A 57671-nucleotide genomic window follows, 5' to 3' on the forward strand; every position below is an offset into this window, starting at 1 on the left:
GTCAGAAGGATTATTGTGAGTTTGCGGATGGTTATTATGATCGAATAAATGAAGCGATTTTAGATATCGTATCCAATGAAAGTTGTATGAACCGTGAGGTAATCGAAAACTACTCTCGAAAACATACCATTTGTCCTTTTGAATTCTCCATTGATCTTACTTACGTCGCTGACGCTGTCATATGTGATTACAATTATATTTTTGACCCACGCGTATCGTTAAAGCGTCTGTTCGAAGAGCAGAAGAAGTCCACACTTTTACTAGTTGATGAAGCCCATAATCTTGTTGACCGGGGAAGAGAAATGTTCTCTGCCTCGTTAAACAAAGATCTATTTCTTCAATTGAAAAAGGAGTTTAAAGCCTTCAATAAAGTGATTTATGACAGTGCTAATAAAATTAATTCCTGGTTTATCTCAATGAAAAAGAATAATGGTGAGCAGAATGAATTTACCTTAGAGCAGCTAGACGAAGAATTGATAGTGTGGTTAAACCAATTTATTGAAGGTGCCGAAACTTTTCTACAAAAAGAAACCTCTCCAAACCTTCTGGAGCTGTACTTCAAGGTGAATGCCTTTCTGAAAATAGTTGATTTACTTGACAATCACTATATAATCTATGTGGAAAAAAATAAGAATGATGTAACATTAAAGCTATTTTGCATTGACCCATCCAAACTGCTGCAGAAAATGGGTAAAGGCTATCGCTCGAAAGTCTTTTTTTCCGCCACGCTTTCACCACTTTCTTATTATCAGGATATTCTTGGAGGGAAAGAGGAGGATTATGTACTTTCGATTCCATCACCATTTAAAGAAGAACAGACTGATATTTTTATAAAACCATTATCAACTAGATATCGTGACCGGGAGAGAACGAAGGAGCCAATAGCATCCATGATTTATTCCTTAATACAAAATCGGCCAGGTAATTATTTAGTCTTTTTTCCATCCTATCAATATTTACTTGCTATATATGAACAGTTCATAACAGAATTTCCGGGGGCTAAAACCATACTTCAAGGTGCTGGAATGTCCGAGGAGGAAAGAGAAGCATTTTTGGAGGAGTTCAAACCCAATCAAACAGAGACACTGATTGGTTTTGCCGTTCTGGGCGGGGTCTTTTCAGAGGGTGTTGATTTAAAGGGTGACCGGTTAAATGGTGTGGTGGTGATAGGTGTAGGTCTTCCGCAACTGTGCTTTGAACGGAATCTTATTAAGGACCATTTCAACAATAAGGAAAAAAGCGGTTATGATTATGCCTATGTATTTCCTGGTATGAATAAGGTATTACAGGCTGGTGGAAGGTTAATCCGTTCGGAAGAGGACCATGGGACCATCGTGCTGGTCGACGACCGGTTTTTACAAAGGCGATATCAAGACCTCCTCCCACAAGAGTGGCTAAATTTTACGGTCATTTAGTGATTGATGTTTGCATTAACATCTAATTGCATCGAAGTTTGACTATTTACTCTAAATTAATTAAAATTAGACTATATAATCTAATTTATTGAAAATGAAGGAGTAAAAGATGAACTTTCCTATATCAATTTTTATTCTAGATGTAAGTAACTCTTCTTCCTCGGATATGGGAGAAGAATTGACTAACTACTTAGATGAGCTGGTAAACAGGATTAATGTTTGGACGAAGGATTTCGGGCACTGTAAGGTAAAGCACCGTGCGGGTGATGAAATTATTTTTGTCGGTTATGGATATTCAACTGCCTATATTATTGCTTTTTTTATTAGCCGGGTTTGGAAATATAGTGACCATACTCCTTATTTTGGTTTGTCCTTTGGTGACAGTGACAGAGAGTTAGAAGAAGTGGACATTGAGAAGTGGATTCACCCCTTGATTAAGCAGGCAAGATATGCGAATGATTTAATAAAACATGAGCAAGTAAGACCGATATTTAAATTCGAACTTGATCAATTTTATCAAAATTCTGCACTCTTTCCATATAACCAGTTTCGATATGAGTTAGAGGTATTAATCAATTCGTTATTACGGTTACAGATGACGATGATAAAGGAGCAAACTCCTATCCAGGATCAAGTTTGTACATATTACCTCATTTTGCAGCAGCAAAAAGCAGTAGCCGCACTACTCGGAAAAACTGCACCGACGATCTCAAGTCACTATAAAAAAGGGAAATGCGAAGTAATAATAAATGTTTTTAATGAATTGATTACCATTCTTGATTCGCTACAGGAAAAATCTTATACTGATAATCCTGAAAAAACAACATCAAAAAGTGTATCTTTAATGGAATCAATCAGAAATCATTTAAAAGAAATAATAAATTTATAAAGTAATACCCGTAGAGAGGAGTATACATGCTACTATTAAGTCTAATTCTCGCCCATCTCATTTCGGATTTTTACTTGCAGACAGATGAAATGGTAAAAGATAAAATAAAAAATATTAAGAAACATATCGGACACCATTTTCTCTTAAATGGACTAGTACTGATAGTTTTTTACCTTTTTCATTATAAAGAAATGAGTGTTTATTGGAATCTTATTTTCCCGTTGCTCTTTATTGTGAGCAGCCATTTTTTAATTGATATGCTGAAAATTAAGCTCCTTTACACTATTAAAATTAGTAACGAAGAAAATTTGAAAAATGTTAGTTTATTCCTTATCGATCAGCTCCTGCATCTTGTATGCATTCTGCTTGCTGGACAGTTTTTTTTAGGAATTGATATTGCAGGAATCCATGAATTTTTTCAGTACGAGAAAGAATTGGGCACAGTAAACTCAGTTTTATTCATCCTTATCGTGTTAATTCTCGTAACAAGTGTAAGTGGTCATTTGATAAAGATCCTTTTAGGCTCCTTGCCTAATCAGCTTTTAACCTTTGAAGGGAAATATACGTTTAAAAATGAACGGCAAGAAGCTCAATATGCAAAGAATCACACGGGTAATCGAGCGTTGACAGAGGAATACAACTATACGATTTTTAGTAAACATGACCTCTCCCGTGGGAAATTAATTGGCTATATTGAGAGATTACTAGTTTTAGTGTTAACCTTCTATAGTGCTTATCCAGCGATTGGATTTATCGTGGCTGCTAAGTCAATTGCACGGTTCAAACAAATGGATGATCGGAACTGGGCAGAGTATTTTCTATTGGGTACACTGACATCGATGTTCATAGGAATTACGCTTGGAATACTTTTAAGGGAAGTATTGACTTAAAAATTCTTACTATTTATATAAATTAGCTGCCTAATAGTAGGCAGCTAATTTTTTTTTGAAAATATAGTCACAAAATTGATATTTTATCGTATAATTAAGAAAAGTTGCCCAGAGGAAAAACTTTAACAAAGGGGAAAGATATATGAGTATACCAAAAATAATGAAATTGGTGAATGGCGAAAAGGGAGATTTGATTCAGATTACTTCTTTAAATCTGGACGGTGTGATGAGAAGAAGATTATTAGACTTAGGATTTGTGGCCGGTGCAATTGTAGAAGTGATTAGAAAAAGTCCTTTAGGCGATCCGATTGCCTTTCGGGTTAGTCAGACGACAATTGCCTTACGAAAAGAGGAAAGTTCACAAATTGAAGGGATGTTGATAACAGATGGGGAATAGTTATCGAATTGCCTTGGCGGGAAACCCGAATACAGGAAAGAGTACATTGTTTAATGCCTTAACGGGTTTAAGACAGCATACAGGAAACTGGGCAGGAAAAACTGTATCACTAGCACAAGGAAATGTTCAGTATAAGGATAAAACGTTTAATTTAATTGACCTTCCAGGCACCTATTCATTATTTTCTAATTCAAGTGATGAAGAGGTTGCACGAAATTATATTGTCTTTGAAAAACCAGATGTAACCGTTGTTGTCCTGGATGCGACCTCGTTGGAGCGGAATTTCAATTTAGCTTTACAGGTTTTAGAAATGACAAAAAATGTGATTATTTGCATTAACTTAATTGATGTTGCAGAAAAACAAGGGATTACCATTAATGAACGTATTTTAACTAATCGGTTAGGAGTTCCAGTCATTAAAATATCGGCACGAAACAAAAAAGGGTTTCCAATGCTGCTAGATACGATTGATCGTATCGTGACTGGTGCAATCGAATGTGAACCTGTTCAAATGACCTATTCGGATGATATTGAGAAACAAATAAAGAAAATTGAACCAAAAGTATATGAGCTTGTTGGAAATCAATTGTCCACACGGTGGGTTTCGTTACGATTGCTTGATGGGGATGAAAAATTACTGAATGAAATCAATCAGCGATTTGGACAAAGGAGGCAGCACAATGAGTATTCAACAGTTATATGAGGAAGCGCAACAGCTATCAAGTGCTAAGCTTCGGGATGATATTGTTCAGCAGCTCTATGAACGAAGCCATCACCTTTGTAGTGAAGGAATCAATTATACAAAGTCGAAGAGGGACACAAGGACTGAAAAGCTTGATGCGATTTTCACTTCACCGATTTTTGGATTTCCGATTATGCTTACGATGTTAGGTGTTTTATTTTATTTAACAATTGCGGGTGCCAATATTCCATCATCAATGCTTGCAGAGTTTTTTGGCTCGCTGGAAAACTATTTAACAGCATTTTTTGGATTTCTAAATACACCTGAGTGGGTTCATGGAGTCCTTGTCCTTGGTTTATATCGGGGGACAACTTGGGTGATTAGCGTCATGCTGCCACCCATGGCGATCTTTTTTCCAACCTTTGCTCTATTAGAAAACTATGGTTACCTTCCGCGTGTTGCCTTTAATATGGACCGTTTGTTCAAAAGAGTGGGTGCGCACGGGAAGCAATCATTAACAATGGCAATGGGTTTTGGCTGTAATGCAGCAGCCGTTATTTCTACCAGGATTATTGAATCACCTAGAGAAAGAATGCTTGCTATTTTGACAAACAACTTTGTTCCATGTAATGGCCGCTGGGGAACCTTAATTGTATTAGCCTCGTTATTTATGGCTGCGAATTTTACTGGAGGGTTAAAATCACTCGTCACAACTGGAGTGATTGTCGGGATTGTCATGTTTGGTATTATTGTTACTTTTTTTGTCTCCTGGGTACTTTCGAAAACGGCACTGAAAGGGATTCCGACACATTATACTTTAGAACTGCCGCCATACCGGAAACCAAAGATTTTTGATACTGTGGTTCGCTCGTCGTTAACAAAATCATGGTCTGTATTAATGCGTGCGGTGAAAGTTGCAGCACCGGCAGCGATCTTAACATGGGTGTTTGCGAACATTTATATCGGAGATACAAGTATTTTGATGTATGCAGTTGAGTTTTTAGACCCGTTTGGAAAACTACTCGGTCTCGATGGCTATATCATGATGGCCTTTATTTTAGGCTTGCCTGCGAATGAAATTGTCCTTCCAATTCTGTTAATGGGTTATTTATCGACCGGTTCTTTAACAGAGGTGGATAGCTTGGTGGATTTAAAGCAAATCTTCCTAGATCATGGCTGGACATGGCTGACAGCGCTAAATATGATGTTGTTTTCACTGCTTCATTATCCGTGTGGTACAACGCTTTTGAATATATATAAAGAAACAAAAAGTAAAAAATGGACTTTCCTTGCTTTCCTAATTCCAACAGTCATTGCTATCCTCGTTCCATTAATCATTACTCAAACAGTTAGATTCTTTGGCTGGATGTAAATACTTAAGACACCACTGATTAGTAGAAAAAGTGGTGTCTTTTTGTTGGTTTATATTTTATATGTCATAATAGCATGTAGGAGGAGGGAATGATTATGCGTTTAGAAGGTAAGAAAGTTGTCAGTCTTGTTCATCATGATTTTGAAGATCTTGAGCTATGGTATCCAATACTCAGATTAAAAGAAGAAGGAGCTGTGGTTCACTTAGCGGGTGAGAAGGCAGAGGAAGAGTACATAGGAAAATATGGTGTGCCAGCAAAATCGGATTACTCTTATAGTGATATTAGCGGGGAGAATTACGATGCGATATTGGTTCCAGGTGGTTGGGCACCTGATAAGATTCGCCGCTTTCCTGAAGTCATTTCACTGCTTCAGCATTTCGAAGAAAACAAAAAGCCAATTGGGCAAATTTGTCATGCTGGCTGGGTATTAATTTCTGCAAAAATTTTGCAGGGTAAGAAGGTAACTAGTACACCTGGAATTAAGGATGATATGGAGAATGCAGGAGCAACTTGGTATGATGAACCTGTTGTGGTCGATGGACACCTCGTATCAAGCAGACGCCCGCCAGATCTACCGGATTATTTGCGTGAATTTATTAAAGTAATCGAACAAAAATAAATTATTTTTAAGCATTATCTCTAGCTTTTTTAGAGATACTTATGGAATGAAATGCTTATACTTAAATGAGAGGGTGAATGTAACTTGGCTAATATTGAAGTAGGCGAAGTTTTTACTATTAGTGATGAGACAGAGCAAGAGCAGGAAGTAGAAGTACTGGCTTCCATCAATATAGAAGGTACCAATTATGTAGCTGTAGGTTTTGTAGAAGATATTAAAGAGGAAACTGAAGACGACATTGATATTTTCTTCTTAAAGGTAGACGAAGATGGAGATTTAACTGCTATTGAAAGTGATGAGGAATTTGATAAAGTATCAGCTGCTTTTGATGAAATAATGGATGAGGAAGAGGAATAAGTAAAAAATAGAGCTGGCAGCGGCCAGCTCTATTTTTATTGCCGTATTATAGAATAGTTTCAGGTGGTGCAACACCCATATAAACCCCATTGAAAAATACTGCTGTCCATATAGTTTCATCAGCATTTTTTACTGGAATACCAACCATCATGATATCATGAGTGATATTATAGATAACTTCGACATTTCCTATACCATTCCACTTGAAACCTTCTTCTTTTATTTCTTTTCTAGCATTTTTCAAATCATCTGATTTTAATAGATTAGATACGATTTTATTCTTTTCTGCACCGGTAATTTCCTTAGTCACACAATCGCAGCCGTCTCCTTCGTGTGCCATTGCTACATTCCCTGGACCTCCAAACATTAAGAAAACTATTAAGCTTGTACAAAGTAATGTTAATATCTTTTTCATTCAGTCTCCTCCTTTTATGGGTCTATGTATATATTCCTTTATTTATCGACATTTTCCTGCAAATATTTTGAATATTTTACGACAATTTTAGAAAAATTTGTTTTTGTATTATCCATGAGAGTATTCCCCTTATTGTTTATGTTTCTATTAAAACAAAAAATACAAAATAGTGCAAAATTTTTTTGCGTTACCAAAATACAAATATTTTTGCGCAAAAATATTTTGCGCTTAATAATATAAATCCCTTATTAATATAGCATTTTATGTTTGGCACGGAACTTGCAATATAATATTTTGTACAAACAACAAGGGGGATAAATGAAATGAAACCGTATACTCATGAACCATTTACTAATTTTGCAGATGAAGCAAATATAAAAGCATTTCAACAAGCTCTTTCGTATGTTCAATCCCAGCTAGGAAAGGAATATCCAGTTGTGATTGGCGGGGAGTCTATTACTACAGATAGTAAAATTCAGTCTATTAATCCAGCAAATAATAAAGAAGTCATCGGCAGTGTTTCCATGGCAGACCAAAAACTTGCAGAGAAGGCAATGCAAACTGCATTAACTGCATTTGAATCTTGGAAAAAATGGAAGCCTGAACACCGTGCCAACATCCTATTTCGTGCCGCAGCTATGTTACGTCGCCGTAAACATGAGTTTTCTGCTTATCTTGTAAAAGAAGCTGGAAAGCCATGGAAGGAAGCGGACGCGGATACAGCTGAAGCAATTGATTTTATCGAGTATTACGGTCGTCAGATGCTCCGTATTAATGAGGGTTTTCCTGTACAAAGCCGTGATGGGGAATACAATCAATATCACTATATTCCACTAGGGGTAGGAATCATTATTTCACCGTTTAACTTCCCATTGGCAATTATGGCTGGAACAACAGTTGCAGCAATTGTCTCTGGTAACACAGTTCTTCTAAAGCCAGCAAACTCTACACCAATTGTGGCTGCCAAATTTGTAGAACTTATGCATGAGGCTGGTCTGCCAAGTGGGGTATTAAACTTTGTACCTGGCAGCGGTGCTCAAATTGGAGATTATCTTGTTGACCATCCAAAAACTCGTTTCGTATCCTTCACAGGTTCCCGAGAGGTAGGCTGCCGTATAAATGAACGAGCTGCAAAAGTTAACCCAGGGCAAATTTGGATTAAACGTGTCATCGCTGAAATGGGCGGTAAGGATACGGTTGTTGTGGATAATGATGCTGACTTAAATTTAGCAGCTGCAAGCATTGTATACTCTGCGTTTGGTTATTCAGGTCAAAAATGTTCTGCAGGCTCTCGTGCGGTAGTTCATCAAGATGTATATGATGAAGTTCTAGAAAAAGCTGTTGCATTAACAAAATCACTTACACTTGGTAACCCAGAGGATCTTAATAATTATATGGGTCCAGTGATTGATGAAAAATCATTTAAGAAAATCATGAATTATATCGAAGTGGGTAAACAAGAAGGTAAACTCATGACTGGCGGAGAAGGCGATGATTCTAAAGGGTATTTCATTCAGCCAACGATCATTGCTGATTTAGATGAAAATGCTCGACTCATGCAAGAGGAGATTTTTGGACCAGTAGTTGGTTTCTCTAAAGCTCATGATTTTGACCATATGATGAAAATAGCAAATAACACAGACTACGGTCTAACAGGTGCCTTAATTTCTAATAATCGTGAGCATATTGAACGTGCCCGTGAAGAATTCCACGTAGGAAATCTTTATTTCAACCGTAGATGTACAGGAGCCATTGTTGGTTACCAGCCATTTGGAGGCTTCAACATGTCAGGAACAGATTCAAAAGCAGGCGGTCCTGATTATTTACTTCTTCACATGCAAGCAAAAACAACATCAGAAACACTATAGGAGGAAACGGAGTGAATACTACTATGAATAAAACAACTGATATTATTGAACAAACACAAAAATTTGGTGCCAATAACTATCATCCACTGCCAATCGTTGTATCAAAGGCAGAGGGAGTATGGGTTGAAAGTCCAGAAGGAAACCGCTACATGGATATGTTAAGTGCTTATTCTGCGGTAAACCAAGGACACCGTCATCCTAAAATTATTCAAGCCTTAAAAGACCAAGCGGATAAAGTAACATTAACTTCACGTGCTTTCCATAATGACCAGCTTGGTCCTTGGTATGAGAAAATTTGTAAATTAACAAACAAAGAAATGGCACTTCCAATGAATACAGGTGCAGAGGCAGTTGAAACAGCCCTTAAAGCCGCTCGCCGCTGGGGGTATGATGTAAAAGAAATTGCTGAAAATCAAGCAGAAATCATTGCATGTACAGGGAACTTCCATGGCCGGACAATGGGAGCTGTTTCATTATCATCTGATCCTGAATATAAGCGTGGTTTTGGTCCAATGCTTCCAGGCATTAAGCTAATCCCTTATGGAGATCTTGAAGCATTAAAAGCGGCTATCACACCTAATACAGCAGCATTCTTAATTGAGCCGATTCAAGGTGAAGCAGGAATTATTTTACCTCCGGACGGTTTGCTAAAAGCGGCATCTGACTTATGTAAAGAAAACAACGTATTATTTATTGCCGATGAAATACAAGTTGGTTTAGCTCGTACAGGAAAAATGTTTGCCACAGAGTGGGAAGATGTTAATCCTGACATGTTAATTTTAGGAAAAGCACTAGGCGGTGGTGTATTCCCGATTTCTTGTGTTGTGGCTAATTCCGATGTATTGGGAGTATTTAACCCAGGCTCGCATGGTTCTACTTTCGGAGGAAATCCACTTGCTTGTGCAGTATCACTTGCAGCTTTAGAAGTGATCGAGGAAGAAAAACTTGCAGAACGTTCCCTTGATTTAGGTAAGTATTTCCTAGAACAATTAAAAACGATTAATAATCCTGTGATTAAAGAAATTAGAGGCAGAGGTTTATTTATAGGTGTAGAACTAACAGAAGAAGCAAGACCATACTGCGAGCAATTAAAGGAAGAAGGTTTATTATGTAAAGAAACACATGATACCGTTATTCGCTTTGCTCCACCACTGATCATCACGAAGGAAGAAATCGATTGGGCAGTTGAGAAAATTACTAAAGTTTTAGCTTAAAATCATAATTTCATATTCCACTAAACTAAGAGGTGTCTGACATGTCTGTTAAGACAGTGATAAATGAAATGTCAAAAGAACAACAAAAGGAAAAAGAATCTTTAAACTTATACTATTCTACGCAAACCGTCATACAGGAAGCGTTGACAAAGTTAGGCTACAATAGCGAAATGTATGAATTATTAAAAGAACCGATTCGTTTATTAACGGTCCGAATTCCGGTGCGCATGGATGATGGTACGGTAAAAGTATTTACTGGATACCGTTCACAGCATAACGATGCGGTTGGACCTACAAAGGGCGGTGTTCGCTTTCACCCTGATGTGGATGAATCCGAGGTAAAAGCCTTATCGATTTGGATGAGTTTAAAGTGTGGGATTACCAACCTCCCTTATGGCGGCGGAAAAGGCGGTATTATCTGTGACCCAAGAAAGATGTCCTTCAGAGAACTTGAGAGATTAAGCCGCGGTTATGTTCGTGCTATCAGTCAGATTGTAGGACCAACAAAAGATATACCGGCTCCAGATGTTTACACCAACTCACAAATCATGGCATGGATGATGGATGAATACAGCCGTTTGCGTGAGTTTGATTCACCGGGATTCATTACTGGTAAACCACTTGTATTAGGCGGGTCACATGGACGTGAAACTGCAACCGCACGTGGTGTTACCATCTGTATTAATGAAGCGGTTAAGAAAATAGGAAAAGAGTTACAAGGAGCTCGTGTTGTTATCCAGGGTTTTGGAAATGCAGGCAGCTACTTAGCTAAATTTATGCATGACGCTGGTGCGAAGGTGGTCGCTGTTTCCGATGTATACGGCGGCGTTTATGATTCAGACGGTCTCGATATCAATTATTTACTTGATAGAAGAGATAGCTTTGGTACATTCTCACAGCTATTTACTGATACAATTAGTAACCAGGAATTACTCGAATTAGATTGTGACATCCTAGTACCTGCTGCAATTTCAAACCAAATCACTGAAGAGAATGCTGGAAATATTAAAGCGAGCATTGTAGTTGAAGCCGCAAATGGACCGACAACTCTTGAAGCTACAAAGATCTTAACAGAGCGAGGAGTTCTTCTAGTTCCAGATATTCTTGCAAGTGCAGGCGGTGTAACAGTTTCTTATTTTGAATGGGTGCAAAACAATCAAGGGTACTATTGGACAGAAGAAGAAGTAATGGAAAAGCTTGAGAAGGTAATGGTTAGTTCTTTTGACACGATTTATCAACAAGCTCAGACACATCAAGTTGATATGCGGTTAGCGGCTTATATGGTTGGGATTAAGAAAGTAGCAGAAGCATCCCGATTCAGAGGCTGGGTTTAATAAAACAATAAATCCAGAAAAGATTGATGAGATAAGAGTATTAGAAACCTACATGGGTGGCGAATTAGTATTTCAGCGTGAGGGAGTACCAAAAAAATAATAAAAACAAAAGCCTTGCAGAGAAGACACTGCAAGGCTTTTACGCACTTTATTTAATAAATCGTTTAATTTGTTTTAGTGCGTCTTTACGATTTGGATACCGGAATGGTAAATCAAAGGAAGTCGTTTGTTTTAAGATACTCTTCTGGTGGGAAAATACATCGAAGCTGCCCCTGCCATGATAGGCGCCAATTCCACTTTCACCCACACCTCCAAATGGAAGGTATGGAGAACTAAGGTGCATAACGGTATCGTTTATACAGCCTCCGCCAAAAGAGATAGAATCTAAAATGGTTGCTTGGAATTCTTTGCTTTCAGAGAAAATATAAAGAGCTAATGGTTTAGGGTGTTCGTTAATTTTATGAATCATTGTTAATTCATCATCATAATCAAGGATAGGGAGAATAGGACCGAAAATTTCCTCTTGCATAACCGGGTCATCCCAAGTGACACCGCCAATTACTGTCGGCTCAATCGTTAGTGTATCGCAAGAAAAATTGCCGCCATGAAGGATTTCTCCACACGAAAGTAAACTAGTTACACGATTAAAATGACGCTCACTTACGATTCTCGTAAATTCCCCGTTATTAACGATATCTTCATAGAGTTCATTTATACTTTCTTTGAAGGTTTTTATAAATTCTTCCTTTATATCTTTGTGTACATACAAATAATCAGGTGCCACACAGGTTTGACCAGCATTGATAAACTTGCCCCAGGCAATCCGTTTTGCTGCTAATTTAAGGTTCACATCCTGATGAACGATACAAGGACTTTTTCCTCCAAGTTCAAGAGTAACAGGAGTTAAGTGTTTTGCGGCCGCTTCCATAATTACCTTTCCGACAGAAACACTTCCAGTAAAAAAGATATAATCAAATTTTTCTATTAATAAAGTCTGAGTGGTATCGGCATCCCCTTGGACGACAGTAATGTACTCTGCAGGATATGTTGTGTTGATGAGTTCTCCAATCAGCTTTGATGTTTCTGGTGTTAGTTCAGAGGGTTTAAGTACAGCACAATTTCCAGCAGCAATCGCACCGATAAGAGGACCAATGGCTAATTGGAAGGGATAATTCCAAGGAGAAATAATCAAAGCGACCCCATATGGTTCGGAATAAATATACCCCTTAGATCCAATTTGAGTTAGGGCAGTCTTAACTTTTCTAGGCTGAGTCCAATCTCTAATATGTTTGAGAGTAAAACGGATTTCCTCAAGCAAAATTCCCATTTCACTAATATAAGAGTCAAAATCACTCTTATTCAAATCCTTTTTTAGTGCTGCCATCAATTCTGTTTCATGTGAGCGAATCATATTCCCTAAGGATGTTAATGCTTCTATTCGGTATGATACATCTTTTGTTTTTCCAGTTTGAAAGAACTCCCGCTGCACTTTCAGTAAATTACTAAAACCTTCCATACTCCCACCTCCTCACAGATAATGATATTCTATCACATCTTTTTTTAATAACCAGTTTTGAGTTGAGTTAAATGGAATATTTTTGTATGAATAAAAATAATCGGAGAATACTATGATTAAATACCAGCGAAGGAGATAGTAAATGTCTATTGAAACAGGAATGAAATATCAAATTTCTCAAAACATCAAGGGGAATTTTAACTCTGCAGAGTCGTTAACGGTGACCACTAACAATGGGATTACGGTCCAATTTATTCTAGAAGATGGGAAAGGGCATGGGTCAATGCCACTGGATCATTTAAACTATTTATTAAAGAGATCCAACCTTACTCCGATTACATCAAATAAAAGAGTGATATTAAATACAGATAATGAAGAAAAGATAGGATAAAATAATGCCCCCATGTTTGGCATGGAGGGCTTTATTCTGGTTGGAAAATCTCATTCTTTAACTACCATTTTTAATAAATAATCTGCATATACCTCGGCAATTTCTTCGGCGGTTTGAGGACCACTTTGGTCATACCATTCTTGAATCCAGTTCAGAGCTCCTAAAATAATTAAACGGACCATCTTGATGTCCAAACGATCAAAAACCTGTTTATCAATACCCTCATTTATGATTCTATCAAAATAATGTGAGTAACTTTTTCTTAGCTCGAGGACCTCTTGAAGCTGTTCCTTGGAAAAATTGTGATTGGGCTTCGCTAGGGCCATAAACATTGCTTTCTCACTTGTAGCAAGTAGAATATGTTCTTTAATCGCTCTTTTAAGCTTTTCGATTGGATTACAATCACTATCGACAACTTTCTCAATTCCATCAAGACAGATCTCCATAATCATTAAATGGCATTGATACAAAAGGTCATCCTTATTTTTAAAATAATAATACATTGACCCTTTTGTCATAAGAAGTTTGGCAGAAATTTCTTCCATCGTCGTCCCTTGGTACCCTTTTTCAACAAGAACGGCCGCTGCAGAACGCAGGATCTCCTGCTTTTTTTTCGCCATCTTTTGTGCTCTAAAAGAAGACATGACCTTAACACCTCCTAACTCTTCAAACATGTAATCTATATATGTATTTTTGAACTATTAGTTATTTTTTTATCCTTTGTTTAAATATAGGACAGCTATTCAGAAAAATCAACGAATTTTAAACATAGGTTCAAAAAATAAATCAATTGTAAAATTTTAAGAAAATTGTTATTATTTAAAATAGAGATGTAAACGGTGTTAAAAAGGTATTTTAAGAACAGCAGCGCTTAATGAAGAAGGATCTTCAAGCAACGATACAAGATAAAACATTAACAGATTGGCTTAAACTTTTCGAATGTATTGATGCCTGTGTCTCCCCAGTCTTAACTCCAGAAGAACTAGCAGCTCATCCACAAATTAAACACCGTGAAATGATTGAAGACATCACACATCCTGAAGTTGGAGTAATCAAACAAATAGGAAATCCTATTAAACTATCAAATTCAACTGTTATCACAAGAAGGCATGCACCCGGTCTTGGAGAACATACAAAGGAAATTTTAAATGAACTAGGTTTTTAAACGGAGAAAGGGGAAGCGAATATGAGAATACAAGATTCCATTGCTTTGGTAACCGGCGGTGCTTCGGGGCTAGGAGAAGCAACAGTCCGAAATATTGTGAAAAATGGAGGGAAAGCGGCCATTCTTGACCTCTCTGAAGAAAAAGGCACCTTGTTAGCAGAAGAATTAGGGGAGAATGCTGTTTTTTTCAAAACGAATGTTACAAGTGAGGAAGATGTACAACATGCCATCGATTCAGCCATTGCTCAATTTGGCAGCATCAATACGGTTGTGAATTGTGCAGGTATTGCAGTTGCTGAAAAAACAGTAGGCAGAAATCAGGCACATTGTTTTGATAATTTTAAAAAAGTAATTGAAATCAATTTAATTGGTACGTTTAACGTTATTCGCCTTGCTGCAGCACATATGGTGAAAAATCAGCCAAATCAAGAGGGTGAAAGAGGAGTTATCATTAATACCGCCTCTGTTGCAGCATTTGATGGTCAAATCGGTCAGGCCGCCTACAGTGCCTCTAAAGGCGGTGTCGTAGGTATGACATTGCCAATTGCACGAGACTTAGCGAAATCTGGAATTAGGGTGATGACCATTGCCCCTGGATTAATCGAAACACCACTTTTTGCGTCATTGTCTGAGGAGGCTAAAGCCGCGTTGGAAACGCAGGTTCCATTCCCATCAAGACTTGGACGACCCTCTGAATATGCACAATTAACCCAGTCTATTATCGAAAATGTCATGCTTAATGGAGAAACCATCCGCTTAGATGGCGCCATTCGTATGGCTCCAAGATAAATCGAAAAATTTAGAAAAAATTTAATACAAATTGGAGGAAGATAAAATGCGTGAAGTTGTTATTGTAGAGGGTGTTCGTACACCGGTTGGAAAAAGAAAAGGGCTATTTAGTACAGTCCGTCCAGATGAATTGGCAGCAAAAGTATTAAAAGAATTAGTAAATCGTGCTGGTATTTCTCCAGGAATCGTACAGGATGTAATCTTAGGCTGTGTTTCACAGGTGGAAGAGCAAGGTCTGAATATTGCACGTACGGCAGCCTTAATGGCAGACTTTCCGATTCATGTACCAGGAACTACATTAGATCGTCAATGCGGATCTGGTCAGCAAGCGATACACTTTGCTTCCCAAGCCATTCTCAGTGGAGATATGGATATTGTCATCGCAGGCGGGGTAGAAAGTATGACACGTGTTCCACTAGGAGCTTCACGTCAGCAGTCAGGTTGGAGTGAAATTCTTACTTCTAAATATGAAATGATTCACCAAGGCTTATCTGCGGAAAGAATTGCTGACAAATGGGGCTTTACGCGCACTCAATTAGATGAATTTTCAATTGAAAGCCACAATCGTGCTCTAAAAGCACAAGAAGAAGGTAGATTTGAAAGAGAAATCATGCCGTTAGAGGTAATATTGGAGGATGGAAATACGGTTGTTGTAAAACAGGATGAAGGTCCTCGTAAAGGGTCTACCATTGAAAAGTTAGCTACCCTAAAAACAGTCTTTAAGCAGGATGGAAAAATCCATGCAGGAAATGCTAGTCAAATGAGTGACGGTGCTGCAGCAGTACTATTAATGTCACGCGAAAAAGCGGAGGAATTAGGGCTTAAACCACGATTCCGCATTGTTGCCCGTTCCGTAGTGGGATCTGATCCAACATTAATGCTGACTGGTCCGATCGAAGCTACGAGACAGGTTCTTGCCAAAGCGGGGCTGACAATTGAAGATATGGACACCTACGAAGTAAACGAAGCGTTCGCACCAGTACCAATGTGCTGGTTAGAAGAAATAAAAGCTGAAACGAAGAAATTGAATCCAAATGGAGGAGCCATTGCTCTTGGTCACCCTCTTGGAGCAACAGGTGCAAAATTGATGATCTCGATGATGCATGAATTAGAAAGAACAGGCGGACGTTATGGATTGCAGGCTATCTGTGAAGGCGGCGGAATGGCGAACGGAACGATTATTGAAAGAATAGGTGAATAAGTAGGAGTATATGGAAATAAGCAGCAAAAAGAAACATTTTGTTGCTTATTTCTTTTTATAGATAGATGAAATGTAAGAGAGAGGAGAGGGTTTTTTGTTCAATGAAATAGGTGTAACACAAGTAACCATACCGCTGCCTTTTCGACTAAATCATGTGAATTGCTTTTTAGCAGAAGGGGTAAAAGGATGGACCATAATCGATGCAGGACTAAATAATGAAATATCCAGGGATATTTGGAGCCCCATCATAGTAAAACATGATATTACCGACATCATTCTAACACATTACCATCCCGACCATTTCGGCTATGCCGGCGCCCTCCAGCAGCTTACAAATGCAGAGGTGTGGATGTCCGAAATCGACGCAGAGGCTGGATTAACCTATTGGGAACCAGATTCTATAAATGTTGTAAATGATAACTATGACAGGTGCGGGCTTCCTGATAATTTTTCTCAGGTGTTAACGACTGACGAAAAAAGCTTTAACCCGCAAGTAAAGCCTTACCCAATCATTCAACACTATCTTGAAGAAGGAATGAAAATTATATTTGGCAAATATGAATATGAGGTTATTTTTACACCGGGGCATTCTGATGGGTTAATCACTTTATTTAATAAAGAAAATAGTATCTTATTTTCAACCGATCATATTTTACCAAGAATTTCCCCCAACATATCATACTGGTTCCGTGGTAATCGAAATCCATTACAATCCTTTATGACTTCTTTGGAAAAAATTAAAGTATTGGATGTTGACTATGTCATCCCTTCGCATGGTAAGCCGTTTAGGAATGCCAATCAAAGAATAGAAGAATTATTGGAACACCATCTTGAACGATTAGAGAAGACATATGATTCCATTAAACAGCCGGCAACCATCTATGAAGTCAACCAGCAGTTGTTTCGAAATTTGAATATCCATGAAACCCGCTTTGCCGTAGGAGAAACACTTGCCCATTTGGAGTATTTATATTTAAACAAAAAATGTAAAAAATACCTTCAGGAAAGCACATGGTATTACGAGGGTATATAGAGAAGGGAATTATGTAACGGAATAAGATTCCGGTCACTCATAGCCTTCATGAGTGCCCGGTTGTCCAATTCTAACAAGATTTCGGACACTAACAGCCTTCATGAGTGACCGGTTTTCCAATTCTAACAAGATTCCGGTCACTAACAGCCTTCATGAGTGCCCGGTTTTCCAATTCTAACAAGATTCCGGTCACTCATAGCCTTCATGAGTGCCCGGTTTTCCAATTCTAACAAGATTCCGGTCACTCATAGCCTTCATGAGTGCCCGGTTTTCCAATTCTAACAGGATTTCGGTCACTCATAGCCTTCATGAGTGCCCGGTTTTCCAATTCTAACAAGATTCCGGTCACTAACAGCCTTCATGAGTGCCCGGTTGTCCAATTCTAACAAGATTTCGGACACTCATAGCCTTCATGAGTGCCCGGTTTTCCAATTCTAACAAGATTCCGGTCACTAACAGCCTTCATGAGTGCCCGGTTTTCCAATTCTAACAAGATTCCGGTCACTCATAGCCTTCATGAGTGCCCGGTTTTCCAATTCTAACAAGATTCCGGTCACTCATAGCCTTCATGAGTGCCCGGTTTTCTAATTCTAACAAGATTCCGGTCACTAATAGCCTTCATGAGTGACCAGTTTTCCAATTCTAATAGGATTTCGGTCACTAACAGCCTTCATGAGTGCCCGGTTTTCTAATTCTAACAAGATTCCGGTCACTCATAGCCTTCATGAGTGACCGGTTTTCCAATTCTAACAAGATTCCGGTCACTCATAGCCTTCATGAGTGACCGGTTGTCCAATTCTAACAAGATTTCGGACACTCATAGCCTTCATGAGTGCCCGGTTTTCTAATTCTAACAAGATTACGGACACTAATAGTGAAAGGTTGGTTATTGGTAGTATATGAATAAAGTTAATGTGCCTTACTTAAAATAGGCCATTAAGCTCACTATCGGAATAAACCGCAATCAATACAACCGCTTTGCAATCCCCAATATTTTTAACGGTATGAGGAACACTTGCATTCCAGCTGAAGGAGTCACCTTCTTCTAAGATAACAGAATCTTCTCCTTGCTCAGCAAGGACTTTCCCCTCTAGCACCAAATGACATTCTTCCCCTTCATGGGCATGTGCGTCTCCAATCGAGGCACCCGGCGGAAACTCCACACTTCTTAAACTTAATCCACCCATTGAAGAAATATGTTCAATTTCCAACTGATTAAACGAAGTGGTTGTTCTGGCATCTTTTCTGACCACGCGTAAATGTTGTTTTTTTTCTAATAATAAGTAAGGTAAAGGAACCTCTAAATAGCTGGCAATGGTTTGCAGCGTACTTATGGAAGGTGAGGTGTTATTGTTTTCTACATTGCTTATAAATCCTTTTGAAAGGCCTGTCCCTTCACACATTTGAGCGATTGTGATTTTTTTTCGATTTCTAATTGCACGAATTTTTGCGCCGATATCCAGTTTGATCACCCTTTATGGTTTCCTAATATAGAACATATTTATATATTAGCAAAAATACCATTGACAATCCACAAGATTCGCTGTTATCCTATAAGCAACAAATGTTCATATTAAAAAACATATTATTTTTTGTGGATATGTTTCCTAATATGAATCTTTATTTATTATAAAAATATAAAAAGGAGGGAAATTAGATGAATGCACCGATGATTTATGAACTTCGCCGTCCAAAGGATTTCGATCCTGATAAAAAATACCCAGCATTATTTATTATGCATGGAATTGGCAGTAATGAACAAAACATGCTGTCTTTGGTGAACGGGTTAGAAGAACAGTTTTATATTTTCAGTATTCGCGGTCATCTTACACAGCCGCCAGGTTATGCTTATTTCACCATTCAAGGGTATGGCAAACCTCATCGGGAAGTATTCGATGAAGGTGTAAGTAAGCTGACAAGCTTTATTGACTATGCTTGCGAACAGTATCCGCTAGATACATCACTTTTATACTTATTAGGATTTAGCCAAGGTGCGATTTTAGCGATGACGCTTGGATTGACATTAGGGAATAAAATAAAAGGCATTGTTGCTTTAAGTGGTTATATTCCTGCTTTCGTAAAAGAAGAGTATGCAATCAAGCCTGTGGATGAGGTATCAGTATTTATTTCTCATGGAGAAATGGATCAAGTTCTTCCATTTGAATGGGGAGTCACCAATAACGAATATTTTCGTCAATTAGGTGCAAAAGTTACTTTTAACATTTACACAGAAGGGCATAGTGTTTCTTTGAAAAACCTTCAAGATTTTACAAACTGGTTATTACAAGATATAGAAAACTAATTTATTTAAGGAGAGGTAGAAATATAATGAAAAAATTCGAAGCAAGTACATTAATTTTACGTTTAGTATTAGGGGTTACGTTTTTTGTGCATGGATTAGTGAAATTCCAAGGCGGGATTGAAAATATCGTTGGCTGGTTTGATTCAATCGGTTTACCAGGTGTTCTTGCCTATGGAGTTGCCCTGTTAGAACTGGTTGGGGGAATTGCTTTAATGGTTGGTTTAGGAAGTCGAATTGTATCAGCATTATTGGTTTTATTAATGCTTGGAGCGATTGTCAAAGGGAAATTAGCAGTCGGCTTTTTAGGTAATGGTCAAGGTGCTGGTTGGGAATTAGATTTAGCACTACTAGTTATGGCATTATTTATTGCGATTAATGACAGTAAAATGTTTGCTTTAGACAAAGTTCTTTTCAACGGTCAAAAAAACGAGACACAATCACTTTAATTCAGGAGAGTGAAGTACAATGATGCCATCACTTTTTATCGCTCATGGTGCACCATTGCTTGCCATTGAAAACAATGAGTATACTCAATTTTTAAATCAACTGGGCAAGTTTTTACCACGCCCAAAGGCAATTGTTCTATTTTCCGCCCATTGGGAATCTAAAGCACAAAAAGTAAGCGAAGTAGATCAATATGACACCATATATGATTTCGGTGGATTTGACCCAGAGCTATATACCATTAAATATCCAGCTCAAGGATCACAGGAAATCTCTAAAGAAATCATCGATTTGTTTGAAGAAAATGGTATATCCTTTGATGTAGAAACGAAACGCGGCTTGGATCATGGCGCATGGGTTGTCATTCGTTTACTTTACCCAAATGCAGATGTTCCTGTCATAGCGATGTCTGTTAATCCTACTCTTACTCCAGAAGAACAATACAAAATTGGAAAATCTCTTGCAGCCTTGCGTGCTAACGATGTATTAATCATCGGCAGCGGGGGAACGGTTCACAACTTAAGAGCTGTGAGTTGGGGAGACGATGGTGAAGTACATCAATGGGCACTCGAGTTTGATGATTGGTTAGCTCATCATCTTCATACATGGGATACAGATTCATTGTTTAAGTACGATTCACTTGCTCCAAATGCAGAATTTGCCGTACCGAAGTATGGAAATGAGCACTTTGTTCCTATTTTTTACGCGATGGGAACAGCAGATGATAATCGAAAAGCGAAGTTAATACACCGCAGCTACAGGTACGGTAACTTAAGTCATAGCGTATGGCAATTTGGAGAATAACATAACGTCCCAATTGGTGATTTATGAGGATATCTACACGTTTTTCGGATATATCTACAAAATTTTGGTCGATAACTACACATTTTATAAGGATATCTACACAAAATCATGAAGTATCTTCACGCTTTTTAAATATATCTACAAACTATCCATCAATAGGTATCCTACCCAATTAAAATCTACGGTAGGATGCCTTTTTATTTTTAAAAAAGGGAAGAATAATTCTAATTAATTGAAATATATGTGTGATTTTTGATATAATAATTCGGTTATTAATATAAAGTGTGTATAATAGTTAATAAGGTGGTAAATATGAATCAAGAATATAGAGTGTTATTGTATTATAAATATGTCACAATTGAGAATCCTGAGGAAGTTCAACAGGAGCACCTTCAGTTTTGTAATGAATTAGGTCTAAAGGGTCGGATTATTCTTGCTTCAGAAGGAATTAACGGTACTGTGTCAGGTACACCTGAGCAAACGGATGCGTATATGAAATACATGGATGAACACCCGCTTTTTGCAGGTACCATTTTTAAAATTGATGAAGCAACCGAGCATGCTTTCAAAAAAATGCGTGTTCGTCTAAGACCAGAGCTTGTTACTTTACGACTAGAAGACGATGTTGACCCTCATGTCACAACAGGAAAGCATCTAAAACCAAAAGAGTTTTTCGAAGCTATGCAAAGAGAAGATACCGTTGTGATTGATGCTCGGAATGACTATGAATATGATTTAGGTCATTTTAGGGGCGCTGTTCGCCCGGATATTTTAAATTTCCGTGATCTGCCAGACTGGATTAGAGAAAATAAGGAAGAATTCGAAGGTAAAAAGATACTTACTTATTGCACAGGCGGCATTCGCTGTGAAAAATTCTCTGGCTGGCTACTAAAAGAAGGATTTGAAGATGTTTCACAATTAGAAGGCGGTATTGTTACTTACGGAAAAGACCCAGAAGTTCAAGGAGAATTATGGGATGGACAACTTTATGTGTTTGACGAGCGAATTAGCGTACCAGTCAATCGCAAAGAGCAAGTTGTTGTCGGGAAGGATTATTTCACTGGTGAGCCTTGTGAGCGTTACGTAAACTGTGCAAATCCTGAGTGTAACAAAAAGATTCTTTGCTCTGAGGAAAACGAACACCGCCATTTACGAAGCTGTTCGCATGAATGCAGAACACATCCACGAAATCGCTATATTGCTCAGCACGGTTTAAGTGAAGAAGAAGTAAATGAAAGATTAATGAATTTAAAAGCATAAGAAAAAGGCTGCACGCTCAAAGTATGAGTATGCAGCCTTTTGTTATTTCTTAGCCAAGACATCGCTTGATTTAACTAATTCATCGTATATCACGGTTGTTAAGCTATGAGCGCCTTTGCTGTCATGTCCGGCTTCCCACAACATCATCCCTCCGAAGCCGTGACCTAATGCTAAATTCGTCTTCTTTTTAATTGTTTCAACACCATTGTAATGATAAGTTGTTCCGTTCATACTCACCGTGTCATTCGCAGCATTTGCAGGATCTTGGTTGATGATGGCCGCATAGGAAACCTGTTTAATAGCAGGGTCTTCGGGTTGAGCATAAAAAGGAACACCTAAAACAAGCTTTTCTTTCGACAGATTGTTTTGATCAAACAGATTTGCCCAATAGTTTACTATTTTCTCCGTAAACGGATAAGGAGATAGATTAGCTGCATTGTATCCGCCATCCCATTGGCCGTCATAAGCCATTATATTAACATGATCGACATACTGGAAAGTAGAAGGTTCATAAACGACAAAGCCCATTTCGGTGCCTGTCACCGCATGAATTTTTGCATAAACGGCAATCGATAGTTCTTTTCCTTTAGGATGAAGTTGATCGCTTAGCTCCTTCGCAAATGCAGCCAAGTTCGCTGCGTCCGCTTTTGAACGTGGGTGCTCAAAATCGATATCAATACCATCTAGTTGTTCACGGTCTACAATACTTGTAAGTTCATTCACTAGTCTTGTTCTAGATTCAGGATTGCTGATGGCTGCTTTAAATGGCTCGTAGGATTCTCCGCCATTAATATGAAACCAGCCACCTACCGCTAAAATTACTTTTGTATCGTATTTGTCAGCTTCTTTAACCATCGTTCGTAAATTATTGATGGCTGAATCACCATTTAGCAATATACCTCCATCCGGCGTCGGATGAGCAAACGAGAAGATTACGTGTGTTAACTTGGAATAATCAACCACATTAGGATCACGAAAATCCTGTACATAGCCCAATAATACTTTAGATTCCTCTAAACTTTCCTCTGGGATCGCTTTTTCTTCGAGATTTTTTACTGATTTTGAAGCTTTTTCTATATTAAGCGGTTTTGACGCTTGTTCTGTTTTATTTGTTGAATATAAAACTCCTGTAAAAATTCCTCCTGTAAAGGTAATTAGGATTACCAGGGCTAGGAGGATATTGCGTTTCTTCATAGATTGTATTCCTCCATATTATTCTCTGACTTTAAAATTGTATCAAAAAATGGAGGGAAGAAGTGCTGGTAATATCCGCCTTGCAAATAAATGGTAAATTACTAGTCTTAATTTGTTGTTAATCAAGCACAAATAATGTCTAATAATAGTAAGACTTCTAATGTAAAGGGGATTCACTTCTGTGTGGGCTGTTGGAATAGGGATTATCTTACTATATAATTTATTGATATTTTACATTGGGTATAATATTTGGGTATGGTTGAAACACATTAGTGGTGATCGAAAGAGTATAAAAATTATTTTCTGGGTTGCACTTATTATTTTCGCGTATTCTTTTGTTTTTTCACGCTGGCTGGATGAGAGTTTATTTTTCACATGGCTTGGTGCCATTTGGCTTTCGTTATTTTACTTTTTAATATTGTTGCTTCCAGTGGCCAATATCGCAGTTTTTATAAGAAGATTTACAAAATTACCGAAAGAAAAATTCATCAAATGGACCGGATATTCTATTTTAGTTATGATTGTATGTGCATTCTCCTTCGGGGTATATAATGCCTACAGTCCTAAAGCCAAATTGTATCAGATCAATATTCCAAAACAGGTAGAAGGGAAACAAAGCCTAAAAATAATCATGGCTTCGGACATGCATTTCGGAGATTTATCAGGGAGCGGGCAGGCAAAAAAACTAGTTGAGTATATAAATTTTCAAAAACCTGATTTAGTCCTCTTTCCAGGTGATATTATCGATGATGATATCACACCTTTTCTTGAAGAAGGAATTCCAGATATTCTAAAGAAAATCCAGGCGCCTGTTTATGCTTCTCTAGGGAATCATGATCGGGATGACGTGGATCTTGTAAAGATTTTTAATAACAGTGGTATGAAGGTATTAGATGATGAGGTACTGAACCTACCTGAAGGAATTGTTCTTGTGGGCAGAAAAGATAAAGGATATCAGGATGTTGTCAGAGCTGAGCTTTCTGCCTTAATGAAGCAGGTCGATAGTATGAAACCTGTTTTTCTTCTTGAGCATCAGCCCTATGATTTAGATATCGCCGAAAAAAATGGGGTGGATTTGATTTTATCAGGTCACACACACCGAGGTCAGGTGGCACCAGGCAATCTGATCACGAATATGATTTTTGAAAATGATTGGGGCTATCTGAAAAAAGGTGAACTCCAATCGATTGTTTCATCGGGCTATGGTGTCTGGGGACTGCCGCTCCGAATTGGAACTCGTTCAGAAATTATCCAAATTAACGTAACGTTTGATCCTTTAAAAAAAATATGATTGTAAAAAATCCATCTGATAAAACATAAAACAGGTGGATTTTCTAATAGCTGTTATTAAAATTTGATTATATGGAGGAGGAATCACAACTATCTGAAGGATGAACGTTTTTCACCCCTCTGCCTTAAAAGAGTCCAATCACCCTCCCATTGGTGATAATAAAATGGAGTATATTTATGTTTGGACGTGAAATACACGGATAATTTTTTCATCCTGCAATAGTATTATAGTGAAGCTAGTTTTTTGATAGATAAAAATGAAAGCGCTTCATTACCATAAAGGAGAGAAGCAAATGGATAAATTATTGCCTTCTGAGGTACAGGAAAAGTTATCCTCCGTTCCGAACTGGAGATTAACGGATGAGAACTGGATTGAACGAAAGTTTCGTTTTCGCGAATACCTGAGAGGAATCGATTTTGTTCAACAAGTGGCTAATCTATCTGAGCAGGTTAACCATCATCCATTTATATCAATAGACTATAAAGTCGTAACATTACGAATTTCTTCATGGAATGCAAGGGGTTTAACAGCATTGGATTTTAAATTAGCCACAAAATATGATGAATTTTATTTACAGATGAAAAGTTAATTTTCTTCTAGAGGGAGAGATTTCTATATGGGGGAAGCAAGGAAAATTCCGAGACACTTACAAAAGTATGTGGTCGATCAGCAATACGTAAAATACACACCGATTGATCATGCTGTTTGGCGTTATGTGATGAGACAGAACCATAACTATTTAAAGGATACTGCCCATCAAGCCTATGTTGGCGGGTTAAAGTCTTCTGGGATATCCGTTGAGAAAATACCAAATGTAACAGACATGAACAAAGCATTAGAGCCCTTTGGCTGGGGAGCTGCCAATATTGATGGTTTTATCCCAGGTGTTATTTTTTTCGACTTTCAAGCACATGGGATTCTGCCGATAGCCTCTGATATTCGTAAACTTGAAAATATTCAATATACACCGGCACCAGATATCATACATGAAGCGGCTGGTCATGCACCAATACTTTGCGAAGAAAAATTCTCTGAGTATGTAAAGCTATTTGGACAAATCGGTTCAAAAGCATTAGCCACAAGTGAAGAGCATGAGTTATTTGAAGCTGTTCGGACCTATTCCAATTTATTAGAAAGCGGAAACGCATCAAAAGCAGAAATAGAGGCAGCGAAAGCTAATTTTGAAGAAAAACAAACAGCCGTAACGGAATTATCAGAAGCAGAACAAATTTCACGTTTATATTGGTGGACTGTAGAATACGGACTTATTGGAAGTGTCGATCATCCACAAATCTATGGAGCTGGACTGTTATCTTCTGTTTCGGAAGGAAGAAACAGCTTAACAGCTTCTGTTAAAAAGATTCCTTTTGATCTGCAAAGTGTCATTGCAACCGGATTTGATATTACCAAACCACAGCCACAGCTTTTTGTATGTGACAGCTTTGAGCAATTAATCGATGCAGTGAATGAGTTTACTAAAACAATGGCCTTTACCGTTGGAGGGACGCAAGGGTTAGACAAAGCACTTCGTTCCAATCATACTGCCACGATTCAATATAGCTCGGGTCTACAGCTTACTGGAACATTACGAAGGATCATTAAGGATGAAAAAGGTGAAGCCATATACATCCAAACAGAGGGACCTTCCGCATTGGCCTTCGAAAATACCGAATTGAGCGGACATGGGAAATCTACACACCAAGATGGCTTTGGAGCTCCCATTGGAAGAATAGTAAACAGGATAAAACCATTTGAAGAGCTTAATGATGATGAGCTTAAAGAATTTGGAATAGAGGTAGGAAAAGAATCTACTTTAGATTTTGAAAGTGGTGTTAAGGTTATCGGAACTCCAGTACAATTGAATCGAACAAAGGGCACACTTTTGGTCATCTCCTTTAAGGATTGTACCGTTTCATTTGCTGATCAAACTTTATTCCAACCTGATTGGGGTACGTACGATTTGGCGATTGGAGAAAGTATTACCTCTGTGTTTGCGGGGGCAGCGGATTCTGAACAATTCTATGCGGACTTAGAGGAAGTTGAGACGAATCCGCTCGTTAAAAGAGAATTATCATTATTAGAACAGATGTATGGGAACGTTAGGAATTTCCGAGAAAATACGGATTCTGACATGGAAGCTGTTTTATCAGAAGTGATTGAAAAATTAACAACTCAGTTTAAGGATGATTGGTTATTAAGGATTGAAGTAATGGAGCTTTTGGTTAAACATAATCTGTTACCAGATAAACAGATCTTGCTTAAAAAACAACTGGAAGATATAAAGCTTTTACACGATGAATATCCTGTGTTAATTGAAAGAGGTCTTATGTTAACCAACGCCTAAAAATAATCATGATTAACAATAAATTGCCCATCGAAAATGCGTATATAAGGTTGGATCGATGGGCGGTTATTCTATGGAGAAACTAAAGAAGTAATATAATAAGTGATAAGTATAACGACGGAAGGGCAAACTTAAGAAAAAAGAAGGAATATTTAGGTGAAATTAAATGAAATTACTATGCATAGATGGCGGTGGGATCCGGGGGATTTTTGCCATTGCTATTTTACAGGCATTGGAAGAAGAAGTGGGTCATCCTGTTGGCAAGTTTTTTGATGTAGTTGCTGGTACAAGTACTGGGGCAATTATCGCCGCTTCAGTGTCACTAAATAAAAATATGAAAGAATTATTTGAAAGTTACAAGCACTATGGTGAGAAGATTTTTACTAGACAGGCAAAGGTTGGGCTATTTAAGAGTGTGTATAGTGACCGATCTCTAAGACATCTTTTAAAAAAAGCATTTGGTGAAGTGGAAATGAAGGATATTCAGAAGCCGCTTCTTATTCCAGCAGTTGACATAACCCACGGAAAACCTTTTATTCACCGCTCCAACTATGGTCATCCTGAAAGTGAAGATTTATCGATAAAACTTTGGGATGCTGTCCTATCATCCTGCTCAGCCCCCGTCTATTTTCCCCCTAACCAAATAGGGGATCAATACTTATCCATTGATGGCGGATTATGGGCGAATAATCCTTCATTAGTAGGACTTACCGAATCTATTCATTATTTTAATAAAACTATTGGTGAAATAAACATATTATCACTTGGCACAGGCTTACAAACTATTGATTTTAAAAACGACAATGAAAAGTATTGGGGGATAAGACAATGGCTGCCATTGCATTTCCCTTCGTTGAAGGTAACACCTAAACTTCTTGATTTGGCACTTCAATTGTCTTCAGAATCGGTATCCTATCATTGTCAGCTTCTTCTTAAAGAGCAATATCTTCGAATAAATGAAGAATTAGGAGAGGAAGTACCGTTTGATGAAGTGAAATATATGGATATACTTAGTGAATTAGGAAGAAGTGTTTTTTACAATCAGAAAGATGAAATCCTATCATTTATAGGAAATTAAAAACAAAACTCACACTTTTTGTAGTGGCGAGTTTTGTTTATTTAAGACCGAAAAAGGAAGCTATTTACTATTTGGTCAAGATACTAATTTTATGGATTTGAACCCATACTATTTTATGAGGTGAAGAACTTGTATAAACTGTTGTCTCATAATGATTTAGATGGTGTCGGGTGTGGAATCTTAGCAAAACTTGCATTTGGAGAGGATGTAAAGGTTCGCTACAATTCTATTTCAGGCTTAAATCGTGAGGTGGAATGGTTTCTAGAAAATGATGACAAGAAAACATTTTTGTTTATTACCGATTTGTCTGTAAATGAAAAAAATGAACAAAGACTTGATGAGTTTTATCAAAATGGGGGAAAAGTGCAGCTAATTGATCATCATAAAACAGCCCTGGAATATAATAACTATCCATGGGGACATGTTGTTGTAGAGGACGAGGAAGGGAAATTAACTTCAGCAACCTCATTATTGTATGACTATCTTATTGCACATCAACTTATTGAGTCATCAGATACAATAACTGAATTTGTCGAGCTGGTTAGACAATATGATACGTGGGAGTGGGAAAAAAATGAGAATCAAGAGGCTCAACGTCTGAATGCTCTATTTTTTCTTGTCTCGATTGATGAATTTGAAGAAAAAATGATCACTCGGCTACAGAATAGCGAACATTTTCATTTTGACGAGTTTGAAAAGAAAATAATAGATATGGAAGAAGATAAAATTGATCGCTATATTCGCAGGAAAAGGAGGGAGTTGGTTCAAACAGAACTGGATGGACTGTTTGCAGGTGTGGTATATGCTGAATCCTATCACTCAGAGCTTGGAAATGAGCTTGGGAAAGAATACCCACATCTTGATTATATAGCAATATTAAATATTGGCGGAAAACGGATGGGTTTCCGTACCATTCACGATCATATCGATGTTTCTCAGGTCGCGGGACAATACGGTGGAGGAGGGCATTCAAAGGCATCGGGATGCTCGTTAACAGAGGAAGCATATAAAAGCTTTGTGACTGAAACTTTTCATTTAGAACCAGTTCCAGAGGATGCGAGACGAAATCGTTATAACCTGAAAGAATCCACGTTCGGCACTCTGTATAAAAATAGAAGGGAAGATATCTACCTGCTTTACCAGGTAAATGACCATGAGTGGGCAATTGAACAAAATCATAATAGATTGGAGCAAACCTTTGCTAATTTTAAAGACGGGGAAAGTTACTTAAAAAGAAATTATGAAGTCTGGCTTGTAAAAGACGATGATTTTGTTAAGTACTTAATGAAAGAAGTAAGAGAAAATAAGAACTAAAAAAATCCACCATAGAACATTTGTTCTATGGTGGATTTTTTTACCAAGGAGTGGATTATTTTTTTTCTAATGAGGCTACATATTCCCGAACCATATCTTCTGTAACATTTTTTCTAAGTGATATGATTCGTAAATTGATTCTGTTCATTTTATTTGTCACTTCATTAATTTTATCTGTTGTATAAGGTTTCCCTTGTTTACATAATTCAATGGCTTCTTCAATATATTTTTCACGCAGCTCATCCAAAGCTTGAAACTCTTGGTAACTTTGATTTTGATTTTTCGCATGGTTAATTAAGTCTTTATGTACGCTCATGATTTCACTCCTCAAAAAAATAACTGATACCATCATACCATAATTAAAAAGGAAGGAGGTAAGTTTGTTATTTCTTTAGTTTAAGTGCTGACCTCATTCATTCTGAGGTCATTTGTGTTGTATGTTAAGGAAATTTATTTCATTTTAGCGATTTCCTCTGTCACAACAAATGCAAGGTCATCGTTTCCAAACAAAGATAAGACACCAAGGAGTGTTTCGTCACCAATTTCTCCAGCTTCATCTCTAGGTACCACTAATTCCATTGCTTCTTTTAAAGCCATGTTTGAAGACTGATTAGGGTAGGCACGTAAATACAATTCCTCAGGGTTAAGATTATGATTGATGCACCACTGAGCAAAAATGAGGATCATCATTTTTTCCTCGCCTTGATAGTTCTGAATGATTTTTTCTTCTAACTGTTTATGATTCATTAAGAAATCTCCTTTAAAAATATCATAAATCTATTATATAGGATTTACGTGATTCACAGAAAGGAATTTCAAAAGATTGAAGGGAAGAGGCAAATATGGTAAATATAAGACAAGAATTTTATCTAAAATGAGGAAGTATCTCTATTTCAGATAATTACGTAAAATATAAATTTGACGTAATTATGTATAATAGGTAAGATATAGAAGTGAGGTGATTTTATGGTAAATCCATCAAAACAAAATAATTTCTCTAAATTACAATTCCTTCTGAGCGAATTACCCTGGTATGTCGATGAATATATCAATCATAAATTAAGAAAGCTTTCGACTGCTTCCTTATTTAATTACTGCCATGATTACAAAATCTTTTTTAATTGGATGATCCGTGAGCAATTATTTATTGGAGTTGCAAAAGATATTCCCTTAGATCGTTTAGAGCAAATGACGGTTATTGAGATTGAAAGTTTTTTAAATTTCCTGCATTACGAATTAAATAATAAAGAATTAACTGTCAATCGGAAATTATCAGCTTTAAAGTCCCTGTTTAATTATTTGCAGAACATTGCTGAAACCCCTGATTTAAAGCCTTACATTAATCGGAATGTATTGGCGAAAATTGAATTTAATGAAGTCAAAGAAAACATAGAAACAAAAGCTGCTAAAATGGAAGGCAAAATTCTTCTTGGCGATGAATACGAAAAGTTCCGTTTATTTGTTGCGAATGATTACGGTGAATTAAACAAAGATAACAAAAAACTTTATAACTTTCATCAATTAAATAAAGAGCGTGATACGGCCATCATTTCGTTGATTTTGGGGTCTGGACTACGTCTTTCAGAGATAATTGGCATTGAATTAGATGATATTGACTATAAAAAGTACTGTGTAAGAGTCATTCGAAAAGGAAATAAAGAGCAATACGTCTACTTTAGTCAGGTGGCAATGGCTGATCTGCAGGAATATCTATCAGTGAGATCTGCTAAATACCAGGTTGAAAAGAATAATAAGGCTTTATTCATCGCAGCACCAATAGGTCCTAAAGGAAAAACTCGAAGACTTACTGCAAGATCTGTTGAAAAATTAGTAGAAAAGTATGCTACAGCATTTGGTAAACCATCATTATCTGTACATAAGCTACGTCATTCATTTGCAACAAGATACCACGCAGAGATCAATGATGTACCAAAATTACGCAGACAATTAGGTCATTCATCGATTCAAACCACGATGATCTATACCCATATTAAGAATGATGATTTAAAAATTGCTGTAGATAAAATGGATATGCCAAAAGAGCAATCATAACGAAAGTCAGCAGTAATAGCTGCTGATTTTTTTGATTTTATCAGTTTACATAATATTATTATGTTGATAATTTCGATGATATCTCAATATCCAAGTATACTTAAGATAATGAGACGAAAAAAGAAATTTTCGTATTAAGCTAATTAGTTTTAATCAAAAATTCCATAGTCATCTATAATCATTTTTTACAATTATATAAATTCTTATTAAAAAACTTCTTTTACTTTTATTTAGTTCCATTATTATTTATTACTCTCCTATCAACCCCAACCTAATTTTATCATTTTTTTCTACCTAACTAATTAACAGTTCATTTTAGATCCTCCTCCCTCCTATTTGTGACCAATTTCCATTGGCTGTAAAGCCAGGAATAAAAAAAATAATACCGGTAGCTATAATGGTTTGATACATTAAAATGGCCATTTGTAGGGATGATATTTTTCCTCTCTCCATTTTTTTATTTTTCTCCTGACTTTTCATATTTTGTAAACCCAATTCATGATGGCAATTTTATCTTAACCTATGCCCCCTGCTCGTTTCTGAATTGCCCTCCAACTTATTTTGCTGCTTATGTTCAGAAATTTATCCGTTTTGTTCCTTTTTCTTTTTTCCTTTACGGATAACGGCAATCATAAGCAGCGAAAGTGGGATTAGCGTTTGAAACACTAAAGACAAATATGGGAATCCTTTCAAAGTAGAATATTCAGTACTTTCCATTTGACTTGGGATACCCCAAAAGCTAATTATCATGGTCCATAATCCTAATGGAAAAACGACTGGCTTGTAGTCGGAAAGGTTCAGCCATTGGGCAGTACCGAGCACGAGACAATAATAGGTCACTGAGAATTTCACGAAGTTTCCTAATACCCAAATCGCCATGACCGCTGACTCTAAATTTTCAAGAAAATCAGCAATACTAACATATCGAGAAGCCTTTAGCAAAGGATAACTATAACTCGCAAGATTTGCTCCCAATAGAAATAGTACTAAGAGATTAACCATGACTAAAGTAAGCATCACGAAAAATACGGAGAAAATCCCCCACTTTCTTCCCTTTTCGATATCTGATAAGAAGGGTAGAAGGAATGAAATGAGCAGAAACTCGCCAAACCACGCCTGAGGTGCAAACGCACCCTTAATGGAAGGCATGATCCCATTTTCCATAATGGGAAAGATATTCTGCGGATGCAATTCAGGTAGTAATAGGAATATAGCAATCATAAGAGGAAGAAAAAAAACGGGAAAAAAAAGCTGGCCCAATCTCCCTATTGTTTCTAAACCAGTGTATACAGTAAAAGCACAAATGAGAATCATCGATGCAGTGACAACGCTAATGGGAGTTTTAGGAAGAAAGGCTCCCACAATAAATTCTGCATAAATTCGAATTCCGTGGCCATTCATCAGGGCAAAAAAGATTACATACATAAATCCTAGAATCTTACCTGAAATCCGCCCAATGGCCTCTTCACAATATTGAATAATCGTCTGATTTGGGTAGATATTGTGCAACTGAATTGCTGCATACACGGCAAGAAAACCGGTGAAGGAAGCCCATATTGGCGAAAGCCATAAATCATTCTTGGCAAATAGCCCTGTAATCGCAGGTACATTAATAATGGCAGTTCCCACAATCGTAGGATACATCATAATGGCCATCTGAAGGGATGAAATTTTACCTTTCTCCATCGTTTTCTCCTTTCCCGTAAAAGTCAGCTCAATTTAGATTTTTTACCCAATCTTTTTCTTACCACAGCAATCACCAACAAAAACAGAGGAATGACCGTCTGCATCAAAAATCCATAAATAGGAAATGCGATGATATCGTAACGACTAGTTTCCATTGCGCTCGGAAACGACCAAAAGCTAAATTCTACAAAAAGTATACCTAAAGGCCATATCACGGGCCGATAATCAGAGAGATTAAGCCACTGGGCAGTCCCCAATGCAGCCACATAATAAAACACCGAAATTTTAACAAACGCTCCTAAAATCCAAAGTGCCATGGTGACGGACTCCAAATTATCAAAAAAGTCTGCAAGACTAATATACCGTACTGCATTCATCACGGGATAAACCTTTGAGCTTGTCGTTTCTCCGAGCACAAAATAAACAGAAAGATTGACCACAACTAACGTCATCATAACAGCAAAAACAGACATCATCCCATATTTCATGCCTTTTTCTTGGTCAGCTAAAAAAGGGAGGAGAAATATCAATAGAAAAAATTCCGTAAACCATGCGCTCGGCACGATCGCACCCTTGATTGAAGGCATTATTCCTCCCTCAAACATCGGGAAAATATTTTTGAATTCAAAATCAGGACTCAATAAGGTAATTAGAATGATGAGACCTATTATTAAAATAGGGAAAAAGAGTTCTGCAACTCTTCCCAATACTTCTATACCACCGTTTACCACAAAGGCACAGAGGAGTACCATCGATCCCATGACGAGACTAATCGGAGTCTTGATAAGAAAAGAGTCAACAATAAATTCACCATAACTTCTGATTAGTTGACCTATGTTTGGAATATAAAAAAACAAGAATAAAAAACCAAGCATTTTTCCGCCGACCTTGCCCATAATCTGTTCACTGAATTGGATCACTGTTTGGTTCGGAAAAAGTTTGTGGAGCTGATGTACAATGTACACCGTTACAAACCCGATGAAAGATGCCAAAACGGGTGACAGCCATAAATCATTTTTGGCATATTTCGCAGTAATGGCTGGAACCCCGAGAATAGCAGTAGCCACAATCGTAGGATAGATCATGATAGCCATTTGAAGCGATGAAATTTTGCCTTTCTCCATCATCTTTCTCCTTTCTAAAATCTTTAAAAAAACAAAATCACACCTAAATCATGAGCTGATCACTTTTCCATGAACTAACCCCCGGCTAAAAATGAATTCTTATCCATTTAACAGTACATGCTATTCGAGAGATCGAACAATGCAGCACCCTCTGGTATCAAGGATGAAAAAATAAAGTCAGCTTGTTTTAGATTTTTTAACCAGTCTTTTACTTACAACCGAAATTACCAACAATAACATGGGAATGAGTGTCTGCATCATTAATCCTTGAAAAGGGAAGTTGACAAGATCATAACGCCCAAGCTCCATCCCGCTGGGAAACGACCAAAAGCTGAATTCTACCAAAAGAATCCCTATCGGCCATATAACAGGACGGTAGTCTGAAAGATTAAGCCATTGAGCAGTACCTAAAGCAGCGGCATAATAAAACACAGAGATTTTGATAAACGCACCTAATATCCAGACAGCCATGGTAATCGACTCTAAATTTTCAAAAAAATTGCCGACACTTATAGACCGAGATACATTCATCAAAGGATAAACCTTAGAGATTGTCGATTCCCCAAGCACCAAAAAAACGATAAGATTCACTACAACTAACGTCATCATCACAGCAAAAACAGTCATCATCCCATATTTCAAGCCTTTTTTTCCATCCGTTAAAAAAGGAAGGAGAAAAATCATAAGAAAAAATTCCGTGAAGTATCCACTCGGCGCAATTGCCCCTTTAATTGATGGCATTATTCCATCCTCAAACATGGGAAATAAATTTTTGAATTCAAAATCAGGACTCAATAAGAAGATTAAAATGATGAGTGGTATGGTAAAAGCAGGTAAAAACAATTGAGCAACTCTAGCCAATACTTCTAACCCTCCGAGCACGGCAAAAGCACAGAGTAAGACCATCGATGCCATGACAACACTTATTGGAGTCTTGACAAGAAAAGAGTCGACAATAAATTCACCATAACCTCTAATGATTCCTCCTGTGACTGGGATATAAAATGCTAAGTATAAGAAACCAAGAATTTTTCCAACTAACCGGCCCATGATTTGTTCACTAAATTGGATCACTGTTTGGTTAGGAAAATGTTTGTGCAGTTTATACGCTATATACACCGTCAATATCCCGATGAAGGACGCCAAAATGGGTGACAGCCATAAATCATTTTTGGCATACATTGCTGTAATGCTTGGAACTCCAAGAATAGCGGTAGCCACAATCGTAGGATACATCATGATGGCCATCTGTAGAGATGAAATTTTGCCTTTCTCCATCATCTTTCTCCTTTCCACGAATATTACAAAAAAATGCACGAGGCACCGCCTATCAATTTATGACTCAAAAGGGCTTGGTCCTGGAGATAGACAACGGTACTAGTCGAATCCTTTTACATTTGCGGTGTTGTTCAAAAATTACTGTTCCATAAACTTTCCAAATGGCTTAAAAAGAGCTTCAATCCATGTTGTGGGCCCTGCCATATTGGGGAGATCAAACATTGACAGCACCCAACCAATAAGGAGCAGCATGAAAAACGCCAATTTGTCTTTCTTAGAATTTTGTTTTATTTTCGGCCATTGAAAAATTATAATCAGAGCGACGATAACTGTTGTAGCAAAAAAGGCCCCCCATCTCATCATTTTTTCACCTCTTGTTCGGGCATTCCCCCAGGTTTATTGATATATCCCTGCCTCCGAACATGGGCTTGAACGTCAATAATCACTTTTACATCTGGAAATTTAGTTTCCCATTGATTTTCTATTTGTTTCCATTGTTTTGGATATTTCCGGTGAAATTCATCGGAAAATCCAACAATATCTGTTTTTAGTTCATGCTGAGTTTTCTTCAGAGCATATTCGATACGCTCTTTAATTCCCATTTGATATGCTTTTTCTAAAAGTTTAATGGCTTTTGGATCAGAAAAATTCAAATTTGTTCCGTTTTGCACGATTGCTCCCTCAGTATTTATCTTAACGAACATTTTCCATTCGTCACCTTTAATTCGTGGAATAAGTTTTACACGAGCCGAAACCGGATTTAAAGATACCTCCCCTTTTTGACTTTTAGGTTTAACATTTACTGTGTATCCTTTTACTTCTTTTCTCAGCCATAACACCCCTCTCGTATCACTTTCATTCAATGTTCCAATCATTTTATCTTTCTTGAATACGGCTGTTGCGAAAAGATCAGGATAATTATATGACTTAGCAAGGGTTTGCTTTTCTTTTCTAATTTTAAGGTATGGCAATGCTGCAACATGTGCATTACCTGTTAACATTTCGTCTAAATCTTGCATGGTTACTTGTATTCCCAGTTTTCTTTTAGATTGTTCCCGTATGGTTTCTCCTGAATACCGTTCTAGATAGCTGCTTAATTCAAGGAAACGCTTCGCATCTCCTTCACTCACATAGATAAATGCCCTTTCTCTTGGTTCTGGATGGCGAAGCAGGAAATCCATGTGCTCTTGTATTCCCTCCCTTGCTGCTTTTTCTCCAAAAATAAACACCTTGCATTGACCCCAAAAGACTTCACGAGGAAGTTGGGCTTGAAGTTTTGAAAGTGCATCGGCAATATTGTCTCCTTTATGAGAGGCTGCGAGTGTAATTTGTCCGCCGCCACCGCCACCACCGCCACCGCCACCGCCCCCCTGACCACCGCCCATGCTTAACGATTTAGGGATAAATAATTGAAGAGAGAGTTCGATTTGATTGTTCTCCTTTTTATCGATCGCTGCTGCTGTAACAATCGCCAAGTCATTCACTTCTGTTCGATCCCAGCACCCAGTTACAAAAAGGATTGAACCACAAAAGTAAAGCAAAAGCAGAGCGTTTCTCATTAAAAGTTGCCCCTTCCCATTCGCTGACATACAAGGTCAACTGCCTCCATTATTCACTCTGATCTCCACCTTGTTTCGGACTTGGTGCAAGGCCCGGAGATTGTCGGTGAGTATTAGATTCTCCAGTGAAGTGAGGTCGTGTATCCATCATCCACAAAGGAGACTTCCACAATACATCCTTTAGTTCACGAAATTTTAGCGGTGCCAGCGGCGATAAGTAAGGCTCACCGAATGAACGCATGCTGCATAAGTGAATGGCTATAGCGATGATTGACATCATAATGCCAAGCAATCCTAATGTGCCTGCAAATAACATAATGGGAAAACGCAGCATTCGGATTGCCATCCCCGCAGCATATCTAGGAATCATAAATGAAGCGATTCCTGTAATTGCCACTACAATGACCATTGGAGCTGAAACTAGCCCAGCCTGAACGGCTGCCTGCCCAATCACGAGCGCACCAACAATACTGACCGCAGACCCAATCTGCTTCGGTAAGCGAACACCTGCTTCCCGAAGTGCTTCAAAGGATATTTCCATTATTAGCGCTTCAACAATGGCGGGAAAAGGAACAGCTTCTCTAGAAGCCGCCATGCTCAGCAGGAGTGCGGCAGGAACCATTTCTTGATGGAACGTTAAAATAGCAATATATAAAGAGGGCAGCAAAAGAGATATTCCAAGAAAAAAATAGCGCAGCCAACGAATTAATGTGCCCATCAAAGGTCTTTGATAATAATCCTCATGGGACTGGATTAAAGAAAAGAATGAAATGGGAGCAACTAAACTAAAGGGTGTCCCATCCACTAGTATTACTGCACGTCCTTCTAGCAAATTAGCACAAGCAATATCCGGACGCTCTGTTGATAGGATTTGCGGAAACGGCGAGTAGGAATTGTCCTCAATCATTTCTTCAATATACTCACTTTCCAAAATCCCATCAATCTTAATCCGTTTCAGCCGATTCGATATCTCTTCGATCAATCCTTTATCCGCAAGTCCCTCAATATAAGCAAGTACTACAGCTGTTTCCGTGTATTCACCTATCCTCATCGGCTGCATTTTAAGAGCAGGACTTTTGATAATGCGTCGTATTAGCGATGTATTAATACCTAGTGATTCATTAAATCCCTCCCGAGAACCCCTAATTCCTCCTTCTGCAGCAGGTTCTTCAATTCCGCGCTTTTCCCATTTACACAACCCTAAGGAAAACGCATCATTCTCCCCTTCACACAAAAGAATTGGGTAACCAGTAGCTATTGATTGTATGCACTCCGTAAATGTATTGATTCTTTTTACCATTGAAACTGGCATTTGATTCTCAAGTAATTTATGGAAAGATTGTTCCTCATTAGCTGTTTCCTTCATGAATGGATAAAGCACAAAGTCTTCTATCCCATTAGTGTTTGAAAGACCAACAATATAAATAACCAAGGCTCTTGTTTTTCCATATAGCAAAAACGAGCGGAACATAACATCAAAACAATTTACATAAATCGATCGAAATGTTTCCACATTTTGGTCAAAATCATGATAAAGAAAATCCTGTGGTTTTAAATCCTGTTGATTGTTTTGTTTTGTTTGAGTGCCTATGTTTTTTGTTTTACTTAACAATTTACTGACATTACGAATCAAGCTAATCCCCACTTTTTACAATGACCTAACTCCTACTTACTATGTTTCTTCGTTTAGGATAATTTATACAGATGGACCTAAAATTTCTTAAGTGGTAGTTTGTTTGCTAAAAAGGAACATTTACCCTCTTAATATTCCAAAAAAGAGTATCCATACCTTTTGCATAGTGTGAAATGGGTTTTACATCAGAAAGATCCCATTCAAAGGTTGAAAACATTGTATTACGGCTTATATTTGCTTCGGCTATTTGTAACGGCCATGGACGATGGTGGATTTCACCGCAATAGATGTCGATACCGTTTTTTGTACTATAAAGGCAGTATCGCTCTGTTAGCCAATGTTCAAGAGTGCCTTCTTGAGGAAAAAAAACTTCGGAGATGGGTTTAAATTTACCATTAAAGCTAATCGGGCTATTGGTTTTTCCATTACGAATGCTTGAACAATGAAAGGTCTGTTCTTCTTTTTGGATAGATACTTTTGCGGGATGATACGGGAGTCGATACCAGCGCTTTGCAATGGTAAGAGAAGCCCAATCGGGAACATCAAGAGAAAGAAAATATACACCAGGTTTTCCGTTGAGAAGCACATAGGTCCTAACATTAATTTCTTTAAATTTAGGTGTTAATGATTTCAATGAAAACCCCCGAGGATAGATACCTCCCATACAAAAGACGATAATTCCAATCCAAGCATACTGATTAAAAATATCTATTTGTAAAGGTGAAGGGATAAATGGCTGTAATTGTTTTGGAGAAATAGGCCAATGCAAAAACAATAAATTATTCCAGGTCTGCCGTATGATCCAATTTTTCGAAGGTAATGGATATGGACGATGAGCAACCTCTTTCATTAAATTCACGAGGAACTACCTTCCTTCATTTTATATTTCTATGAAAATTGACATTTTCATCTCCCCTATTTTTACCTGTTTTAATGATTTCATGAATCATTAATTTTTAACATCATTTTCTATTTTTGGGCAATAATAAAGAAATATTACTGACAATTATGTGGAGAAGTGAAAATGTCCAATATTATATATATATCAGTATTTATAATGATTTCTATCTTATTTGTCCTTTTTATCGGTCTTCTTCTTGGCTGGCGCCTGCTTGTGAAAAGAATGGTAAAGAAAATGGGCAACATTATTTTAACGGACAATTATCAAGAAAATATTATGGAGTTACTGCCAGGTCTTCAGCATATGGGTGTTCAAAATGTCCTGGAAAATAGCTTGCGTGCTGAAACAGGAGACCTCCTCCATCGTCCTCTTGGATCGTCGAAAAAATGGCCGCATTTAGATTCAATTACTTTCATTCCTGCACAAACATCACCCTTTCCAATTGAAAGCAGCTTAGGTGTAGAAATGAGTGTAACAATAGGACCACAAGCAAAAAAACCAATGAAAATTAAAATCCCGCTGATGATTAGCGGGATGGCCTATGGAATAGCCCTTAGTGAAGAAGTAAGGCTTGCTTTGGCATCAGCCGCTAATAATGTAGGGACGGCCATTAATTCTGGTGAAGGTGGTGTCATGCCTGAAGAATTAGACGCTGCTGGAAAATATATTTTACAGTTTGCTAAAACAGAATGGGCAAAGTCAGAAGAGGTTCTAAAACGTGCAGACATGATTGAAGTTAAGTTAGGACAAGGTGCACTATTTGGGGTAGGTGCGAAAATCTCTCCCAAAAATTTGACTGGCAAAGCGCGTGAAGTAATGGGGCTTAAAGCAGATGAAGATGCCGTGATCTTCGACAATTTTTTTGAGGATCAAACACTTGAAGATATGAAAAACCTTGTGGATCATCTTAGGAATCTTACCGGCGGTGTACCAATCGGGGTAAAAATGGGTGCGGGGGGGAAAATTGAAGAGGATATTGATTACCTGATTTCCATGGGGGTTGATTATATTGCCATTGACGGTGGTCAGGCTGCAACTTTAGGTGCGCCTCCCATTTTATCCGATGACATGGGGATCCCTACCTTGCACGCTATCGTTCGAGCGGTAAATCATTTAGAAAAAAGTAAAATGAAGGGTAAAATTAGTTTAATTGCATCAGGAGGTCTTTTAGTGCCAGGACATTATTTAAAAATGCTTGCTCTTGGTGCTGATGCTGTTTACATAGGTTCCTCCATGTTATTTGCAATCTCCCATACTCAAACTTTGAAGGCTCTTCCATTTGAACCACCCACACAAGTAGCATGGAATCAAGGGAAATTTAAAGATCAATTTAAGCAGGAGGATGGCGTTAAATCAGCCGAAAAATTCTTAATAGCGAGTAGTGAAGAAATGAAAACGGGATTAAGGGCAATGGGCAAACGCTCTTTAAAAGAATTATCAAAAAAAGATTTAGTTTCCCATGACCCTTCAACTGCAAAGTTCATTGGAATTCCTTTTTCATTTGAATACTGTGACCCATTGGAAGAAATCAATCAAAATGAGAAATAAAGGTTTTTGAAATCATGTAATGGGAGAATTGACAATGCCAACTATGTTATTGTATTTAGCTTTTGCCATGATGTCTATCCTATTTATCCTTGTATTATTCATTCTAGTTGGTTGGCGATTAATCACCAAACTAGTAGTGAAGAAGGCCGGTAAAATCATTTTAACCGACAGTTATCAAGAAAACATTATGGAGTTAATGCCAGGTCTTCGGCATATGGGCATACAAAATATGCTAGAGAATAGCTTGCGTTCAACAACAGGCACAGTTCTTTATCGTCCACTTGGCAGCTCTTCGAAAAAATGGCCCCATTTAGACCCGATTACTTTCATCCCTGCTCAAACATCTCCTGTCCTGGTTGATAGTAACGTACAAGTTGATACGGGCGTAACCATTGGTCCCCAAGCTAGGAAACCAATGAAAATTAAAATTCCACTCATGATCAGTGGAATGGGCTACGGGGTTGGGCTGAGCGAGCAGGCAAGGCTTTCATTGGCGAAGGCAGCTAAAAAAGTCGGAACGGCGATTAATTCTGGTGAAGGTGGTATTTTACCTGAAGAGTTAAATGTAGCTGGAAACTATATCTTACAGTTTTCGAAAACAGAATGGGCAAAGGAAGAAGACGTCATCAAGCGTGCTAATATGATCGAAATAAAACTAGGGCAAGGTGCCCTTATGGGGATGGGTAAAAAAATCCCACCTCAAGACTTACCCGGGCGTGCACGTGAGATAATGGGGGTAAAAGAAAATGAAGATGCTGTTATAGGTGAGCTTTTCTTTGAAAATCAAACCTTACAAGATATGAAAGAACTGGTTATGGAACTTCGAAACCTATCGGGGGGTGTCCCGATTGGTGTGAAAATTGGCATGGGCGGTAAGATTGAGGAAGACATCGATCATTTAATTGAAATGGATGTGGATTTTATTGCGATTGACGGCGGGCAGGCAGCCATGAAAGAAGCACCTCCTATATTATGCGATGACTTTGGAATTCCAACTTTACATGGGCTTGTTCGAGCGGTCCGCCATCTAGAAAATCGTATGATGAAAGGAAAAATTAGTCTAATTGTCTCAGGGGGGCTTTTAGTGCCTGGACATTTCTTAAAAGTACTCGCACTTGGGGCTGACGCTGTGTATGTTGGCTCTTCTCTATTATTCAGTGTTTCTCATACTCAATCATTAAATGCCCTGCCATTTGAACCTCCTACTCAAGCCGTTTGGTATAATGGCAAATTCAAGGATCAATTTAACATTGAAGCAGGTGAACAAGCAGCTGAGAAATTTTTAACTGCGAGTATGGAAGAAATAAATGTTGCATTACGAACGATGGGGAAGCGCTCCTTAAAAGAGTTGTCGAAAAAAGATTTAGTATCCTACGATGAACTAACGGCAACATTGGTTGGAATCCCGTACTGTTTTGAAATTTGGGAAGACAAACAAATATACGAGTAATGGGCGGAAGGATTCACCCCTCCGCCCAAAATATTATTTTGCTTTTTCAACTGCCTTACTCACGTTCGTTTGAATGTGAGACCACTGATCCTTTCCGAATTGCCATGATGACTCCACATAAGCAATATTATCCGTATTAGAGGTTCCTGTAACACTTTGAATCCCTTTCAGTCCTATCTTACCATTGTCCAGCCGAATCGGTTCAAGGAGTGTAAAGGAATTTACAGTTAATTCTGTTGGTTCATTTAATCGTCCTTTATAGTAAAGTCCTAGTCTTTTGTAATATTTTTTTCGATCCTTTAAATCAAACACATAGGTTTTACCTGTTAGTCCAATGGTTATTTTTGCTTTATAGCCATTTTCAAATGTGCTGGCAATTTCTAATGGTTCGGGAACAACCAATTCTTTGGTAATAAAATCCTTAAAAGTATATAAATAATTAAGGGTTATGCCTCCGCTTCCCCCTGTTAATACATTAGAAAATAAATCTTTCACTCCATCCTGGTTTAGATCTACCAGCTTTAATGAAGCCTTAGACCCGCTTTCAAGCGGAATTTTGTACTGTTTTTCATCAGTAGTAGATATATCAATATATATCTCTTTCAAATAATCCTCTTCATCTTCATAAGGAACCCCTTTTAACTGAATACTTTCATTGATTCCATCTCCTGTGACATCAGATTCATGTTTTGAAATCGTGACAGATTTAACTTTTTCTTCGATAGCATGAACGCCAGTAATTGCAGTAACAGACATGAGAAAAAATGCAGTAGCAACTAGTAGTAATTCTTTTTTCATTCTTTTTCCCTCCAAAATCTGATACATGTAGTATGCCCCAATTTTGGTAAAAACATGAAAAAGACTCCCAACATTTAGGGAGTCTTTGAAAATTATTTTATTCTTCCGCTTTAGGTGTACCTTCTACCTTCCAAATGGTCGTAACTTTTCCATTATCGTGTTCATCAAGGATAAAAGATCCATTAGAATAACGGTCATTTAAGCGAATTTCTGATGTTAACAATGTTTCCGTGTGTCCTTTTTCTGTTTGAATGATGACAGTATCTTCGTCATTTGCAACCACAAAGCCTACTATACGATGAGGATTTGCTTTTAGCTCTCGTAAAATTACAACCCCACGCTTAGCTCGTGTTGCTTTTTCGAATTCTTTCAGTTTCATTTTCTTAACAGAACCGCGTTGCGTGGTGATCACAATGGTTTCTTTTGTATCTGGAGTAAGTACCTTACCACCAACAACAAAGTCTCCATCCTTCAAATTAATACCCTTTACACCGGCTGCTCGAACACCGACAATACTAATTTCTTCCTCATGGAACCATAGTGCATAGCCAAAATTAGATACTACGAACAATTCTTTTGTTCCATCTGTTAGATGAACATCAATGACTTGATCATCATCCTTAAGATTGACACCCACTAATGGCTTCGAATATCGCTGAGCTTTGTATTGTTTAAGTTCAGTTTTCTTTACCATTCCATTTTTCGTGACAAATACTAGATAAGAATCGACTTCAAAATCTTTTACTGGAATGGCTTGAATGATATCTTCATCCCGTTCAATTGGGATGATATTGGCAACATGCTGCCCTAGGTCCTTCCAACGAATATCAGGAAGTTCGTGTACAGGACAGAATAAATAATTCCCTTTATTCGTAAAGAGAAGCAATACATCTTTTGTGTTCATTTCAAGCTGTGCAATTAAGCGGTCTGAATCCTTCATTGCGAGGTCTTGACCATTAGAAGCAGCAAAGGATCGCTGGCTTGTCCGTTTGACATAACCTTCCATGGTAACCGTTACGATGACATCTTCACTTGGCACGGTTACTTCAAGATTAATTTTTAACTCTTCAATCTCTGCTTCTATTTTTGAACGTCGATCATCTGCAAATCGTTTTTTAACATCTTTTAATTCTTTTTTAATGACAGATAAAAGTTTCTTTTCGCTTAAAATAATTGAGGTCCATTCTTCAATTTTTTTAGCCAACTCTTCTGCTTCGTTCTGTAATGCCGTAATATCGGTATTGGTTAAGCGGTATAGTTGTAAGGAAACGATTGCTTCAGCCTGTGCTTCAGTAAACGTGAATTTTGCAATTAAATTATCTTTTGCATCACGTTTATCTTTTGATGCTCGGATGGTCGCAATAACTTCATCAAGGATGGATAGTGCTTTCATCAACCCTTCAACGATGTGTTGGCGTTCCTTCGCTTTGTCTAGCTCAAAATGTGTTCTTCTAGTAACAACTTCCTTTTGGTGCTCAATATAAGCATCCAGTAATTCACGAATACCCAATAATTTAGGACGTTTTTTAGCAATAGCAACCATATTAAAATTATAGGTTACTTGCAAATCACTGTTTTTATATAAATAGTTCAGGACACCATGTGCATCCACATCTTTCTTTAATTCAATGACAATTCTTAGTCCTGTTCGATCCGTTTCATCACGAACCTCTGATATTCCCTCGACCTTTCGATCGAGACGGAATTCATCGATTTTCTTAACAAGATTCGCTTTATTAATTTCATAAGGGATCTCGGTCACGACAATCTGTTGTTTGCCGCCACGTACATCTTCAATATCCGCTTTACTACGAACAATGATTTTTCCTTTACCAGTTTCATAGGCCTTTTTAATACCATCAATTCCTTGAATGATACCACCAGTTGGAAAATCAGGGCCCTTAATAACTGTCATTAATTCATCAATCGATACATCAGGATTGTCCATTCTCATAATGACTCCGTCAATAACTTCACCGAGATTATGTGGTGGAATATCCGTTGCGTAACCTGCCGATATCCCAGTTGATCCGTTTACCAGCAAATTTGGAAACATCGCTGGTAATACGGTTGGTTCCTTCGAGGTATCATCGAAGTTAGGAATAAAATCAACTGTTTGTTTTTCAATATCGCGAAGCAATTCTGCTGAAATAGCGGATAAACGTGCCTCCGTATAACGCATCGCAGCAGGAGGATCTCCATCCATGCTTCCGTTGTTTCCGTGCATTTGGACAAGGACATTTCTAACCTTCCAGTCCTGACTCATCCGCACCATTGCTTCATAAACTGAGGAATCACCATGTGGGTGATAGTTACCAATAACGTTACCAACTGTTTTCGCTGATTTACGGAAACCTTTTTCATGGGTATTTCCCTCAACATGCATCGCATAAAGTATTCTTCGCTGCACGGGTTTCAATCCGTCCCTTGCATCCGGAAGGGCACGTTCTTGAATAATATACTTACTATATCTGCCAAAACGATCGCCGATTACATCCTCTAGAGGTAAGTCACGGAATTTCTCATTTGTATTCATTCTTCAGATTCCTCCCGGGCGACCGTAATATTTTCATTTTCAAGGATCGTGTCATCTTCCTCTAAACCAAACGCCACATTGTTTTCAATCCATTTACGGCGAGGGTCTACTTTATCACCCATTAAAGTGGTGATACGTCGCTCTGCTCTTGCAGCATCATCTATTTTCACACGGATTAATGTCCGAGTTTCAGGATCCATCGTAGTTTCCCACAGCTGGTCTGCATTCATTTCACCAAGACCTTTATAGCGCTGGATAATATAGCCTCGACCAACTTTTTTAATCGCACCCTGAAGTTCATCCTCGTTCCAAGCATATTCGATTATTTCTTTTTTACCCGTGCCTTTACTCACTTTATACAAAGGTGGAAGTGCGATAAATACCTTACCAGCTTCAATCAGCGGTTTCATATACCGATAGAAAAAGGTTAAGAGTAACACTTGAATATGCGCACCGTCTGTATCGGCATCGGTCATAATAATAACTTTGTCGTAGTTCACATCTTCAACATTAAAGTCAGAACCGACTCCAGCACCTACCGCATGAATAATCGTATTGATTTCTTCATTCTTAAAAATATCAGCCAGCTTAGCTTTTTCTGTATTGATAACCTTACCACGCAGTGGAAGTACTGCCTGGAAGCGGCGGTCACGTCCTTGTTTTGCAGATCCTCCCGCAGAGTCACCCTCAACTAAATAGATCTCATTTCTTTGGGGATTCCTTGATTGAGCAGGAGTTAGCTTCCCTGATAAAACTGCATCAGAACGCTTGCGTTTCTTCCCGCTTCTTGCGTCCTCACGTGCTTTCCGTGCTGCTTCACGAGCTTGGAAAGCTTTTATAGACTTTTTAATTAACAATGTACTAATGTCAGGATTTTCTTCAAGGAAGTAAGACAGGTGTTCTGAAACCACTGCATCAACAGCAGATCTTGCTTCACTCGTTCCTAATTTGCCCTTCGTCTGTCCCTCGAACTGTAATAACTCCTCAGGAATACGAACGGAAATAATAGCGGACAATCCTTCACGAATATCCGCACCATCAAGATTTTTTTCCTTTTCTTTTAAAAGAGAAACCTTGCGTGCATAGTCATTAAAAACACGAGTAATTGCCGTTTTCGTACCTGCTTCATGCGTTCCTCCATCTTTTGTCCGGACATTGTTTACAAACGAAAGGATATTCTCTGAATAGCCATCATTGAATTGGAAGGCAAGATCAACTTCAATCCCATTTTGGCTTCCTTCAAAACTAACGACTGGATGAAGGGCGTCTTTTTCCTCATTTAAGTAAGCTACAAATGCCTCAATCCCATTTTCATAATGAAAAACCTCATGAAAATCATTACGGCCATCAATGATTTCAATCTTTAATCCTTTTAAAAGAAACGCTGACTCTCTTAACCTCTCACATAATGTTTCAAAATTATATGTGGTGGTAGAAAAGATGGATGAATCGGGTTTAAAGTGAATCGTGGTACCTGTTTGATTCGTTTTTCCAATTTTCTCTAGTGTAGTAACCGGTTTACCACCATTTTCAAAGCGTTGTTCATAAACAAAGCCATCTCTTTTAATCGTTACAGTTAACCATTCAGATAATGCATTAACGACTGAGGCTCCAACACCATGTAAACCACCGCTTGTTTTATAACCGCCTTGACCAAATTTACCGCCAGCGTGAAGAACAGTTAATATGACTTCAGGAGTCGGTTTCCCCATTTTATGCATGCCAGTCGGCATACCGCGTCCTTTATCCATGACGCTAATTGAATTATCTTTGTGGATTTTAACAATGATTTGGTTCCCAAATCCTCCAAGAGCCTCATCGACAGAGTTGTCAACGATCTCATATACAAGATGGTGTAATCCGCGTGTATCAGTGCTCCCGATGTACATTCCTGGTCGCTTCCTGACGGCCTCAAGTCCCTCTAGTACCTGTATGGCATCATCATTATATTCAAAAGCTTTCTGATTACTTGCCACTAAAATACCCCTTTCATTCCCTGCAAAAGAAAAAACATCTTTTAATTGCTATCTTTATGAGTAAATTATTCATTCGTGTAAAAAAGTTATATTTCCATTATTTAGAACGAATGTTTGCCGCTCTTAATTGTACCACAAGAACGCGCATGCTTATGCTTTATTTTAGCGATTTATTTCGATTTGGCAAATGTCTTATTTGAAACAACATAATTTTGTAACAGTATTTTTGGTAATAAAAAGAAAAAAACTGCTAAATGTTAGCAGAATTTTTCTTTAATCATTATTTTGTAAAAGAATGTGCCACTTTTATACAAAGATCCATTATGACTGTATATCCTTTTTCATTCAAAAACTCATATGCATCTTCATTTACTAAGCCCTGCTGTGCCCAAAAAACATCTGCATCGATCTCATCAAATTCTTTCGCTACATCATACAATTGTTCTGAGCGGCGGAAAACATTGACAATATCAATATGTCCTTCAATATCTTTTAACGAGGCAACGGCTTTTACACCAAGCACTTCATCAACCGTTGGATTCACCGGAATAATTTCATATCCTACTTTTTGCATAACCTCTGAAACCATATACGAAGTTCTGTCTGGTTTATCACTTAAACCCACAACAGCGATTCGTTTTGATTTTTTTAATATAGCACCAATTTCTTCTAAGGATGGATTTTCAACTGCCATGAACAAACACTTCCTTTATTTCCTTAATTTTCTATCCACTTTTACTATAACATAAATCAATTGTTTGCAAAAAAAATTGCTCCCGAATTTCGGGAGCAATGTTGGTTAAACAGTGATAAGTGATGGAATGTTTTCGGAGGCAACTTTCGGAACAGATAGAATAAATCGCGCTCCGCCATCTGTATTTTCAACCTTAACACTACCATTCATCTTCTCGATAATTATTTTCGTCATATATAGTCCAATACCTGTTCCGTTGCTCTTAGTTGTGAAATAGGGTTCGAATACTTTTGAAAGTGAGTCAGGCTCAATGCCACCAGCATTATCTGTAAAGAGGACAACTAAAAAACTACCGTCTGTATGAATATTAATATCCAGTCTTCGATTTTTAATCCCGTTTACTACAAATGCATCTCGTGCGTTGGTTAAAATATTTAGAACAACTTGACTGTATTCATTTGGGAATCCAAAGACCATATGTTGTTCGCGGTATTCAAACTCAACGTGAATGTCATGTTTCTTAAGGTTGGAGGAATAGATAGACAGCGCAGCTTCAATTGAATCGGAAAGAGAAAAGGTGCATTTCTCTTTATTTGGTTGATAGAATTTCCGAAAATCATCGATTGTACGTGACATATGTTTAATTTGGATCATGCCTTCTTTGGTGAAAGTGTCAATATATTGATCATTGATTTCGCCGAATTGGAGCGCTTCACGGACGTCTTGGATGATGAGTGATAGACCATTAAGCGGCTGTCGCCATTGATGTCCAATACTATCGATCAATTCACCCATCGCAGCAAGCCTTGAATGTTGTATAAGTAAATGATCTTTCTGTTCATTTTTGGCTGCTTCCTGCTTCACTCTGTTTTCTAAGTTACTTACATCCACCTCATATTTTTCTGTCAATTCTCGGTAATTTTCTTCACTTTCCTTTAGCTTTTTCACAAGCACTCTATACGTAATCATATATCTTAGAATAAAACCAACAAGTATCAATATGACTAAGATGATTGAAAAATAAAATCCATGCACTTTTGATCACCTTTTCAACTGTTATAAAACGTTACACAGTTTCTTCCATTTCTTTTTGATTTATATAGTGCTTTATCTGCCTCCGAAATGAGTTTTTGTTTCGACTTGCCAGCAGAAAATTCTGCAACGCCAAAACTACAGGTTACAGAACCTATTTCCGGAAAAGCAAAACTATCAATTAAGGAACGGATGGATTCAGCAAGCACCATTGCTCCCCGGCTGTTCGTTTCCGGTGTTAAAAGAAAAAACTCCTCGCCGCCCCAACGGGCAAAAACATCGGATTCTCGAATTCTTTGCTGTACAATCGTTGAAATGGTGATGAGCACTCCATCCCCTTTTTGATGACCAAAATAATCATGCACATTTTTAAAATAATCAATGTCCATGAGAATAATAGAAAAAGGATGGTTATAGCGTTCTGACCGTCTTATTTCACTCGAAAGCAGCTCTTCAAATTTTAACCGATTAAAACATCGTGTTAATGGGTCCATCATTGATAAGATTTTATTCTTTTTACTTTCTTCAACAGATTTTTGAATTGCTAATAAAAAGTGTTCCAGGTCAATCGGTTTTAAAATGAAATGATTTACGTTATTTTCAATGCACTGGAGAAAGATATCATTCTCATCATGTGCGGTGGTAACAATAATTTGAACTTTTTCATTATGTTTCCGAATCTTTTTAATCATGTCTAAACCGCTCATACGATTCATTTTAATATCTGTGATGATTAAGTCTGGGAGGTGCTGCTGATATAGCTGAAAGCCTTCTTCACCGTCAATGGCAACATGGACATCTGAAAAACGGCGATTTAAGACCCGTAATAATTTTTCGCGTGAAAACACCTCATCTTCTACATATAAGACCTTTACATCCTGGTATTGATAACTGCGGTTTTGTGGAACAGTAATAGCCATGATTTTCACCTCTTTCAACGTCTTAAATTGTATATGACAAAACCGACCCTTTGGTCGGTTTACCTAATGTTTTAAATATTATATTTAAATTATATTTCCTGTGAACAATCATTATCAATCGATAACGAAATGGTTTGAAAATTCTCCATATATTTGTAATAAAATTGACTCTAATTGTTCTTAACTTAGACAGAATATTTTTTGAAAGATGCAAAAAATAGACCACACATGTGATCTATTTTTGTGTTACCGCCTTATTAGGATCCAAATTAATCGCAGTCCATGCGGTCTGATCTCCAAAAAGTCTTGACCAAGAAGCTACACCAGCAAGTTGGTAAGTAGATGCAAGGTTTGCTCGTTTATTTAGCGATAATTCATCCTCAATCCATACTTTATAAGTTGCTTTCTCATCTTCCGCATAATATTCCGCATAGTTTTGACCGCTTGCATCATCATACACTGGCTGCAGCCCTTTTTCTGTAATCCATTCTTTCACCTTTGCCATTGACATGGATTGAGAGGTAACGTCTGTCGTTCCATCCTCTTTTATTTGTTCCTTCCATAATCTAGTGTATAAAGGTACACCTAGTATTAACTTTTCATTTGGTACGTCTTTTAACAAGCTTTGTAGGTTCGTCTCTACCCATGGAAGACTCGAGACACTGCCCGCAACGGCTGATGAGCCTGGGTGTTCATCATAAGCCATGATAATAAGATAGTCTGCAATACCTGCAAGCTTATCTCTTTCGTAGAAGGATGACCAATTATTGTTTTCACCTGCATAAAAAGTTATGTCCATTGAAACAACTAACCCCGCTTCATGCAGGTAGGGTGTTGCTTCCCGCATCAACTGAGTGACAAGTGGTCCATCTTCTTGTTTTACATTTTCAATATCAAAATTAATCCCCTGCAGTTGGTACATTTGACTGAAATGAAGCAGCTGGACGATTATCTTTTGACGTGTTTCAAAGTCTTTTAAAGCTTCATGAGTCATTACCGGGTCAAACGAATTTGAAAACAGCCCCCATACTTGATAGCCTTTCGACTGTGCCCATTTACTATATTCTAAGGATGCTAAGTTTTTTATGCTCCCATCATTCCCAGCCAAAGAGAACCAAGTTGGTGACACTACGTTCACACCCGTCATCTCTGGGATTTGAGTATGATCAGGATTTTTCGTATAAACAGCTTCCCAGGTTAATTGAATCGGTCCATTAATTTTTGGAACTGATATAGTTTCACTTTCCTGAGTAATCGCAATATTGATCTCTTTGTTTTTCTTCACATATTTCTTGTTGATGTATCCGCTTAGTCCATTTTCTTTTCTCACTAAATAGTAATCCTCTTCCTCAGCTTCAATCATGACAGCTTCCTGCTTAGACATTTCTGCTGTGTAAGGAGCTTTCAAAGATGGCTTTGTTCGTAATCTCAGTTTTTCTAGATGTACATCTTCCCCTGTAATTTCCCCTTGAAAATAATGGTCACCGTTTTTCTGAATCCAAACCGCTCCTGTATCCTCTAATACACTATACTGAATAGGATAATAGGAGAGCAGCGGTTCGATTGCTACAAAAATTTGTCCATCTTTTGAAATAATCGGTGTTACATGCAGTTCCACTGGTTTTTGATTAACAAAGAAAGTTAAGGAATCAGTAGGCATTTGGATTACTTTTTCAGCAGTTGTAATGATGATTGATTTAGATTTTTCATCAAAAATAATACTGTTATCTATGTTCTCTTGCATAAAAGAAAGTGGGAGAAATATAGAATTCCCTTCTACTAGTGCATTTCCCCGCTGAGTTCCTTCAAAAAGGATCGGATTTTTTTCGGTAAAATAATTGACTCTTTCCTTAGAGGCAAACGGATATAATAAAAAAAGAATAGAAGATGCAATCATTAAAATTGCTATCATCAATCCTCCTAGGATCCATTTTGGTGATAATAATTTCTTTTTTTGGTATTCAATTTGTGCCATCGTTCATCCTCCTCACCTCTATCGTACGGTATCCACGAAAAATTGAGAAGGTATTTTTTAGTACTTTTTGAATTCGTTAAAAGCAGTGGTAGTGTTTTTTCACCATTACATGGTAAAATAATAGGACATTTATTATTTATAGAAGGAGAAATCGTTGATGGTTCAAATTATTTTAGTCCTGATACTAGCCTACCTGCTAGGATCAATTCCGTCAGGTTTAATTATTGGTAAAGTTTTTTATAAAACAGACATCCGTGAACATGGAAGTGGAAATTTAGGGGGAACAAATACATTTCGAACATTAGGAGTAAAAGCTGGTCTAGCTGTTACTACGGCTGATATCCTAAAAGGGACATTAGCAGCTTCCTTACCTGTATTGTTTGGACTCGAAATCAATCCATTACTTGCTGGAGTTTTTGCGGTAATCGGCCACACCTATCCGATATTTGCTGGATTTAGAGGTGGTAAAGCAGTAGCAACATCTGGCGGCGTTTTATTGTTTTGTGCCCCGCTCATGTTTTTAACCATTTTCGTGGTCTTTTTTGTCAGTCTATACATAACTAAATATGTATCTTTATCATCTATGCTCGCTGGCATTTGTGCGGTCATTTATGCTTGCATTGAGGGGGACATCCCCCTGCTAATTGTTGTAACACTTTTGGCTTCATTTGTGATTTATCGACATCGGGCTAATATTAGGCGAATCATGAATAGAACGGAACCTAAAATTAAATGGCTTTAAGGAATCGAAATTCGGCTTCCTTAAAGCCATTTTTCATAAAAATTTCATAAACTCCGTCATTTTCTTTCTCCTATGTAAAGTAAAATAAAGGTAAAGGAATCATGGAGGGATTATCATGTCCGACCTTAATCAAACCTATATGTTTTCAACTGAAGTTTCTGCTGCTGCTGATCAGGAATTTGTGGTTGAATTTTATCAATGTTTAATCGATGACCTGCCGGAAAAATTTCCATACAAAGTAACCAAGAATTTTGACGAACTAATTGATTTTTTTGAACAAATGGATGAGTAAATCCTTCATAAAAACCGGAGTTCCTGTTGTAGGAAGCTCCGGTTTTATATTTTTATTAATTTAAATGCAAATTTACCCTGTTCATTGCTGCTATAATCAAGCTTTGTATGGTCAAAGTGTACATAGTCATGTTCATGAATAAGGATCTTGACCCCTCCAAATACAAATAGTTGATCCCCAGTAATTTTCCGCTCTTCCAGAGACAGATTTAGTTTTGGACCACCTCAGCCAACACCCATACTCAACCGGACTAATAATTCCTCATTAGGGGTCTGCCTTTCTCTCTCGATTACATCTTCTAATATACTGCTAGCACAATCAGTTATTTTAAACAAAACACACCACATCCTTATATTTTTTTGAAAATTGCAGGAAAAAGTCGAAAAATAGCATATAAATATATTATAGTATTGGTAGAAAGGTTTAAAATTTTTTGCCTCAAAACAGTTCATGAAGGAGAAACTATGAAAAAGAAAGCCATTATTACGTCTGTATTCATCATTTCTACGTGTATTCTTCTTGCTTCAGTACTTCTGATACAACAACACAATAATAAGGCTACTGCAGCAAAAGTACATCCTACAAGGGAGCATTCTCCTAGAAATCAACCCGTAATGGGCAGAACATTGACAGAAAAGTTGACCATTGGTGCCATCGGCGACATTCTGATTCATGATACTGTTTATCAGGACGCCTTTAATGGAACGCAATACAACTTCAATCCTATCTTTGAAAATGTTAAAAGCATCCTGGAAACGCCTGATGTTCTAACCGCCAATCAAGAAAGTATGTTAGGTGGAGTCGACATTGGTGTTTCAAGTTATCCCATGTTTAATAGTCCTCATGAAGTCGCAGATGCTCTCGTCAATACAGGGGTTGATATCGTTTCTCTTGCAAACAATCATACGTTAGACAAAGGTGAAAGAGGAATTCTTTCGGCAACAGATTATTTAAATAGTATCGGACTACCTCATGTCGGCAGCTTTCTAAATGAAGAGGATCGTCAGAAACTTAGAATCATTAATAAAAATGGCATAAAGTTAGCGTTTCTATCCTATACATACGGTACAAATGGAATACCAATTCCAGATGGCAAGGATTTCCTTGTAAACCTTATTAGTCGTGATATCATGAGCGAAGAAATTAAACGAGCAAAAAAAGAAGCAGATGTTGTGATTATGAGTATTCATTGGGGAAATGAATACCAACGCATTCCGACAACTGAACAAAAGGATTTGGCAAACTTCCTTGCTAATGAAGGTGTAGATATCATTTTTGGCTCACACCCACACGTACTTCAACCAATGGAATGGATTAATACAGAAGATGGTAGAAAGTCATTCGTTATTTATTCATTGGGTAATTTCATTTCTGGACAGGTAAAGGATTATAAAGATATCGGCGGCATGGCAACAGTTGAAATTACCAAACATATTACCGAAACAGAAAAGAAAATTGAATTGTCAAATCCTGCATTTTATCCTACCTTTGTTTCAAGCCAGAAATCTCAAAATTATCAAGTTGTACCACTAGAAAATGCAGGTTCCTTTGGGCTTCAAAATGCTTCAGCTAAATACCAGGAAATTCAAGATCATATGACCCAATGGCTCCGTTAATACGGGGCCTTTTTATCCGTAGTTTGGAAGGATGTTTCAAAATGAAACAAATGAATTATCAAGGTTTCTTTTTATCAATCTTGTTTATAGTCTTAATCTATTTTTTTACGAGAAGTTATTATAGTCTATTCTCTTGGTTTATCCTTGGCTTATTACTAGTACTCGCATTCCTGAAGGAAGAAAATCGTTTATTTGCATGGGTGATGATTTCCTTCTTTGGGGGAAATTTAATTCTCATGTATACAGATAAGTTTATTGAAGGTTTTCAATTAATGCCATTTAATAGGGTGATTATTAGTCAGTTATTGTTCATCATCCCAGTCCTATCGATATGTTATGTTATCAAGCAATTCAATAATAAAATTAGCTACTTTTTTAAAAAACCAGAGCCTTTAGAGATAAGAAAGTTTCTCTATATCATCTTGCTGCTAATATTTGCAGTTTTCATTTTATTATTTATTACCAATGATGTTGAATTGGATTTAAAACTTTTCCTCTTGCTTATCTCATTCTCACTTATTCATGCCGTCATGCAGGAAGTGATATGGCGAGGTTTACTATTAACACAAATGATTAAGATCACGAGTGAAACATCAGCAATTCTGGTATCGAGTATAGCCTTTGCGTTGAATACGACTATATTTGGATTCTCACCTGTTGTTTTTCTGTTGTATCTTTCTTTAGGGTTCTTATTTGGTTTCTTAACAACTAAATTAAAAAGTATTCTTCCATCTATTTTTGTTCATACAGTTGTGTTAATTTTCTTTTTCCTAAATGGCTGGATTCAACTGCCTATATGAAAGAGTCAAGCAACATCATCGATAAATGCAGGAGCTTTAATATATAATAACACCATAGGTATTTTGAAAGGAGAAACAGATGAAAATCGAAATTAGTAGTGAAGCAGCAGCGTGGTACAAACAAGAACTCAATCTAAAATCAGGTGATTTTGTCCGTTTCTATGTGCGGTATGGCGGATGTAGTACCGTACAAAGTGGCTTTTCCCTTGGCATATCTAGTGATGAACCAAATGATATTGGTGCAAAGACAACTGAAGAGGCAATAACTTTTTATATTGAGGAAAAAGATTTATGGTATTTCGATGACCATGATCTTATCATTAATTATCAAGAAAAATATAATGAGCCTGTTTTAGATTATAAAAAAGCATAATCAAAATAAAATAAGCACACATGAATGTTGGTACTTTCGTGTGTGCTTTTTCTATTACTTGCTCTCAAGCTGTTGGACAACAAGCTCACATATTTCATGTGTCCGTAACGAATCGCTGGCAATACCAGATGGAAAGCTATCAGAACGTACCGCATTGATAAACTCTTCGACGATCTGTTCAAATCCTCTTTTAAATAAGGTAGAATCCCAATTGTTAAATGAGAGTGATGTTTCTTTCTGATCACGATAAATCGTTAATTTATCTAAATCTTGAACGACCCTATTCTCCTTCGTTCCCATTACTTCTAACTTTTCTTCAACAGCCCCGTTGTCTCGATTCATAATAGCTAGACCTGTCATGTCCCTAGAGATAAATTGAACAACCACATGATAAAGCATTCCATTACTAACTCTTCCATTAACGATAACATCCTGAATTTCACCTTTAAACAGGTAACGTACCGTATCTAAAACATGAATAAAATCATCATAAACAAATGATCGAATATCGCCTGGAAGCGCATAGCGGTTCTTTTGCATAATAACCATATTCGGTCTATCAATTTCTGCCATGGCCTGATAAAAAGGAGCGAACCGTCTGTTAAATCCAGTCATCAAGATAAGCCCTTTACTTTCGGCGAGTTCCACAAGTTCCTTGGTAGTTTCCAAGTGATAGGTAATAGGCTTGTCCACATAAACATGAATACCATTATTTAAAAGTTCTCTTATAATTTGCTCATGTGATTCTGTCGAAGAATGGACAAATGCTCCTTTTATTCCGCTTTCTATGATAGAAGTCAGACTAGTGTGAGTGTGAGGAAAGCGATATTTATTACTGATTTCCGTTAAAACGGCAGTATTTCTTGTGAATAAATGGAACTCCACATCAGCTAGCTTACCTACAACAGGCAGATAAGCTTTTTTCGCAATATCCCCAATTCCGATGATTCCTAACTTTAACATGGTTTTATCCCCCGTTTTCACCAAATATGATGATGTAATCCTTCTTTATGTAAAATTTCTTTTTGTCTTTCTCCAATTAAATCAAAATGTGAATAGCCGTCACGGCGGTGATGAATCCATTCTTTTTTCAACCCATGTTTATTG

The 57671-nt window shown here is 37.6% G+C and carries 56 protein-coding genes (2 of these 56 only partly in view); 33 read left to right on the forward strand and 23 right to left on the reverse strand.

What is annotated here, in order from left to right; translation table 11 throughout:
• From TR08_RS21200 to TR08_RS21235, 8 genes are all read left to right on the forward strand, one after another.
• Window positions 1-1415 carry the 3' portion of an ATP-dependent DNA helicase gene (locus TR08_RS21200; protein WP_045521693.1) on the forward strand. 862 nt of this gene lie to the left of the window's left edge, so only the last 1415 of its 2277 coding nucleotides appear in the window; the start codon falls outside the window, past its left edge; it ends in the stop codon at window positions 1413-1415.
• 109 nt (window positions 1416-1524) lie between these two features.
• A complete protein-coding gene (locus TR08_RS21205) occupies window positions 1525-2304 on the forward strand; it encodes a hypothetical protein (protein ID WP_045521694.1) in 780 nt (259 codons plus the stop codon).
• 26 nt (window positions 2305-2330) lie between these two features.
• The gene (locus TR08_RS21210) at window positions 2331-3194 is read left to right on the forward strand and encodes a DUF3307 domain-containing protein (protein ID WP_045521695.1); all 864 of its coding nucleotides are present in this window, start codon (window positions 2331-2333) and stop codon (window positions 3192-3194) included.
• Window positions 3195-3336: 142 nt separating this feature from the next.
• Window positions 3337-3591, forward strand: a complete 255-nt coding sequence (locus TR08_RS21215) for a FeoA family protein (RefSeq protein WP_045521696.1) — start codon at window positions 3337-3339, stop codon at window positions 3589-3591.
• Window positions 3581-4294: a FeoB small GTPase domain-containing protein gene (locus TR08_RS21220; protein WP_045521698.1), complete on the forward strand. Its 714-nt coding sequence runs from the start codon at window positions 3581-3583 to the stop codon at window positions 4292-4294. Before TR08_RS21215 ends, TR08_RS21220 begins: the two co-directional genes overlap by 11 nt.
• Window positions 4272-5645 carry a nucleoside recognition domain-containing protein gene (locus tag TR08_RS21225; RefSeq protein ID WP_152597481.1) on the forward strand — a complete coding sequence of 458 codons (1374 nt, stop codon included), beginning with the start codon at window positions 4272-4274 and terminating at the stop codon, window positions 5643-5645. The genes TR08_RS21220 and TR08_RS21225 overlap by 23 nt, the downstream gene beginning before the upstream one ends.
• Before the next feature lie 95 nt (window positions 5646-5740).
• Window positions 5741-6265, forward strand: coding sequence for a type 1 glutamine amidotransferase domain-containing protein (locus TR08_RS21230; RefSeq protein ID WP_045521701.1), 525 nt, complete (start codon window positions 5741-5743; stop codon window positions 6263-6265).
• Window positions 6266-6349: 84 nt separating this feature from the next.
• Window positions 6350-6622, forward strand: a complete 273-nt coding sequence (locus TR08_RS21235) for a DUF1292 domain-containing protein (RefSeq protein ID WP_045521703.1) — start codon at window positions 6350-6352, stop codon at window positions 6620-6622.
• A 46-nt stretch (window positions 6623-6668) separates the two neighbouring features.
• Here TR08_RS21235 and TR08_RS21240 read toward each other — a convergent pair whose 3' ends face one another.
• Window positions 6669-7037: a hypothetical protein gene (locus TR08_RS21240; protein WP_045521705.1), complete on the reverse strand. Its 369-nt coding sequence runs from the start codon at window positions 7035-7037 to the stop codon at window positions 6669-6671.
• A gap of 323 nt (window positions 7038-7360) precedes the next feature.
• Here TR08_RS21240 and pruA point away from each other — a divergent pair, with 323 nt between their 5' ends.
• From pruA to TR08_RS21255, 3 genes are all read left to right on the forward strand, one after another.
• Window positions 7361-8905: an L-glutamate gamma-semialdehyde dehydrogenase gene (gene pruA, locus TR08_RS21245; RefSeq protein ID WP_045521707.1), complete on the forward strand. Its 1545-nt coding sequence runs from the start codon at window positions 7361-7363 to the stop codon at window positions 8903-8905.
• Window positions 8906-8928: 23 nt separating this feature from the next.
• On the forward strand, window positions 8929-10119 hold the full coding sequence (locus tag TR08_RS21250) for an ornithine--oxo-acid transaminase (protein ID WP_045521796.1): 1191 nt from the start codon (window positions 8929-8931) through the stop codon (window positions 10117-10119).
• A 68-nt stretch (window positions 10120-10187) separates the two neighbouring features.
• Window positions 10188-11453 carry a Glu/Leu/Phe/Val family dehydrogenase gene (locus TR08_RS21255; protein WP_370576383.1) on the forward strand — a complete coding sequence of 422 codons (1266 nt, stop codon included), beginning with the start codon at window positions 10188-10190 and terminating at the stop codon, window positions 11451-11453.
• A 148-nt stretch (window positions 11454-11601) separates the two neighbouring features.
• Here the strand turns inward: TR08_RS21255 and TR08_RS21260 are convergent, their stop codons facing one another.
• A complete protein-coding gene (locus TR08_RS21260; RefSeq protein ID WP_045521711.1) occupies window positions 11602-12969 on the reverse strand; it encodes an aldehyde dehydrogenase in 1368 nt (455 codons plus the stop codon).
• A 142-nt stretch (window positions 12970-13111) separates the two neighbouring features.
• Between TR08_RS21260 and TR08_RS21265 the strand changes: the two genes are divergently transcribed.
• On the forward strand, window positions 13112-13360 hold the full coding sequence (locus TR08_RS21265) for a hypothetical protein (protein WP_045521712.1): 249 nt from the start codon (window positions 13112-13114) through the stop codon (window positions 13358-13360).
• Window positions 13361-13410: 50 nt separating this feature from the next.
• Here the strand turns inward: TR08_RS21265 and TR08_RS21270 are convergent, their stop codons facing one another.
• A complete protein-coding gene (locus TR08_RS21270) occupies window positions 13411-14004 on the reverse strand; it encodes a TetR/AcrR family transcriptional regulator (protein ID WP_045521713.1) in 594 nt (197 codons plus the stop codon).
• Between the two features lie 230 nt (window positions 14005-14234).
• On the opposite strand from TR08_RS21270, the gene TR08_RS21275 reads away from it, so the two are divergent.
• From TR08_RS21275 to TR08_RS21290, 4 genes are all read left to right on the forward strand, one after another.
• Entirely contained in the window at window positions 14235-14525 is a 291-nt protein-coding gene (locus tag TR08_RS21275; RefSeq protein WP_045521714.1) for a CoA transferase, read from the forward strand.
• Between the two features lie 21 nt (window positions 14526-14546).
• Window positions 14547-15314 carry a 3-hydroxyacyl-CoA dehydrogenase gene (locus tag TR08_RS21280; RefSeq protein WP_045521717.1) on the forward strand — a complete coding sequence of 256 codons (768 nt, stop codon included), beginning with the start codon at window positions 14547-14549 and terminating at the stop codon, window positions 15312-15314.
• A gap of 46 nt (window positions 15315-15360) precedes the next feature.
• Complete coding sequence (locus tag TR08_RS21285) at window positions 15361-16515, forward strand: thiolase family protein (protein WP_045521718.1); 1155 nt, start codon at window positions 15361-15363, stop codon at window positions 16513-16515.
• Between the two features lie 94 nt (window positions 16516-16609).
• Complete coding sequence (locus TR08_RS21290) at window positions 16610-17548, forward strand: MBL fold metallo-hydrolase (protein WP_045521720.1); 939 nt, start codon at window positions 16610-16612, stop codon at window positions 17546-17548.
• 923 nt (window positions 17549-18471) lie between these two features.
• On the opposite strand, the gene TR08_RS21295 is transcribed toward TR08_RS21290, so the two are convergent.
• The gene (locus tag TR08_RS21295; protein WP_045521797.1) at window positions 18472-19011 is read right to left on the reverse strand and encodes a helix-turn-helix domain-containing protein; all 540 of its coding nucleotides are present in this window, start codon (window positions 19009-19011) and stop codon (window positions 18472-18474) included.
• A gap of 194 nt (window positions 19012-19205) precedes the next feature.
• Between TR08_RS21295 and TR08_RS21300 the strand changes: the two genes are divergently transcribed.
• From TR08_RS21300 to trhO, 4 genes are all read left to right on the forward strand, one after another.
• Entirely contained in the window at window positions 19206-19850 is a 645-nt protein-coding gene (locus tag TR08_RS21300) for an alpha/beta hydrolase (protein ID WP_045521722.1), read from the forward strand.
• A 26-nt stretch (window positions 19851-19876) separates the two neighbouring features.
• A complete protein-coding gene (locus tag TR08_RS21305; protein ID WP_045521724.1) occupies window positions 19877-20296 on the forward strand; it encodes a DoxX family protein in 420 nt (139 codons plus the stop codon).
• 19 nt (window positions 20297-20315) lie between these two features.
• Window positions 20316-21098 (forward strand): DODA-type extradiol aromatic ring-opening family dioxygenase, encoded by a 783-nt coding sequence (locus TR08_RS21310; protein WP_045521726.1) that lies wholly within the window; start codon window positions 20316-20318, stop codon window positions 21096-21098.
• A 312-nt stretch (window positions 21099-21410) separates the two neighbouring features.
• A complete protein-coding gene (trhO, locus tag TR08_RS21315) occupies window positions 21411-22358 on the forward strand; it encodes an oxygen-dependent tRNA uridine(34) hydroxylase TrhO (RefSeq protein ID WP_045521727.1) in 948 nt (315 codons plus the stop codon).
• Window positions 22359-22400: 42 nt separating this feature from the next.
• On the opposite strand, the gene TR08_RS21320 is transcribed toward trhO, so the two are convergent.
• A complete protein-coding gene (locus TR08_RS21320; protein ID WP_045521729.1) occupies window positions 22401-23552 on the reverse strand; it encodes a glycoside hydrolase family 18 protein in 1152 nt (383 codons plus the stop codon).
• A 181-nt stretch (window positions 23553-23733) separates the two neighbouring features.
• On the opposite strand from TR08_RS21320, the gene TR08_RS21325 reads away from it, so the two are divergent.
• The 5 genes from TR08_RS21325 to TR08_RS21345 all read left to right on the forward strand — a co-directional run bounded on the left by TR08_RS21325 (window position 23734) and on the right by TR08_RS21345 (window position 29579).
• Window positions 23734-24843, forward strand: a complete 1110-nt coding sequence (locus tag TR08_RS21325; protein WP_045521730.1) for a metallophosphoesterase — start codon at window positions 23734-23736, stop codon at window positions 24841-24843.
• Between the two features lie 292 nt (window positions 24844-25135).
• A complete protein-coding gene (locus tag TR08_RS21330) occupies window positions 25136-25432 on the forward strand; it encodes a 4a-hydroxytetrahydrobiopterin dehydratase (protein WP_045521731.1) in 297 nt (98 codons plus the stop codon).
• A gap of 27 nt (window positions 25433-25459) precedes the next feature.
• The gene (locus TR08_RS21335; protein WP_045521732.1) at window positions 25460-27187 is read left to right on the forward strand and encodes an aromatic amino acid hydroxylase; all 1728 of its coding nucleotides are present in this window, start codon (window positions 25460-25462) and stop codon (window positions 27185-27187) included.
• 166 nt (window positions 27188-27353) lie between these two features.
• The gene (locus tag TR08_RS21340; protein WP_045521733.1) at window positions 27354-28265 is read left to right on the forward strand and encodes a CBASS cGAMP-activated phospholipase; all 912 of its coding nucleotides are present in this window, start codon (window positions 27354-27356) and stop codon (window positions 28263-28265) included.
• A 129-nt stretch (window positions 28266-28394) separates the two neighbouring features.
• Entirely contained in the window at window positions 28395-29579 is a 1185-nt protein-coding gene (locus TR08_RS21345; RefSeq protein ID WP_045521734.1) for a DHH family phosphoesterase, read from the forward strand.
• A 55-nt stretch (window positions 29580-29634) separates the two neighbouring features.
• Here TR08_RS21345 and TR08_RS21350 read toward each other — a convergent pair whose 3' ends face one another.
• Together TR08_RS21350 and TR08_RS21355 are read right to left on the reverse strand one after the other, a co-directional pair.
• Window positions 29635-29895, reverse strand: coding sequence for a DUF2533 family protein (locus TR08_RS21350; protein ID WP_045521735.1), 261 nt, complete (start codon window positions 29893-29895; stop codon window positions 29635-29637).
• A 134-nt stretch (window positions 29896-30029) separates the two neighbouring features.
• Window positions 30030-30326, reverse strand: a complete 297-nt coding sequence (locus TR08_RS21355; RefSeq protein WP_045521736.1) for a hypothetical protein — start codon at window positions 30324-30326, stop codon at window positions 30030-30032.
• Between the two features lie 219 nt (window positions 30327-30545).
• Between TR08_RS21355 and xerS the strand changes: the two genes are divergently transcribed.
• Entirely contained in the window at window positions 30546-31631 is a 1086-nt protein-coding gene (xerS, locus tag TR08_RS21360) for a tyrosine recombinase XerS (RefSeq protein ID WP_045521737.1), read from the forward strand.
• A gap of 582 nt (window positions 31632-32213) precedes the next feature.
• Here xerS and TR08_RS21370 read toward each other — a convergent pair.
• The 7 genes from TR08_RS21370 to TR08_RS21400 all read right to left on the reverse strand — a co-directional run bounded on the left by TR08_RS21370 (window position 32214) and on the right by TR08_RS21400 (window position 39761).
• Entirely contained in the window at window positions 32214-33317 is a 1104-nt protein-coding gene (locus TR08_RS21370; RefSeq protein WP_045521739.1) for a GerAB/ArcD/ProY family transporter, read from the reverse strand.
• Between the two features lie 23 nt (window positions 33318-33340).
• A complete protein-coding gene (locus TR08_RS21375; RefSeq protein ID WP_045521740.1) occupies window positions 33341-34441 on the reverse strand; it encodes a GerAB/ArcD/ProY family transporter in 1101 nt (366 codons plus the stop codon).
• A 177-nt stretch (window positions 34442-34618) separates the two neighbouring features.
• Window positions 34619-35719 (reverse strand): GerAB/ArcD/ProY family transporter, encoded by a 1101-nt coding sequence (locus TR08_RS21380; protein WP_045521741.1) that lies wholly within the window; start codon window positions 35717-35719, stop codon window positions 34619-34621.
• 138 nt (window positions 35720-35857) lie between these two features.
• Window positions 35858-36082: a hypothetical protein gene (locus TR08_RS21385; protein WP_238579209.1), complete on the reverse strand. Its 225-nt coding sequence runs from the start codon at window positions 36080-36082 to the stop codon at window positions 35858-35860.
• Window positions 36079-37278, reverse strand: a complete 1200-nt coding sequence (locus TR08_RS21390) for a Ger(x)C family spore germination protein (RefSeq protein ID WP_045521799.1) — start codon at window positions 37276-37278, stop codon at window positions 36079-36081. The genes TR08_RS21385 and TR08_RS21390 overlap by 4 nt, the downstream gene beginning before the upstream one ends.
• Window positions 37279-37327: 49 nt before the next feature.
• The gene (locus TR08_RS21395) at window positions 37328-38911 is read right to left on the reverse strand and encodes a spore germination protein (protein ID WP_052427560.1); all 1584 of its coding nucleotides are present in this window, start codon (window positions 38909-38911) and stop codon (window positions 37328-37330) included.
• A gap of 106 nt (window positions 38912-39017) precedes the next feature.
• Complete coding sequence (locus TR08_RS21400; protein ID WP_238579214.1) at window positions 39018-39761, reverse strand: YqjF family protein; 744 nt, start codon at window positions 39759-39761, stop codon at window positions 39018-39020.
• Between the two features lie 174 nt (window positions 39762-39935).
• Between TR08_RS21400 and TR08_RS21405 the strand changes: the two genes are divergently transcribed.
• The gene (locus tag TR08_RS21405) at window positions 39936-41360 is read left to right on the forward strand and encodes an FMN-binding glutamate synthase family protein (protein ID WP_045521743.1); all 1425 of its coding nucleotides are present in this window, start codon (window positions 39936-39938) and stop codon (window positions 41358-41360) included.
• A gap of 34 nt (window positions 41361-41394) precedes the next feature.
• Window positions 41395-42810 carry an FMN-binding glutamate synthase family protein gene (locus TR08_RS21410; protein WP_045521744.1) on the forward strand — a complete coding sequence of 472 codons (1416 nt, stop codon included), beginning with the start codon at window positions 41395-41397 and terminating at the stop codon, window positions 42808-42810.
• A 33-nt stretch (window positions 42811-42843) separates the two neighbouring features.
• On the opposite strand, the gene TR08_RS21415 is transcribed toward TR08_RS21410, so the two are convergent.
• The 7 genes from TR08_RS21415 to TR08_RS21445 all read right to left on the reverse strand — a co-directional run bounded on the left by TR08_RS21415 (window position 42844) and on the right by TR08_RS21445 (window position 52741).
• Window positions 42844-43608, reverse strand: coding sequence for a hypothetical protein (locus TR08_RS21415; RefSeq protein ID WP_045521745.1), 765 nt, complete (start codon window positions 43606-43608; stop codon window positions 42844-42846).
• A gap of 97 nt (window positions 43609-43705) precedes the next feature.
• A complete protein-coding gene (parC, locus tag TR08_RS21420; RefSeq protein ID WP_045521746.1) occupies window positions 43706-46144 on the reverse strand; it encodes a DNA topoisomerase IV subunit A in 2439 nt (812 codons plus the stop codon).
• Window positions 46141-48120: a DNA topoisomerase IV subunit B gene (gene parE, locus TR08_RS21425; protein WP_045521747.1), complete on the reverse strand. Its 1980-nt coding sequence runs from the start codon at window positions 48118-48120 to the stop codon at window positions 46141-46143. Before parE ends, parC begins: the two co-directional genes overlap by 4 nt.
• Before the next feature lie 280 nt (window positions 48121-48400).
• On the reverse strand, window positions 48401-48814 hold the full coding sequence (locus TR08_RS21430) for a CoA-binding protein (protein WP_045521748.1): 414 nt from the start codon (window positions 48812-48814) through the stop codon (window positions 48401-48403).
• 105 nt (window positions 48815-48919) lie between these two features.
• Window positions 48920-49849: a sensor histidine kinase gene (locus TR08_RS21435; protein ID WP_052427561.1), complete on the reverse strand. Its 930-nt coding sequence runs from the start codon at window positions 49847-49849 to the stop codon at window positions 48920-48922.
• 14 nt (window positions 49850-49863) lie between these two features.
• Window positions 49864-50766: a GGDEF domain-containing response regulator gene (locus tag TR08_RS30460; protein WP_052427562.1), complete on the reverse strand. Its 903-nt coding sequence runs from the start codon at window positions 50764-50766 to the stop codon at window positions 49864-49866.
• A 235-nt stretch (window positions 50767-51001) separates the two neighbouring features.
• Window positions 51002-52741, reverse strand: a complete 1740-nt coding sequence (locus TR08_RS21445; RefSeq protein WP_045521749.1) for a glycosyl hydrolase family 18 protein — start codon at window positions 52739-52741, stop codon at window positions 51002-51004.
• Between the two features lie 157 nt (window positions 52742-52898).
• Between TR08_RS21445 and plsY the strand changes: the two genes are divergently transcribed.
• The 5 genes from plsY to TR08_RS21465 all read left to right on the forward strand — a co-directional run bounded on the left by plsY (window position 52899) and on the right by TR08_RS21465 (window position 56564).
• The gene (gene plsY, locus TR08_RS21450; protein ID WP_045521750.1) at window positions 52899-53483 is read left to right on the forward strand and encodes a glycerol-3-phosphate 1-O-acyltransferase PlsY; all 585 of its coding nucleotides are present in this window, start codon (window positions 52899-52901) and stop codon (window positions 53481-53483) included.
• Between the two features lie 115 nt (window positions 53484-53598).
• Window positions 53599-53775: a hypothetical protein gene (locus tag TR08_RS32725; protein ID WP_193747816.1), complete on the forward strand. Its 177-nt coding sequence runs from the start codon at window positions 53599-53601 to the stop codon at window positions 53773-53775.
• A 464-nt stretch (window positions 53776-54239) separates the two neighbouring features.
• On the forward strand, window positions 54240-55391 hold the full coding sequence (locus TR08_RS21455) for a CapA family protein (protein WP_045521751.1): 1152 nt from the start codon (window positions 54240-54242) through the stop codon (window positions 55389-55391).
• 41 nt (window positions 55392-55432) lie between these two features.
• Window positions 55433-56191, forward strand: coding sequence for a CPBP family intramembrane glutamic endopeptidase (locus tag TR08_RS21460; RefSeq protein WP_045521752.1), 759 nt, complete (start codon window positions 55433-55435; stop codon window positions 56189-56191).
• 79 nt (window positions 56192-56270) lie between these two features.
• Window positions 56271-56564 carry a HesB/YadR/YfhF family protein gene (locus TR08_RS21465; RefSeq protein ID WP_045521753.1) on the forward strand — a complete coding sequence of 98 codons (294 nt, stop codon included), beginning with the start codon at window positions 56271-56273 and terminating at the stop codon, window positions 56562-56564.
• Between the two features lie 54 nt (window positions 56565-56618).
• On the opposite strand, the gene TR08_RS21470 is transcribed toward TR08_RS21465, so the two are convergent.
• Together TR08_RS21470 and TR08_RS21475 are read right to left on the reverse strand one after the other, a co-directional pair.
• Window positions 56619-57527, reverse strand: a complete 909-nt coding sequence (locus TR08_RS21470; RefSeq protein ID WP_045521754.1) for a Gfo/Idh/MocA family protein — start codon at window positions 57525-57527, stop codon at window positions 56619-56621.
• Window positions 57528-57544: 17 nt separating this feature from the next.
• Window positions 57545-57671: the final stretch of a hypothetical protein gene (locus tag TR08_RS21475; protein WP_045521755.1), read on the reverse strand. Its footprint extends 164 nt past the window's final position; 127 of the gene's 291 nt are visible here — the last part of the coding sequence; its start codon lies off the right edge, out of view — the gene reads right to left on this strand; the stop codon is at window positions 57545-57547.

Source organism: Neobacillus niacini, assembly GCF_000759675.1.
Lineage (GTDB): Bacteria > Bacillota > Bacilli > Bacillales > Cytobacillaceae > Neobacillus > Neobacillus niacini_A.

What these genes read in the sequence shown, in the direction of transcription:
- TR08_RS21205 (WP_045521694.1), top strand. Translation starts at nt 1,525, where the DNA reads ATGAACTTTCCTATATCAATTTTTATTCTAGATGTAAGTAACTCTTCT.
- TR08_RS21210 (WP_045521695.1), top strand. Translation starts at nt 2,331, where the DNA reads ATGCTACTATTAAGTCTAATTCTCGCCCATCTCATTTCGGATTTTTAC.
- TR08_RS21215 (WP_045521696.1), top strand. Translation starts at nt 3,337, where the DNA reads ATGAGTATACCAAAAATAATGAAATTGGTGAATGGCGAAAAGGGAGAT.
- TR08_RS21220 (WP_045521698.1), top strand. Translation starts at nt 3,581, where the DNA reads ATGGGGAATAGTTATCGAATTGCCTTGGCGGGAAACCCGAATACAGGA.
- TR08_RS21225 (WP_152597481.1), top strand. Translation starts at nt 4,272, where the DNA reads ATGAGTATTCAACAGTTATATGAGGAAGCGCAACAGCTATCAAGTGCT.
- TR08_RS21230 (WP_045521701.1), top strand. Translation starts at nt 5,741, where the DNA reads ATGCGTTTAGAAGGTAAGAAAGTTGTCAGTCTTGTTCATCATGATTTT.
- TR08_RS21240 (WP_045521705.1), bottom strand. Translation starts at nt 7,037, where the DNA reads ATGAAAAAGATATTAACATTACTTTGTACAAGCTTAATAGTTTTCTTA.
- pruA (WP_045521707.1), top strand. Translation starts at nt 7,361, where the DNA reads ATGAAACCGTATACTCATGAACCATTTACTAATTTTGCAGATGAAGCA.
- TR08_RS21250 (WP_045521796.1), top strand. Translation starts at nt 8,929, where the DNA reads ATGAATAAAACAACTGATATTATTGAACAAACACAAAAATTTGGTGCC.
- TR08_RS21255 (WP_370576383.1), top strand. Translation starts at nt 10,188, where the DNA reads ATGTCAAAAGAACAACAAAAGGAAAAAGAATCTTTAAACTTATACTAT.
- TR08_RS21260 (WP_045521711.1), bottom strand. Translation starts at nt 12,969, where the DNA reads ATGGAAGGTTTTAGTAATTTACTGAAAGTGCAGCGGGAGTTCTTTCAA.
- TR08_RS21265 (WP_045521712.1), top strand. Translation starts at nt 13,112, where the DNA reads ATGTCTATTGAAACAGGAATGAAATATCAAATTTCTCAAAACATCAAG.
- TR08_RS21270 (WP_045521713.1), bottom strand. Translation starts at nt 14,004, where the DNA reads ATGTCTTCTTTTAGAGCACAAAAGATGGCGAAAAAAAAGCAGGAGATC.
- TR08_RS21275 (WP_045521714.1), top strand. Translation starts at nt 14,235, where the DNA reads ATGAAGAAGGATCTTCAAGCAACGATACAAGATAAAACATTAACAGAT.
- TR08_RS21280 (WP_045521717.1), top strand. Translation starts at nt 14,547, where the DNA reads ATGAGAATACAAGATTCCATTGCTTTGGTAACCGGCGGTGCTTCGGGG.
- TR08_RS21285 (WP_045521718.1), top strand. Translation starts at nt 15,361, where the DNA reads ATGCGTGAAGTTGTTATTGTAGAGGGTGTTCGTACACCGGTTGGAAAA.
- TR08_RS21300 (WP_045521722.1), top strand. Translation starts at nt 19,206, where the DNA reads ATGAATGCACCGATGATTTATGAACTTCGCCGTCCAAAGGATTTCGAT.
- TR08_RS21305 (WP_045521724.1), top strand. Translation starts at nt 19,877, where the DNA reads ATGAAAAAATTCGAAGCAAGTACATTAATTTTACGTTTAGTATTAGGG.
- TR08_RS21310 (WP_045521726.1), top strand. Translation starts at nt 20,316, where the DNA reads ATGATGCCATCACTTTTTATCGCTCATGGTGCACCATTGCTTGCCATT.
- trhO (WP_045521727.1), top strand. Translation starts at nt 21,411, where the DNA reads ATGAATCAAGAATATAGAGTGTTATTGTATTATAAATATGTCACAATT.
- TR08_RS21320 (WP_045521729.1), bottom strand. Translation starts at nt 23,552, where the DNA reads ATGAAGAAACGCAATATCCTCCTAGCCCTGGTAATCCTAATTACCTTT.
- TR08_RS21330 (WP_045521731.1), top strand. Translation starts at nt 25,136, where the DNA reads ATGGATAAATTATTGCCTTCTGAGGTACAGGAAAAGTTATCCTCCGTT.
- TR08_RS21335 (WP_045521732.1), top strand. Translation starts at nt 25,460, where the DNA reads ATGGGGGAAGCAAGGAAAATTCCGAGACACTTACAAAAGTATGTGGTC.
- TR08_RS21340 (WP_045521733.1), top strand. Translation starts at nt 27,354, where the DNA reads ATGAAATTACTATGCATAGATGGCGGTGGGATCCGGGGGATTTTTGCC.
- TR08_RS21350 (WP_045521735.1), bottom strand. Translation starts at nt 29,895, where the DNA reads ATGAGCGTACATAAAGACTTAATTAACCATGCGAAAAATCAAAATCAA.
- TR08_RS21355 (WP_045521736.1), bottom strand. Translation starts at nt 30,326, where the DNA reads ATGAATCATAAACAGTTAGAAGAAAAAATCATTCAGAACTATCAAGGC.
- xerS (WP_045521737.1), top strand. Translation starts at nt 30,546, where the DNA reads ATGGTAAATCCATCAAAACAAAATAATTTCTCTAAATTACAATTCCTT.
- TR08_RS21370 (WP_045521739.1), bottom strand. Translation starts at nt 33,317, where the DNA reads ATGGAGAAAGGTAAAATTTCATCCCTTCAGATGGCCATTATGATGTAT.
- TR08_RS21375 (WP_045521740.1), bottom strand. Translation starts at nt 34,441, where the DNA reads ATGGAGAAAGGCAAAATTTCATCGCTTCAAATGGCTATCATGATCTAT.
- TR08_RS21380 (WP_045521741.1), bottom strand. Translation starts at nt 35,719, where the DNA reads ATGGAGAAAGGCAAAATTTCATCTCTACAGATGGCCATCATGATGTAT.
- TR08_RS21385 (WP_238579209.1), bottom strand. Translation starts at nt 36,082, where the DNA reads ATGATGAGATGGGGGGCCTTTTTTGCTACAACAGTTATCGTCGCTCTG.
- TR08_RS21390 (WP_045521799.1), bottom strand. Translation starts at nt 37,278, where the DNA reads ATGAGAAACGCTCTGCTTTTGCTTTACTTTTGTGGTTCAATCCTTTTT.
- TR08_RS21400 (WP_238579214.1), bottom strand. Translation starts at nt 39,761, where the DNA reads ATGAAAGAGGTTGCTCATCGTCCATATCCATTACCTTCGAAAAATTGG.
- TR08_RS21405 (WP_045521743.1), top strand. Translation starts at nt 39,936, where the DNA reads ATGTCCAATATTATATATATATCAGTATTTATAATGATTTCTATCTTA.
- TR08_RS21410 (WP_045521744.1), top strand. Translation starts at nt 41,395, where the DNA reads ATGCCAACTATGTTATTGTATTTAGCTTTTGCCATGATGTCTATCCTA.
- TR08_RS21415 (WP_045521745.1), bottom strand. Translation starts at nt 43,608, where the DNA reads ATGAAAAAAGAATTACTACTAGTTGCTACTGCATTTTTTCTCATGTCT.
- parC (WP_045521746.1), bottom strand. Translation starts at nt 46,144, where the DNA reads ATGAATACAAATGAGAAATTCCGTGACTTACCTCTAGAGGATGTAATC.
- TR08_RS21430 (WP_045521748.1), bottom strand. Translation starts at nt 48,814, where the DNA reads ATGGCAGTTGAAAATCCATCCTTAGAAGAAATTGGTGCTATATTAAAA.
- TR08_RS30460 (WP_052427562.1), bottom strand. Translation starts at nt 50,766, where the DNA reads ATGGCTATTACTGTTCCACAAAACCGCAGTTATCAATACCAGGATGTA.
- TR08_RS21445 (WP_045521749.1), bottom strand. Translation starts at nt 52,741, where the DNA reads ATGGCACAAATTGAATACCAAAAAAAGAAATTATTATCACCAAAATGG.
- plsY (WP_045521750.1), top strand. Translation starts at nt 52,899, where the DNA reads ATGGTTCAAATTATTTTAGTCCTGATACTAGCCTACCTGCTAGGATCA.
- TR08_RS32725 (WP_193747816.1), top strand. Translation starts at nt 53,599, where the DNA reads ATGTCCGACCTTAATCAAACCTATATGTTTTCAACTGAAGTTTCTGCT.
- TR08_RS21455 (WP_045521751.1), top strand. Translation starts at nt 54,240, where the DNA reads ATGAAAAAGAAAGCCATTATTACGTCTGTATTCATCATTTCTACGTGT.
- TR08_RS21460 (WP_045521752.1), top strand. Translation starts at nt 55,433, where the DNA reads ATGAAACAAATGAATTATCAAGGTTTCTTTTTATCAATCTTGTTTATA.
- TR08_RS21465 (WP_045521753.1), top strand. Translation starts at nt 56,271, where the DNA reads ATGAAAATCGAAATTAGTAGTGAAGCAGCAGCGTGGTACAAACAAGAA.
- TR08_RS21470 (WP_045521754.1), bottom strand. Translation starts at nt 57,527, where the DNA reads ATGTTAAAGTTAGGAATCATCGGAATTGGGGATATTGCGAAAAAAGCT.